Here is a 50,479-nt window from a genome sequence, read left to right on the forward strand (position 1 = left end):
GGGCCGCGAGCCGGAGGAACAGCGGCGGGGGCAACTCATCCGGCGGGGGTGTCCGAGAAGCGTTGGCAGCGGTGTTCCCGATCACCTTTCGATACGCGGCTGGATAGTGTCGAGCCGGGAAAAGGCGTCTACGGGGAACAGGTACGGGTGATGGTCGAGCGACCGGAGTTGGACAGGGCGAAGGAGAGAGTCGCACGAGCTGCCGGCGATCTGAGTAAGCGTGCGCGGAGCGCTACGACGCAGGTGATGGAGCAGGCCGGCGATCTCCGCGAAGCAGCCGCCGAGAAGTTCGGCCCGCGGAGCCTCCAGTCGTACGAGGAGGTCACGGCCGAATACAACCGCGCCTTCACGGCGATGAGCGACGACGGGCTCTCCCTCCTCCGGCAACGCGAGCGCTCCACCGACCTGATCGCTCTCGTCGAGCTCGTGGTGAACAGCATCGCCAACACGCCCAAGTCCTTCAGCAGGGACTTCGAGCAGATCGAGCTCGACAGAGCCCGGTTCCTGGACGCCGAGGAGATCGCCCGCGCGGATCTCGTCGCTGCACGGAAGTCCGCGGCGGGAGCGGGCGCCGGTGTCACCGCCGGCGCGGCGATCGCGAGCGTCGCGCCGACAGCCGCCATGTGGGTCGCCACCACGTTCGGCACCGCGTCGACCGGGACCGCGATCTCGACCCTGTCCGGTGCCGCTGCGAGCCAGGCCGCCCTGGCATGGCTCGGCGGCGGGGCCGTCGCTGCCGGTGGCGGAGGGACCGTCGCGGGAGGAGCGCTGCTCGCGCTGGCCGGCCCGGTCGGCTGGAGCCTCGCAGGCGCCGCCGTCCTCACCTCGGTCGTCCTGTTCACGAAGAAGAAGTTCGAGAACCGCGAGACGAAGCACGAGATGCTCACCGCCGTGATGCGGAACATCGCGCAGGTGCAGGCGATGGACGCGCAGATCGACGACCTCCTCCAGCGCACCGCCTCTACCCGAGAGCTGCTTCTGAAGGTCTACGGCGAGGCGCTGCCGTTCTTCGGGGCGGATTTCGCGACCCTGGCTCCCTCCCAGCAGTCGCAGCTCGGCGCGCTCGTGAACGTCGCGAAAGCGAGTGCGGCACTGCTGAGCGCCCGTGTGGAGCAGGCCGCCGACGATGCCTGATCTCGCCGACGTCGCCAGAAGCACTCAAGAGCAGGCCGTCGCCGCCTGGGTGGGCTACCTGAACCAGGTGCGCGTCGATCGACTCATGGGCGCCCTGAGCAGGCAGGACCAGAACCTCTCGACGGCTCTCGACCATCTGGATACGGCCCTCCTGCACATAGGCGACGTGGTCTCGTCGAACCGCGGTGGAGTGAAGGGCGCGCACGGATTCATCGCCGAGGTCGCCGAGGTCGGTATCGGCAACGCCCGTGCCGCTGTGCTCGGGGAGACCGGCGGCAACGCCTGGGTGAACGACAACGGCCCCGTCGATCTGATGCGGAACGGCCTGCTGATCCAGCAGAAGTTCTCCGCCGCCGGCGGGCGGTTCGGCCTCGGCGCGATCACGGAGCACCTCGAGAGGTACCCGGACTTCGTGAGGAACGGCGGCAGGTACCAGATCCCGAGCGACCACTTCGAGGTCATCCAGAAGCTGCATGCGATGTCCGCCGAGGATGCGGCGAAGGTCCTCTCCCGCAGCGGGGACGGCCCGTCCCTCCGCGACTGGAACCGGGTGAAGGCGTTCTTCTCGAGTGAGACGATCGACATCGCGGCACTCGAGCCCTCCCGGCTGGAGTACCGGGACGTGCAGCTCGGTGCGTACACCGACACGTTCGCGGCGGAGGAGGGAAGGATCACGGCGACCGACGAGGCCGCCCGCACGGCTGCCGTTCGGGAGAACCGGGCGACGGTGCGCCAGGGCGCTCAGGTCACCGTCGTCGCCGCCGGGATCGAGGGTGGGACCGCGTTCGTCTCCGCGGTCCTCGCCAAGCGCCGCGAAGGCACGAAGCTCAAGGAGTTCTCGGCCGACGACTGGAAGGACATCGCGAACGCCTCCGGTCTCGGCGCGGTGAAGGGCGGTATCCGCGGTCTCACGATCTACTCACTCACCAATCTCACTGCGACGTCGGCCGCCACGGCGAACACGGTCACGACCGCCGCGCTGGGGATCGCGGGCCAGGCGAGCAGGCTGCGAGCGGGCGACATCTCCGAGATCGAGTTCATCGAGAACTCCGAGATCCTCTGCCTCCAGGCCGGCATCAGCGCGCTGTCCTCGGTCGTCGGGCAGGTGCTCATCCCGGTCCCCGTCCTCGGCGCCGTCATCGGCAATACCGTCGGCTCCGTCATGTTCAGCGTCGCGTCGTCCTCGCTCTCCGCCCGGGAAGAAGCGCTCATCGCCGGATATCTCGAGGACCAGCGCTCACTCGATCAACAGCTGGCCGCCGACTACGCCGATCTCCTGGCGAAGCTCGAGACGAGCATGCTGCACTTCATCGACATCCTCGACCGGGCGTTCTCTCCCGACATCGAGGTCGCGCTTCTCGGGGCGATCGACCTCGCGGCCCGAGTCGGGGTGCCCTCGGAGGAGATCCTGGACACCGACGAGAAGGTGAACGCGTACTTCCTCGACTAGGTGCCTGCGGGTCGGGGCGGAGGTAGCGAATTTCTTTCATGGTTCGTGTGAGGCAGCAGCATCTGCATCTGCATTTGGACGCGGTCGAGCATTCTCGCGCTTCACCGACTTGGCGTAAGGGGACTGATCTTCCTCAGGCCTTCGAGGCGTCGGGCGCTCTCGGCCGAGAAATGAAGGGTTGCAGTGTCGTATCTTCAGTTCATGAGGATCAAGTGGTTTTCGGCCGTTTTCGTCGGGCTCGTACTTTGCGGGGCCGTGTCGGGATGTAGTGCCGAAGATCCGGCCGGTGCGTCACCCACGTATACGGGGCCGCGCCAAATGGATGCTCCTTATGTCCCGCCCGTGGCACCGCAGCCCGCGGTGGAGATCCACACGTTCGAGACCGTCGACATCAGTTGGCAGTGTGACGAGAGCTTTACGAAGGTCACAGAGGCCCCCTACAGCTCGACAGCAGCTGACAGTGCACTTGCAGGCACCGCGTATCAGTGCAGATCTCTCGACGAGTGGGCATCAGCGGCTCGCGAGCAACCGGATTCGTATGGAATCGCGGGAAGTGCCATGGACGACGAGTTCCTCACCTTCGCCATTATGGCGCTGTGCGAGCCATCTGATCTCGCGCCAGCGATTCAAACGCTGGCGGTTTGCGTGGATGCCATCGATAAAGGCCTAGTGGTGAGCCGATCCGCGTAAGACCGTAGTGCGTGCGGCACCTGGAGCCCTCACCCTCCTCACATCGCCGCCCCCAGCGCGTCCCGCAGCGTCGCCCGCGCCCGCGCGTGCCGGCTCCGCACGGTCGCGGCGCGGAGGGACAGGATCTCGGCCGCTTCGGCGAGGGAGAAGCCGTCCCAGTAGACGAGGGTGATGATCTCCTGGTCGACGGGCTTCAGCTGCGCGATCGCGGCGCGGACGTCCTCGGCCGCGTCGTCGGCGGGTGCGGGCGGAGTGATGCGGAGCTCCTCCGCCAGCCGCTCGACGAGCGCGCTCCTCCGGGTCGCGGTGCGGCGCTGGCCCGAGAGCACCCGCCGTGCGACGCCGAACGCCCACATCCGCGCGCGCGTCTCGTCCTCGGGGATCGACCGCTCCTTCCGCCACAGGATCAGGAGGGTGTCGCTGAGGAGGTCCGCGGCGTCCTCGGGGCTCGCCGTCCGCCGTGCGAAGTAGCGGAGCAGGTCCGGCGCCTCCCGCTCGACCAGGGCCGTGATCTCGGCCTCCCGGTCGCGCGCGGGGGAGCGGACGACGCTGCGCGCGATGGACGGCGCCGCCTCGCCGGCGCTCATCACAGCTCTCCCGTGCAGTCGGTGCTGCCGCCCAGGCCGCCGTCGCCCTCGACGATCACGCCCTCGGGGATCGTGTCGAGGATGTGGTCGTCCGCCGCGGTGATCCAGGCGCGCCAGCGGATCGTCTCCTCCGAGAGGCCGGGGCCGTCGCTGTTCATGTCCGAGGCCAGCCAGGCGGGGTCGGTCGTGTAGGCGAGCGCGTCGTCGTGGATCCGCTGGCCGATGCCGTTCCAGTCCTGCGCGCGCAGGTAGTCGGTCGCGGAGGTGGTGACCTCGCGGTAGTCGATCTCGCCGTTGAAGTAGTCGATCGAGCACGACACCGCTGCGCCGGAGTCGGTGGTGTAGCTGATCGGGATCGTGAAGTCGGGGACCGAGCGGACGTCGGTGCCGGCGCTGGTCGCCAGCACGAGACCCGGGACGAGGAGGACGGGAGCCGCCAGCCACCACGCCCTCGACCGCGCGGGACGGCGGGGCGCGCGTTCGCGGGTCTCGGCGATCACGCTGTGCAGGGCGGTGCGGACACCGGGCGCCCGGTCGCCGGTCGCGGGGTCGCTGCGGGAGAGCAGGTCGTCGAGTGTGCGTCGCGTCATCGGGTCCATCCTTCGTCGGTCGGGCGTCTACCGAGTACGTGGCCGGGTGGGGCCCGAGCGTTGCACGGGACCTGACGGGAGGAGTGAGCCGAGCCGGTCGCGCGCGCTCACTTCTTAGAACTCCTTCGCGAGGACCCGTCAAAAGGCGCCATATTCGGCTTCACCCCGGTCCTTTTCTCATCGGTTATGGCCCCGACAAGGGGGGCTCACTTCTCTATGGCGAGAGGGAGGCCGACCTATACGTTCATCTTCGGAAGCCCGCGGGGAATGCGTGCTCCCCTCCGGAGTCTGGGGCCTCCGCACTCGCTGCGACATCCGTGTCGTTCGTCGTGTCGACGTTTCGCTCATCTCCACGATCGACAACACGACTGAGAAGCAGAACCATGGCTTTCACGACCCGGCGGCGCCGCCACTCACGGCACCGAGCGCCGTCGCGCCTCGGAATGCGGGCCGTCGTCTTCGCGACGATCGGCGCTCTCCTCGTCGGCTCGTGGGGGCTCGGCGACGTCTCCGCCTCGTCTCCCGCTCAGGCCGCGAACCAGGCGGATCCGGTCGCCGGCGACGCCCCCGCCCTTCTCCCGACGCCGGTCGCACCGACACCGCCGACAGCCCCCGAGGCCGATCCGGCACCCGCTCCGTCGGCACCCACTCCGTCGGCGTCCGCCCCGTCGACCTCCGCTTCTCCCGCGCCCGCCGAGGCCGCGGAGTCGCCGAGTGCGACGGCGGAGGAGCCCGCTCAGGACGAGCCCGATCCCGCAGCACCCCGCGGCGCCGCGCAGCCGGAGCAGCCCGTCGAGCCGGCGCCCACCGGGTCGGCGCCCGCTCCCACTGCGGCCTCGGACGACGACCAGGAGTCGGACCGCGGACCACCCGCGACGGCGCGAGCAGCGGGAGGCTTCTCCACGCTCGCGGCCGGCGTCGCCGAGGCCCCGCGACAGGTGTGGACGGAGACCTTCGAGCAGGGCCTGACCGCCACCCCGAGCGCGCTCACCGCCTACGCGAACGGCCGCTACACGGCCGCCACCGGCTGGTCGACCGCCACGAACTGCACCGGCGTCCTGGTCAACTACACGGCGCCCTACCCCAACTCCGCCTTCTGCCCGACCCGGCCCCTCCTCACCGTCGGCACGGGATCGTCGGCCGCACGCGAGACCCGCCGCATGGCGGACGTCCTCGGACAGGTGGCGGCCGGAGTGCCGGGGTCCACCTCCAGCAGCGCCCCGGCCAACGGCTCGAACACCGGCACGCAGGCGAACCACGCCCTGGTCGAGTACCCGTACGCCGCCATCACCGGCGGCACGACCGTCGCCCAGAGCGCCGCGGGGATCGGCGTCTCCGCGCCCGCCGCCCGCTACTACGCCGTCGGCATGAACGCCGCCGGCGGGCAGTGCGGGACGAACAACGCGTCCCTCTCCCTCAACCTGGTCTCGGGCGGGTCCACCGTCCTCACCGGATTCGCCGCACCGGTCGTGCCCTGCGCCGCGACCGGCAGCGTGTTCTACACGTCCCCGACCCTCCCGCTGGTCGGCGGGCTCGGCTCGCTCGTCGATCCCGCGCTCCCCGCCTCCGCTCGCGCCGCCGCCTACACCGGCACGAGCACCGCGCTCCTCACTCCGGCGCAGATCGCCGCGGCCCAGGTGCAGCTCGTGAACACGGTCACCGGCACGGGAAGCGCTTTCGCCGTCGACGACCTCCGCGTGCTCGACGTCACCCCCGCGCTCGACGCGGCCTTCACGCAGGCGGTGCCGACCGCGACGGTGCCGACCACGCTGACCTACACGGTCACCAACACCAGCGACCTCCTCGCGAAGGCCGACTGGCGCTTCTCGACCGCTCTCCCGGCCGGTCTCGTCGTAGCCCCGACGCCTGCTGTCGGCGGGTCCTGCACCGACGTCACCGGAACGGCGTTCGCCGTGACCGCGGCCGCCGGATCCTCCTCCGTCTCGACGGTCGGCGGCGACCTCGCCGCGGGCGCGACCTCCTGCACGATCTCGGTGGACGTGGTGGCCGCCGCCGCCGGGACGTACAGCACCGGGACCACGACTCCCACCGGCCTCATCGCCTCCGCCCCCACGTCCGTGACGATCCAGGCCGCGACCACCCTCACCGTCCGGAAGAACCTGCCGGTGCGCAGCGCCACGGGCGACCAGTTCACGCTCTCGGTGCGCAGCGGCACGACGGTCCTCGCGTCGGCGACCACCACGGGCACCGCCACCGGGATCCAGGCCGCGCAGGTCAGCCGCCTCACCGTGCAGTCCGGAGCGACGTACACGATCGCCGAGGCGCAGACCGCGGGCGCGGGCCTGGGGTACTCCAACAGCTACGAGTGCTCGCGCGGCGGCACGGTCATCGCCTCCGGAGCCTCCGCCGCCGGGTCGATCACGATCCCCAGCGAGGCGGGAGCGGAGGTGCTCTGCACCTTCACGAACACGGTGCAGACGCCCCGCCTGTTCTGCGACACAGGCCGCTTCTACTCCCTCACGGCGGCCGGCGCCCTGCAGCAGGCCGACATCGTCACGGGATCCCTGACCTCGATCGGCAGCTGGTCGGGGACCGCCGAGGCGAACGCGCTCGGCGTCGGCGCGAACGGTGCCTTCGCCTACGCGCTGGACCGCTCGTCCGACGCGACGGACGTCGACGCCGTCCTCAAGTGGACGCCGGACGCCGGCTTCCAGAGGATCGCGAACAGCGCGTACACGACCGTGGCCGGCGGAGCGCAGGTGACCGGCAGCATCGTCGCCGGCGCTGTCGACCTCCGGACGGGCAGGTACCTGTTCGGCAGCTTCGCGAGCGGCCAGTTCTACATCTGGAGCTTCACCGAGGCCAACCCCGTCGCCACCCGGTTCGCCCTCGTCGGCTCCTTCCCCACCTCCGGAACCCCCAACGGCAACGGCGACATGGCGTTCGACGCTCGCGGCAACCTCTACGTCGTCGGCGCGGGCTCGGTCAACAACGCCAGCAGCGCCGCGATCTTCACCGTGCCGGCCGACGCCCTGGCCGCGGCGACCGGCGGCACCCTCCCGGTGAACACGTCGATCGCGAAGGCCGTGACGGGGACCGACGCCGCTTTCGCCAACATCAACGGCATCGCCTTCTCGCCGCGTGGAACCGTCTACCTCGCCAACGGCGACGTCGCCGCCGCGAACGGCGTTCCCGCCATCCCCGGCAGCGCGTACGAGTTCGACGCCACCACGTGGACCCGCGTCAGCGGCACGCCGCGCGTGAGCGTCAATGCCGTCGACCTCTCCGGCTGCTCCTCGCCGGCCACGATCACCGTGCAGAAGAGCGTGGTCGGGCGCCTGGCCGCCGCGGACCAGTTCCAGCTCACGGCGGCCGCCGGCTCCCCGGCGTCGCCCTTCGCCACGGCCACCACCACCGGCGCCACCACCGGCCGCCAGACCGCGCAGATCGGCCCCTTCCCCACTCCGATCAACAGCACGGTGACGGTCTCGGAGGCGATGGCCGCGGGCTCCGCCTCCCCGATCACCGCCTACACGAGCATCTACGAGTGCTACGCGGACGGCGTGCGGGTGAGCACGGGCTCGAACCCGACCGGGACGGTCACCCTCCCGAACCGGCTCGGCGTCAACGTCACCTGCACCTTCTTCAACTCCCCGCGCCCCGCCTCCACCGTGCGGATCACCAAGACGATCCGGGACGCCTCCGGCACCACCCGCCCCGGCGTGGACTGGACCGTGGGCACGACCGCGACGGCCACCGCCGGCACCGTCGCCCTGCTGCCGGAGCAGTCGCCCCGCCAGCAGACGGACGCCGCGGGCCAGGCCGCCTGGACCGTCCTGTTCGGCACGGAGGCGTCGCGGGCGACGCTCACCGTCTCGGAGGTGCAGCAGACGGGCTTCGCGTTCGTCAGCGGCGCCTGCACGGTCAACGGCACCGCCCGGGCGACCACGTTCTCGCAGTCCGGGACCGTCATCAGCGCGAGCCTCACCGGCATCGCCTCCGCGGCGGTCGTCGAGTGCTCGATCGTGAACCGGCCCACGGCGTCCCTCACGCTCGTGAAGACGGTGAGCTCCGGCAGCGCGCTGCCCAGCGACTTCACGCTCAGCGCCACCGGCCCGACCGGCGCCCTGCCCGGCCCGACCGGCCGCGCGGGCTCCGCGGGCGTGTCGGCGATCCCCGTCACCCCGGGTGCCGCCTACCGGCTCGCCGAGACCGGCGGTTCCGCGACCTATGTGCAGACCGCACCCTGGCAGTGCCGCACCGACACCGGTGCCGCCCTCACCGTGAGCGCGGCCGGAGACGTGACCCCGACGAACGGTGCCGCCGTCACCTGCACCGTGGACAACGCCAGCGCGACGATCACCCTGGTCAAGCAGGTCCTGCGCCCCCAGACCGGCTTCCAGGCCGCCGACTGGCGCGTCACCGCGACGCCCGCCGCACTGGCCGGAGGGACGCTCCCGACGGAGACCCGGGCCGGCGCGGAGTACGTCGCCGCGGGCAACCCGGCGAGCACCTTCGAGGTGCGACCGGGTCACGGCTACACGCTGTCCGAGGCGGCGACGGATCCGACCCGCCGCCTCGCCTACCAGGAACTGCGTCTCGAGCGCCTGACCGGGACGACGTGGTCCCCGGTCGCCTCGCGGACGATCACGGCCCCCACGGCCGGTCAGACGGCGGTCTACCGCTTCGTCAACGCCCCCGTGGACCCCACACGCCTGCCGCTGACCGGTGGCGCCAGCACCGACGCGTTCCTTCTGGGCGGGGGGTCGGTGCTCACTCTCGCACTCGGCCTCCTCCTCTGGGAGCGGCGCCGGAGGCTGCGAGGCCCCTCCCGGTGACGCCCCGACCGAGAGCCCCGGCGCTCTCCCGCAGACCCCTTCCCGCACACCTTCGACTCCACGACATCAGCACTCACGACCTCAGTAGGAGAGATCACATGTCCCGCTCACTCACCAGGCGGCTCGCCGCCGCAGCCGGCGTCCTCGCGCTGAGCGCTGCGGCGGTGTTCACCGCCGTCGCGCCGGCGTCAGCGGTCACGCTGCCCGGCAACATCGACCCCACCATCAGCCGCACCCTCACCGTGCACAAGCTCGCGCTGGGCTCCAACAACGGCCAGGCGATCGGCACCGGCCAGGAGATCACGGTCCCCGGCGATGCGCTGCCCGGCGCCGTGTTCACCGCCGCGCGCGTCCAGGGCGTCGACCTCACCACGCCCGACGGCTGGAACCAGGTCGCGAACCTGACCCCGGGCACCGCCGCGACCCGTGTCACCGCCGCCGACACCTTCACCGCCACCAGCGGCACGGACGGCGAGGCCGTGTTCAACAACGGCGCGAGCATGCCGCTCGGCCTCTACCTCGTGACCGAGACCCAGCTCCCCGCCGGAGCGACCAACGGCGCGGCGCCGTTCCTCGTCACCCTGCCGTTCCCGACGGGCCCGACCGGTGCGCCGGCGAACCAGTGGATCTACGACGTCCACGTCTACCCCAAGAACGCGGTCACGGAGCTCACCAAGACGCGCGTCCCCGCGGCGGCGAACTCGGTCGAGGCGCGCAACCCCGACCTCATCCGCTGGGCCATCGCCTCGGACGTCCCGGTGCTCGCCGCCGGTGACACGCTCGACACGTTCACCCTCACCGACACGCTCCCCGCCGAGCTGACCTACCTGCCGACCGGCCCGGCCGGCGTCGCCCCCACCGGCATCACGGTGACCAGCGCCGCGGGCACCGCGCCCGCTCCGGCGTTCATCGCGAACACGGACTACACGCTCGGCTACGACGCCGTGACCCGGAACGTGACGCTGAACTTCCTGCAGTCCGGCCTCACGAAGCTGCAGGGTCTGCAGGGCGGCGTCGTCACCCTCACCGTGCTTACCCGTGCCACCGCCATCCCGGCCAACGGCATCATCACCAACTCGGCGACGAGCGTCGTGAACGGGGCCACGGAGACGGTCACCGGCAGCACCCCGATCGGTCAGCTGACCGTGTACGCGTACCAGAACAACGGCGCCAACCGCGTGCCGCTCGCGGGTGCGGTCTACCAGGTGTTCCTCACCGAGAACGATGCCAACCTCGGCCAGAACCCGGTGTTCATCAACGGCAACCAGAACTGGACGACCGGAGCGAACGGCATCGTCGAGATCCCGATCATCACGCCGGGCAACTACTACGTCCGCGAGCTGACTCCGCCCGCCGGATTCCGTCTGCCCACCCCGGCCCAGGTGCTGACGCAGGTCGTCGCCGGACCGAGCTCGGCCACCGCGCCGATCCAGAACTACGTCGAGTTCCTCCACACCCAGGTGCCGGCGTTCGCCCTGCCCCTCACCGGTGGCGGCGCGCAGTGGTTCACCCTCGGTGGAGGCGCGCTCCTCGCCCTCGCGATCGGTTCGGGCCTGATCGCCTCGCGCCGCCGCACCGCGCTGGCTGCTCAGACCGCGGAGTAACGTCACACCATGACGAAGTCGAATGCGGGGCACCCGTCGGGTGCCCCGCATTCCTCTGTCTCAGCTCCTCTTCCTCTCCGGAGGCAGCTCCACCGCCGACCGCGGTGGCGGCTGCCGATCGCCCCGCTGGTCATCGCGCTCATCAGCCTCTCGGGAGTGGCGCTGCTGCTGTACCCCGTCGCCGCCAGCTGGCTGAGCGCCGTCGAGCAGGCGCGCGAGATCGACTCCCTCACGCAGGACATCACCGACCTCGGCGCCGAGACCCTCCGGCAGAACCTCGTCGAGGCCCGCGCCTACAACCAGAGCCTGAGCGGAGGCGGCGCCGCCGTCGCCGCGAACGAGCGCCTCCCCCTGGCCGACGACGAGCAGGTCGCCGACCGCGAGCGCTACTCCTCCCTCCTGCGCGGCGACGCCGAGGGTCTGATGGCCCGCATCCGGATCCCCGCCATCGACGTGGACCTGCCGATCTTCCACGGCACGAGCGACGCCGTCCTCGAGCGGGGCGTCGGCCACCTCGAGGGCACCGCCCTGCCGGTCGGCGGCCCCTCCACCCACTCGGTCCTCACCGGCCACCGCGGCCTCGCCTCGGCCGAGCTCTTCACCCACCTCGACCGCGTCGACGTCGGCGACACCTTCACCATCGAGGTCTACGGCGAGGTGGTCACCTACCGCGTGCGCGAGACGCTCGTCGTCGAGCCGGAGGACACGCAGAGCCTCCTCGTGCAGCCCGGCCAGGACCTCCTGACCCTCGTCACCTGCACCCCGCTCGGGATCAACACCCACCGCATCCTTGTCACCGGCGAACGGGTGATCCCGACCCCTCAGTCGGACGTGGACGCGGCGGGGGAGTCGCCCGACGTCGCCGGGTTCCCGTGGTGGGCGGTCGCGGCCGGAGGCGCTGTGGTCGCAGCCGGGGTGTACGTGTGGTGGGCGGGGCGGCCGGCCCGCGGTGCGTGGGTGCCGGTGGTGGTCGACGAGGAGCGGGACAGGGTTCCCGCGGGGCTGTGAGGCGAGGGGGTACGGATCTCCGCCGTCCTGCTCCGGTCGCCTCGGCGCCGTCCCGTCACCGGGATCGCGGCTGTGCCGGCCTGGTCAGGCGGGCCGCCACTCCTCGAGGAACTCGGCGACCGTCTTCGTCTCGAGGTCGAGCTCGACCTGGCCGAGGAGGTAGTGGGGATCGGTGAGATCGGCCTTCACGCGGATGATCTCCGTGCCGGTGTCGAGGCGGAGGACGACGAGGTCGTAGGGCGCGAGGATCCCGCTGCCCAGCGCCATGTCGATGGTGAGGCGGAGCCGCCCGAAGCGCCGTAGCTGCAGCTCCGCGCGGAGGTACTCGGCGGCGACCTCGGGGGTGTCGGGAGTGGGGTCGGGCATGGGGGAGACGGTACCGAACCCGGCGGAGCGGACTCCTGGAGGGGCTCGGGGTCGTCGGCCCGCGATGGCCGGCTCCCAGAGAGTCACCACCCGGACGTCACCCCGCCGGGGAGCCGCGGCCCGTGCTCGTGAGTCGCGCGGCGAGTTGCGCCAGCGCGGTGCGCAGGGAGGCGAAGTCCGCCTTGAGGTCCGGGGGCAGATGCAGGGTCAGCGCTGACGGCGGCGGATCCTGGCCGGCCGACAGTGCGACGTTGATCTCGAGGTTCCCCGTCTGCGAGAGGAGCGGCTCGGACTGCGCCCCCGTCGCGTGCATCTCCACCCACGCTCCGAGATCAGCCAGCGCCTCCGGTGCGAGCGGGCTGTAGGCGCGGAACCGCTCGACTCCGCTGAGGATCTGCTCGGCCGTGAGGCTGTGGAGGACGGGCTCTCCGCCCGCGTCGCTCCAGACGGCGGTCCGCATCCCCGGCCGCGGGTTGTACGGCAGCAGGTGGATGCCGAGGTCGACGTCCACGCAGAGGTTCCGAGTGCCGATGAGCGTCTGGAGGCTCATGGTGTGCTCGTGGAGCACCGGATGGCGCCGCCACAGACGACGCAGGTTCTCGATCGGGGCCGATCCGCCGATGAACCCGGAGCTGAGTCGCGAGAACGCGGGGCCCGTGATCAGTCCGTCGCCGACTTTCTGCAGAAGACCGGCGTCGAGCATCGTCCCCACGATGTCCGCGATGGAGCTCTTGGCGAGACCGAGGTGCGCCGAGATCGAGGCGGGGCTGGCGACGCCCGCGAAGGAGACGAAGTCGACGACGGCCATGGCCCGTCGGATGGCGGGGACGAGAGTCGGATCGGTCATCCCCATGCCTCGTATCTCGCCGCGTCGGAGCGGGTGATCAGCTGCACGGGGAGCGAGACGACCCGCTGGTGCGGCCAGAACCCCTCGCAGACGTCGCGGGCGGAGGCCATCGCGGTCGTGCCGAGCTTGGCCGGATCCTGCGCGACGGTCGCGAGGAAGGCGCCGCCCGCGAGGATCTCCTGGACCGCGCGGGACCGGCCGTCGACCGAGACGATGGAGGTCCGCTGCGGGCGCCCAGCGACGCGGTCGGCGACTCCGAGCGCCAGAGGATCGCAGACGGCGAAGACCCCGTCGAGGGGGCCGTGCTCGGCGAGGAGGCGCTCGACGGCGTCCCGGCCGGACTCCTCGTCCTCCACCCGTCCCCGTTGCCGGCCGACCACGTGGAGGTCGGGGTGGTCGCTGAGCGCGTCGAGGAATCCGGCGATCCGCTCGGCGTTGGCGTTCTTCTGCAGGCCGTCGACGATCGCGATCCGTGCGCCCGGCGGGAGGTGCTGCGCGAGCTCCAGGCCGGCCAGGACCCCGGCCTGCGTGTTGTCGCTGGTCACCGAGACGTCGACGCCGGCGATCCGGGTCCCGATGGCGATCACCGGCACGCCCTGCTCGCTCGAGGCGCGGACGAGGTCGTCGAAGCCGTGGGTCGCGACGGAGTCGACCAGGATCACGTCGACGTCGTCGTCGAGCAGCACCTGCCACTGCCGGCGCTGCTCGTCGACGTCGTCTCGAGCGTCGTGCACGAGCACCTCGTCGCCGGCGGCCTGCGCATCGGCCTCGACCGCCGTGATGAAGGTGCCGTAGTAGGCGTTGCCGAGATCGGGGACGAGCACTCCCAGCCGCAGGGATCGCGGGCGGGCTCCCCGGGAGACCGCGCCCGAGGTCGCGACGCGGGGTCCGAGCCAGAAGGTGCCGTCGGTGCCGCGGGACAGCAGGCGCTCGACGCTCAGGGTCTCGCAGATCCGGTCGACGCTGGTCCGGGGGAGGTCCAGCTCGCGGGCGATGGCGGTCACGGTCAGGGGCCTGCGCCCCTCGCCCAGGAGGGTCAGCACCGCGACGGCGTTCGTCACCGCCGGAGTCCTCGATCGCTCGGTCACCGCTCGCCTCTCCCGACGCTCCGATGCTTCCCGTCGACCACGTGCCCACCTTATCGTTGCCCACTGGTCGAACTGTCGTCCGAGATATGGTGATACGATGATTTCTTGTCAAGGAGGACGTCTATGAACGACAGCACTGCTCAGCTCGAGGCCGGCGAGGCCCGGCCCGGCGAGCGAGACGGCGCCATCGCGCTGCGAGAGCTCGAGAGCGCCGTCGGCAGCGTGAGCGACGCCGACCTCGATCGGATCGCGGCTCGCATCCTCGAGACCCGGACCGTGGTCTGCGGAGGCGCCGGCCGGGAGGGCCTCATGATGCGGGCTCTGGTCATGCGGCTGTTCCACGCCGGGATCAGCGCGCACGTCGTGGGCGACATGACCTGCCCGGCCGTCGGTGAGGGCGATCTCGCGATCCTCTCCCTCGGCCCCGGCCGCCTCCGCACGATCGAGACGCTCGCGCGGATCGCTCACGAGGCGGGGGCTCGGACGATGTGCCTCACGGCCCAGCCGGAGCTCGTCCCGGACGGGATGTTCGACGACCTCGTCGTCGTCGAGGCCCAGACCATGGCGTCCGACTCCGGCTCCGCCTCGGTGCTGCCCATGGGCAGCGCTTTCGAGATCGCGCAGCTGATCCTCGTCGACCTCATCACCAACCGCGTGCGCGCGGGCCTCGCCGAGAGCCTCGGCGACATGCGCGCACGGCACACCAACCTCGAATGATCCCCCGCGAGCCGACACGGCTCGTCCACGCGTCACCCCACCCCCACAACGATGTCAGGAGCACCCCGTGACCACGATCAAGAAGATCATCCCCGTGACCGCCCTCGCCCTCTCCGCCGCCGCCGTCCTCGCGGGCTGCGGGACGGGTGTCGGCACCGACGCCGGCGGCAGCGACTCCCGGTCGTTCGTCAACATCGTCAAGCTGGCGGGCGGCGACTGGTTCAACCGCATGGAGACGGGCAACCAGGAGTGGGCGAAGGACTCCGGATTCACGGTCACGCAGACCGCCGGTGACGACTCCACTCCCGAGAAGCAGATCGCGGTGATCAGCGACGTGATCCCGCAGCGCCCCGCCGCGATCACGGTCGTGCCGAACGCCCCGGAGAGCATCGAGGCGGTCCTCAAGCGCGCCCAGGACGCCGGGATCGTCGTCGTGACGCACGAGGCCGCGGGCATCGAGAACACCGACGTCGACATCGAGGCGTTCAAGGACGAGGAGTACGGCGCGCACCAGATGGACCTGCTCGCGTCGTGCATGGGCGACGCGGGCGGCTCCTACGCCCACTTCGTCGGCGGCCTGACCGTCACCAGCCACAACACGTGGGTGAAGAGCGCAGCCGATCAGGCCGCCGCCGAGTACCCGAACGTCACGCCGATCGGCGACCCCCTCTCGACGGACGAGAGCGCCGACACCGCCTACCAGCGCACCAAGGAGCTGCTTGCCACCTACCCCGATCTCCGCGGCATCCTCGGCTCGGCATCGACCGACGTCGTCGGAGCGGGACGCGCGATCGCCGAAGCGGGCAAGGAGGACCAGGTCTGCGTGATCGGCACCTCGCTGCCCTCGATCGCCGGCGACCAGCTCGCCACCGGCGCCATCGACACGATCACGTTCTGGGACCCGGCGCTCGCCGGTGAGGCGATGCTGACCATCGCCCAGCGCCTCGTCGACGGCGAGAAGGTCGCCGCCGGCGACGACCTCGGGATCGAGGGCTACGACTCCCTCGTCCAGAGCGACACCTCGGACACCACGTTCTTCGGAACGGCCTGGGTCGACGTGACCGCCGAGAACGCGGCCGACTACCCGTTCTGATCCCCATCCACCTCACCGAGAACACAGCAGGTTCGGCCGGCGCCCTCGCGACGCCGGCCGCACCAGGAGGGGCACGCACGATGCCGAACACACCAGTGGTGCTGAGAGCCAACGCCGTGAAGAAGTCCTACGGCGGTGTGCACGCCCTGTCCGGAGTCGATCTCGAGATCCGCGCGGGCGAGGTGCACTGCCTGGCCGGCGCCAACGGCTCCGGCAAGTCGACGCTGATCAAGATCCTGAGCGGCGTGGAGACGAGGGACGCCGGAGCCATCGAGATCGACGGCGAGGAGGTCGGCCGGCTCAGCGTGATCGACGCGATCACCCACGGCATCCAGGTCATCTACCAGGACCTCTCGCTCTTCCCCAACCTCACCGTGGCGGAGAACGTGGCGATGACCACGCGCGTCGCCGGTGGGAAGAGGATCGTCTCCGCCTCCGCCGCCCGTGCTCTCACGGAGCGCGTCACGGCGCGGCTCGGCCTCGACCTCGACCCCGACGCGCTGCTCGAGGAGCTCCCCGTCGCTCAGCGCCAGCTCGTCGCGATCTGCCGGGCCCTGGCGAACGACGTGAAGGTCCTCTTCATGGACGAGCCGACCACGGCGCTGACGTGGACCGAGGTCGAGACGCTGTTCGGCGTCGTGCGGACCCTCAAGGACGACGGAGTGTCCATCGTCTTCGTCAGCCACAAGACGGAGGAGGTGTTCGCCCTCTCGGATCGGATCACGGTCCTCCGCAACGGCCGCATGGTCGCGGCCGGCGACGCCGCCGACTTCGACCGCGACTCGCTCGTCGAGGCGCTCATCGGCCGGCAGGAGCTCGAGGAGCGGATCGTCGCCGATCTGCCCGCCGACCTCCCTCCGGCGCTGAGCGTGCGGAACCTCAGCGCGCCGGGACTCTTCGAGGACGTCTCGTTCGACGTCTCGCCCGGCGAGATCGTCGGCCTGACCGGCATCATGGGCTCCGGCCGCAGCGAGGTGGCCGACGCCGTCTTCGGCATCATCCCCTTCACCCGCGGCTCGGTCGAGGTCGACGGCCGTCGCGTCCGCAGCGGCTCGGTCGCCAGCGCGATGGAGGCCGGGATCGCCTACGTGCCCGCCGACCGGCTCACGCAGGGCGTCTTCCTCGCGCAGCCGATCAGCCGGAACATGATCGCCTCGTCCATCTCGCGCGTCACGAGCCGGCTGGGCTGGCTCCGCCCGAAGACGGTCGCCCGCCGTGTCGACGGTCTCGTCGCCGACCTCGAGCTCAAGATCGGGCAGCCGTCGGACGCCGTCTCGACCCTCTCGGGCGGCAACCAGCAGCGCGTCGTCCTGGCGAAGTGGCTGGCCACGGACCCGAAGGTGCTGGTCCTCAACGGCCCCACCGTCGGCGTCGACATCGGCTCGAAGGCGGCCATCCTGCAGATCCTTCGCGATCGCGCGGCAGCGGGGATGACCGTCCTCCTCATCTCGGACGACGTCCCCGAGCTGGTGAGCGTCTGCCACCGCGTCCTCGTGGTGCGCCGGGGCCGCCTCATCGACGAGATCACATCGGACAGCGTCACGGTCGAGGCCGTGCGAGAGCGGAGCATCGCGTGACCACCACGACCTTCCACGCGCCCAGCGCGCTGGCCCGCCTGCGCGGCCGGAACAACGAGGGGATCCTCCTGGGCATCATCGTCCTGGTGGTGCTGGCGATCGCCGTCCTCAGCCCGGGCACCCTCAGCGCCGGCATGGCGGCCGACATCCTCCGCGGAGCCGTCGTCAACATGGCGCTCGCACTGGGGCTCCTGCTCGTCATCGTCTCCGGCGGGATCGACGTGTCCTTCACCGCGATCGCGATCTTCGCCGCCTACCTGACCGTCACCGTGATGCAGTCGAGCGGGATCGACAACGCCCTCCTCGCCTTCGCCGCCGCCACCGCGGTGGGTGCGGTCGTCGGGATCCTGAACGCCGTGCTCGTCGCCGGGTTCCATCTGCAGACCCTCATCGCGACGCTCGGCACCCAGGGCATCGTGCGCGGCGCCCTGCTCGCGTTCGTCGGCGCCACCTACCTGTCGACCCTCCCGGGCTCGCTCGCGGCGGTCGGCGACGCGAGGCTGGCGACCGTCGACGGGTCCGCCGTCAGCGTCCTCCTCGTGCCGGTGGCGCTCCTCGCCGTCGGACTCGCGCTGGTGCTGCGGAAGACCATGTTCGGCCGCTCCGTCTACGCGATCGGCGGGGCGCCGGAGTCGGCTCGCCGCGCGGGGATCCGCGTGGGCCGGGTGCAGACGATCATCTACGTCGTCGCCGGAGCCCTGTCCGGCTTCGCGGGGATGGTGCACGTCTCGCTCGTGGGCCACGCCTCGCCCTTCGAGCTGGTCGGCACGGAGTTGAACGTCATCGCCGCCGTGGTGATCGGCGGAGCGGCCGACACGGGCGGGCGCGGCTCGGTGCAGGGCGTCGCGCTCGGCGTCCTCCTGCTCGCGCTCATCCAGAACTCCCTCGTGCGCCTCGGCATCCCCGGCTTCTGGCACACCCTCGTCGTCGGCCTCGTGATCCTCGCCGGCGTCGCCATCCAAGCGCAGACCCGCCGACTGCGGCAGGCGCGCTCCCGCGTTCTCGAAGGAGCGGTCGCATGACCACCGAACGAACCGTCGAGCGGCCCGCCGGCCGCCTGTCCGGACCCGGCTTCCGCCGCGCGGTCGACTCCGCCGGGCACACCGGGAACCTCGGCCTCCTCCTCGTCGTCGTCATCGTGGTGTTCAGCCTCCTGAACCCGTCGATCTTCCCGACGGCGCTGAACCTGCAGTCGATCGGCTACGCCGTCCCCGAGGTCGGACTCCTCGCGCTCGCCGTGGCGATCACGATGTCCAGCGGCGGGATCGATTTGTCGATCGTCGCGATCGCCAACCTCGCCGCTCTCGCCATGGCGACCACCTCGATCGCCCTCCTGGAGGGTGGAGCCTCCGACCCGGTCGCCGCGGTCGTCGGCATCGCCGTCGCGGTCGTCGTCGGGCTGGTGTGCGGTCTCGTCAACGGCGTGCTCGTCTCGCGCCTGCGGATCGCGCCGATCCTCGCGACTCTGGCGACGATGACGGTCTTCACCGGCGCCGCGCTCGTGCTGACCCGCGGCGAGCCGGTCTACGGCCTGCCCGACACGATCCTCGACCTCGGCATCGCGACCGTCGCCATCGTCCCCGTCACCTTCTGGCTCTTCGTCGCCGTCGTCGCCCTGCTGTGGGCGGTGATGAACCGCACCGGACTCGGCCTGCGGATCATCCTCGTCGGCGCGAGCCCGGAGGCGTCCGACTACACCGGGATCCGCCGGAGCCGCGTCCTGCTCAGCACCTACGCCATGAGCGGCGCCGTGGCCGCGATCGCCGGCGTGATGATGTCGGCGCGCTCGGCCAGCGCCACCGCCGACTACGGCTCCTCCTACCTGCTGCTCGCCATCACCATCGCCGTGCTCGGAGGGACGAACCCCACCGGAGGCCGCGCCCCGATCGTCGGAGTGGGCATCGGCGCGCTGGTCCTCCAGTGCATCTCGAGCGGCTTCAACGGCCTGCAGATCAGCCCGTACATCTACCAGATCGTCCAGGGCCTGATCCTCGTCGTGGTCCTCGTGCTCGAGGTGCGCCGGGGCCGCCTCACCCGCTGGCTGCGCGGGATCACCCAGCGGCCCGCGCGGGACGGGGAGGCGCTGCGGAGCGGGGCGGGGCGGTCGGACCTGCCCTGAGGGGTGCTCCGGCGGGGTGGACCCCGTGTCGGTGACGGGGGCGCAGTGAGGCGGCCGGTCCGGGCGCCGCCTCATCCGAGTGCGTTACATGCGGGACGCCCCGCCCTGGACCGGAAGACGCTCTGGTCTCTCCCGGCTCCTGCGCTGTCGGTTCGTTCCTCCTGCTGCGTGCCCGGGTACGGCGGCGGATACCACTGGAGAAAGGTGCCGGGTGTGCGCGGGTGGTGATGCGGTCAGTCCCGCAGGCCGACCGTCACCGCCCGGCTCTCCGGCGCCTCGATCAGGTTCTTCGCCACTGCGGCCGAGAGGTAGGACGTCGCGTCGTGCCGGCGCAGAGTGACGACCGAAGCGACGGCTCGCACCGCCAGGACGATCGGAGCGAAGCTCGGCCCTGAGGTCAACCAGTCTCCGACAGCGACGCCGACCTCGGTCATCGGGATCAGTAGCGTCATCGGATCGAGTCGCCTGCCGCCCTCCCCCTTCAGGGGGCCGGACGCTTGATGGAGTTCCGAGACACGCGCCTTGTAGGTGAGGAGCGCGTCCTCGAGCTCCCGGCCGTCCTCCGCCTCGGCGACGGCGAGCCGCACGTCCCGGAGGCCGTCGAGGTACCGGGCGAGGAGCTTCTCCTTGCTCTGCCGGAAGGCCACAATGTCGTCGAAGGTCGCCTCCGGATGCGGTTCCGGGATGTCGTAGAGCGTGAGGGCGAGTGCGCGCTGGTCGGAGGCGTCGTCGATCGCGAACAGAGCCTGCCGGGCCGTCGCGGTCGTGGCCACGCCGTACTGCCAGCCCTTCGCCTGGCAGAGGCGTCGGCCGCAGATCGCGAGGAGCGCGGGGACGAGGTTCTCCCGGGTTGCTCGGAACTGGGATCGGTCGTGAGAAGCCGGCCTGAGGTAATCGTGCTCGACGAGCCAGTGCTCCAGTTCGTAGGGGAGCTTGCGGGCGAACAGCCTGTCGGACTGCTGCCAGTCGTCCGTCGTGAACGTGTACCGCTCTGCGGCGCGGATGCACTCGCTGACGGCCCGCGCTCGCGTGTGCTCGTCGAGGTCGTCGAGGTCGGCAGGGACCCACCAGCCTCGATCCTCCATCTCGGTGAGGGTCTCGGTGGGCGGGAATCCTCGCGGAGCGATCGTCGAGAACCGTTCGCTCAGCAGCAGGGCCTTCTTCATCTCGGCCGCGGGCGGAACGATGAGCGGCGACAGCAGGAGGGTGTTGTCGAGCCTGTGGCTCATGAGGCTCCGATCGTCTGGCTGGTGGAGTATGAGACCACTTAGGCCGGGATCCGCACTCCTGCGTCATTTCTCCCGCGGATGCGTGTGACCGGCGCTGGGGGTGCTCGCGAGTTAATCCGCGCCGATGTCGTGCGAAGCCGGAACTCTCGCCCTCCTCCTTAGCGCGGTGGTTGGTCTGAGAGTAGGGGCGAACCTTTGATCGGGCTAGGGCCGGGCTCGTTGCTCCTCAGGCGGGCTGACGTGAGTGGCCGTTCCGCCGCCTCCGCCGCCCAGGCGCGGAGAGGCGGAACGCGCGGCTCCGTGGAACGGAGATCGACGCATTGGCCGACTAGTTGCAGTTGCAGGCCGCGGAGAGCGGAAAAATGTGCTGCTGGTGTCGATCAGTCCTGGGCGGACGGGATTACCAGGCCCCGATCGCGCGGGTACACCTCGATGCTCTCGAAGTGGGAGAGGTCGGCGTGGATTTCTGACGCCGCCTGATGCAGTGAGCCCCTCGAGTCAACGGCGCCGCGGCCGCGGCCGGTACTTTTTCCCCGCCCGAATGTTGCGGTTCTCGATCACACCCGGAACCGCCAGACCCACCGCCACGGCCACGATCAGCGCCCAGCCGAGGACGTTGAACCACTCACCGGTGAACGCCGCATACGTCTGCTCGCCGGCAATCGCGAAGAACATCACCGACGCCCCGAACCACACCATCCCGTTCGCAAACAACGCTGTCCACGCCAAAGGAGAGCGGGGCGCGGTCATACCGTCAGCGTCCCAGGACCGGCCGAACGCTGTCTCCCCGTCCCTCTAAACTCCGAGCATGGTCTCGCCACTCGTCCGCAAGATCGTCAACAAGCACGAGCGCGACATCCGCCTGATGCAACGCACCCTCTTCACCGACGCCGGAGACCAGATCACCTCACAGCCCGGACTCACCAACGCTCGGCTCCAGGAGCGCGCAAACGCTCGCGCAAGGCAACTCCTGCGCCTGCGAGGACGATCCCTGACCAACCGGCGCGCCGAGGTGTCCGTCCTCATGGACCGCGGGCCCGCCGCGGAGCTCGAACCGGGATCCGATGCCGACCCGACGCTCTCCCTGGTGAGCGTGTCCGTGAAGGGCCTCAGCCTCCTCGTCGGCAACTCCGAGATCCTCGAGCCCGACGAGTACACCGCCTGGGCGCAAGGCGTCGTTGGGGAGCACTGGGCAACTCGGCTCTACTCAGCCGGGGCGCTGTCGGGCAGCAACGACAAACGGCTCTCTACGCTCTACTTCTACGTGTTCACCGACCAGGACGGCAGCGCCGTCAACAAGTCAGTTGATTGGTCGCTCGAGCTTGAACTAGGCACGACGTAGAACTGCTAGCGGCGGCCAGCGCGGCCTCGATCGAGTATGTGGGCGAGGAAGCTCGTGTCCACGGTGGTGAAAACTGGGGGCGCCGTTGGAGGCTTCGAGGATACTGAGACGAGCAGGGGGGAACACGACCGGTGGGGAGGGGCGCAGCCATGTCGGAGGTGGTGTCGAGCACGACCGACAAGATGTTGGAGCATCTTCATGCGCGCCTTGACACCCATTTCAGTGCGATTCGGGACGGGCGCGCCGTCCTAGAGGTCTCTGCGCCGGTTTTCGCCCTCGAACACGAGTTCTCTCCTGAAGACCGCGATCTGCTAATCGCGACGGTGCGGAGGGCGGTGTCCAAAGGTCTCGGCTCTCGCCAACGTCGATGGTGGTTGCCGTTCGTCGTATACGCCGCTGAGGCCGGGTACGACTACGTCGGGGATGAGTACTGGCGAAGCTTCGAGCAGCGCACGCCAGGGTGGCGCACTGAGCACCGCGCCCTGATCAAGTCGTGGTTCACAAAGTTCGCGGCGGCATATGGCGGGGCGGTGCCCACGGGTGCCTTCGCCGAGACGTTTGCAATTATTGCCTGGCCTATTACGCACGGTGTGCTACCGACTTACCTACAGCGACAACTTGCCCAATTGCTTTACGAATTCAGCGGCGCCCTCACATCGGACTTGCTCGATGATCCACCCACCCTCGGCTTGAGGCTGGCGCGTCGGGCAGCGTCATACACCGAGCGCTTCCGCATCTTCTGCGAGAACACCACCCTCGTCGGACAGGTCGCCGCCGCGCTGTTGTCCGGGCACGATGCACCGAGCCCCTACCTTCTTAACTCCACGCTCGAGCGGATCCTGGCTGATCTGTCCAAGGAGCAGCAGGCGCGTCGCTGGCTGAGAACGGCGCAGCAGTCGGCACATCGGGCCCGCGGCTTTCTCCCAACCGCGACTCAGGGGCAGACGGCGTCGGTGCCACACGCGTCGACACGCGCGACCGATCCGCGTTTGTATCTGCGTTTCGAGGACCAGTGGAACGCCTACGCGGAACTGCCCGATTTGACGCCCTTGGGGGCGGGCCTGCCCGACGTGTTCCGGCAGTTGCGGGTGTCGCGGGGTTTCGTCAATGGCGCCGACCGGCACGTGTCACCGAGCAGGCTGCTGTACCCCGGGCAGTCGGTCCGGTTCGCCGCATGGCCGCGTACTGATCAAGCCTTCCTGCGGCTGGATCGGGCACAGGAGGAGACCAATCGGATTCTGGCAGATCAATGCGTCATCACCCCCGGGCCGTGGTGGCTATTTCGCCGCCAAGGCGCGGGCCTGGCAATCGAGGTGAAGGGAAAATCGGTTCGACCCGGGCACGGCTACCTTCTGATTGGGGCGGGTTCGCTGACCCCGCCTACGGTGCCGTGGGTCACCGAGGTGGGGGTTAGCGTTGAAGGGGTGCGCGGCTATGAGCTCACGGTCCCAGAGCAAGTCAGCGAGAAAGATGCCGCCGCACTGACGGCTGGCGGCCTCGCGGTTATCACGAACGTAGCCATCCGCCCGGTCGGTATCGTCGCCAGCGCATGGGACGGTGAGGGAGAGGCCGAATGGATCGCGGGGGAGCCGGCGATCCTCGGGATCCGATCCGAGCTGGTCCCGCGACGGTGTCGGCTAACAATTGGCGGGGACGTGTACTTCCTCGAGTGGCCGGCAGAGGAGGCCGAACTGCTGTTTTCCGTGCAGGGCCTGGGCGTCGGCACTCACGTCGCGAGTGTCGCTTTGCTGGGAAACGATGACCGCCCGATGACCGTGGGCTCCCTTGTGATCACGATTCGAGACCCACAGATCCGACCCGAAGGTGCCGCTGCCGGCGAGGGAATTCGTATGCTCGCCACCCCCGCCCGCCCGACCCTCACCGAACTGTGGGACGAGCGCGCCCACATCGTGATCGATGGGCCCGCCGGTGCTGAAGCAGACATCGAGGTGAGGCTCCGAGGCGAGCGTGGACAGAGGATCGCCGACCTCAGACGTCCCGTCCGCTTGCCCCTCGACGAGGAAGCATGGATCTCACTAGCCAGAGCTATCCGAAAGGATCGCCGCTTCAACGACGCCTACGACGACGCAGAGTCCTGTGTAATCACCGTCGCTCGCGCCGGAGTCGGTTTCGCGACGCTGACCTGTGAACGTGGCTTCCAGCCGTTGCGGTGGCGTTTCACGCGCGGCCACGACGGGCAGGTCTACGCGCGTCTGGTGGATCGCACCGACGGCGACGCCACGATCATTGAGTTCTACGACGTGGAATTGCCGACCGCCGCCGTGCCACAACCGGTCGGTGACGAGATCATCGCCCCATCGCGCGGGGGACTTGTGGTCGCCCACGCCGGTGATGCGTCGGCGTCACTCATCCTCCCCACCGAACCAAACGCGCTCCTTCAGCAACCCGCTCTGCGGCCCGCGGTACCGACCGCCGGACGCACCCCGGCAGACGTCCGCCTGCTGATCGATGCACACGCGCGATGGCTGAACGCGGAACTGCCCGCCGACGCGTTTGTTGCGTATCAGCAACAGGTGATTGGCAAAGCCATTGCCCGCGCGATCGGGACCATCATCGGCGGGAGCCACTGGGCCGCCATTGAACGCAAGGTCGCCCACGCGCAGGACGTCGCGAGCCTGCTCGCCGAAATGCAGCAGGCAGTCGGGATCTCGGCGTCCCACAAGGATCTCGCCGCCACGATCGCCTATAGCCTGTATAAGTGGCTGTCAGCCAGGGCCCTGTTGCTCGGGTTCGACACCATCATCGCCCCGCACCTCGCCAGCACTGGGCTGGGAGATCATCCGGCGATGTCGCGCTTCCTGCTGATGCTCGCCGGTCGTCCTGGGCATATTCCCCAGTGGCCCGAGGACGAGGTCATTTTCCTGCTCGAGCGGGTCATGCAGACCCCGGTGCTCTATCGCGCCGCACGCTTCGCGGTGCTCGGTACCCGGGCCCTCAACGACGCGGATGGTGTGGGACAGAGCTTCTGATGCAGATCCGCCAACTCACCGCCGAGACGGCCGCCGCCGCGGCGATACAGACTCTCGGCCTTGACCCTGAAGTCATTGACCTCACCTCGATCGAGGCGCTGGCCGCCGCGCTGCGCCGTGCTGCGTCGTTCTTGTGCCCGACGAGCCCGGGACGGCTCGCCGATGCCGTGTACGGCGCCGTGCAGCCCCTCGCCGGTGCCGGTGCGGTCACTCGGTCGGGCATCGGGGAAATCGTGGATGAACTGGTCGCCTGCGGGGACCTACTGGAGCTTCGCCACGACAACGGCCGGTCGGCGCGGCTCCTGTACTTGGCGCCGCCGTCGTTCATCGAGCGTCACCCGGGACGCTTTCTGCTCGCCGGCGTCTGGCCGTTCGGTAAGCCACTGATCCCAGACGATCTTGCGCAGACGATCGACTACGAAGGCGTGACGCGCTCGATCAGCCTCGATGCGGACGACGGGCCAAGGCAACTTCGCGACCGGGGTCTGCATTGCGTCCTAAAGGATCGTTGGCTTGTCCGACCAGCAATCGAAACTCCGAACGCACTTCTCGATCGGTTTCGGGGGCGCCTGGACACCGCCACCCACGCGGGCCTCCTCGACGACATCCAGATCCTGGACTCAGCATCCTCCGTCCGCTTTTACGCGGGCCGCTGGCGGGCGCCGGTTGCCTCCGATACTGGAGATTTCGTTGCCCGCCGGCCACAGGCGTACGGCGCCGACTTGTGGTGTCTGATGCGGTGTGACCGCGGCGTTCCGTCGCGCCTGCTGGATTGGCCGGTCGATGACCCCGTCCTGCCCGGTCGAGACGAGGCATGGCGCTATCAGGCGGCGGTCGATGCTGCCCGTGGTGTGCCGCAACAATTCCGTCGCCGCGCGGCTGGCGATGACGTCGTCTTCGACTTCTTCTCGCCGCTACCGGGCTTCGCGGAACGTTACCTACACTTCGTCGGGCTGCCGCTCGGGAAGACGACGGGTGCGCTGTTCTCGTTCCGGGTGCCCGACGCCGCGGCCGACGGCGTCGAGATTTTTCTAATTGACATGTTGTGGATGACACAAGAGGAGGCACCACATGGCGTCTGACGTCCCTACGATCGCCGAGACGATCGACGATATCCAGGCCGCCCTACGCGAGTACATCGAGGCCACCTACCACGTTGGTCACCCCACGATTATCGAGCAGCGCCGCCAACTCTTGCTCACCGAAGGGGTCCTGTTTAGAGCCCCCTTCATCGAGAGCACACCGCGATACCAGACGAACCGCACGTTTGCGGAACTCGATGTCGATAACGCCGTCCACGACCTGTTCACCCCGCTTACCCAGAAGGTCGGCGCATTGGACCGGTTGCTGCACGATCCGCCTTACACCCATCAGGCGGAAGCCATTGAGTGGGCGGCCCGCGACGGCAACAGCCTCGCTATCACGACCGGCACCGGGTCCGGGAAGACCGAGTCATTCCTGCTGCCGATGCTCGCCAAATTGGGCACCGAAGCCAAGCACCGGCCGGACTCGTTCGCTGCCCCTGCCGTGCGCGCGCTGATCCTCTACCCGATGAACGCACTCGTGAACGACCAGCTGGGGCGTTTGCGACTGCTGCTCGGCGACCCGCGGCTGACGACGCAGTTCCAAGCCTGGGCAGGCCGCCCTGCCCGCTTCGCCCGCTACACCAGCCGCACCCTGTACCCGGGAGTGCGGACGGTGAAGAAAGACCAGAAGCGGCTCGGATCGATCGAGGACTTCTACCTGCTGCTGATCGACAAAGCAGCCGACCCGAAAGCTCTCGGCCACGCGCAGGCGAAACAGCTGAAGGAGAAGCTGGAGGCGCGGGGCAAGTGGCCCGCGAAACCCGACCTGAAGAGGTGGTTCGGACCCAAGGGCTCGAAATGGAAGGACGCGAAGAGCGGGCAGTTCGTGCGGGCCGTGATGGGGCCAGAGGACCCGGAGCTCCTCACCCGCCACGAGGTTCTCGCCGCACCCCCGGACGTACTCATCAGCAACTACTCGATGCTCGAGTACATGCTGATGAGACCGCTCGAGCGCCCTGTGTTCGACCACACCCGGCAGTGGCTGGCCGACAATCCGGAGGAGAAGTTCCTCCTAATCGTCGACGAGGCGCATCTGTACCGGGGGGCCGCGGGCGCCGAGGTCGCGCTGCTGCTGCGCCGGTTGCGGTCACGGCTAGGGATCACACCGGATCGGATCCAGGTGATCACGACGAGCGCAAGCTTCAGTACCCCCGAATACGGTCGGAAGTTCGCCGCTCAGCTGACAGGAAAGGACGAAACTGACTTCCGGACGGTCACCAGCAAACCTGCGTTGCGACCCGCGGCCGTGCAGGGCACCCCGGCCGCGGCTACGTTGCTCGCCGGCCTCCCGCTTAATGACTTCTACAACGCCGAGACGGAACCGGAACGCACCGTCGCCGTCGCCGACCTGCTCAACGACCGCGGTGTGGACGACCGGGACCGTCCAGCGGCGGTGCTGCTGTACGACGCCCTGACCAATTACGGGCCAATGAACCTGCTCGTCAACGAGACGATGCAGAAAGCGCAACCCCTACAGGAGCTCGGCACCGCGGTGTTCCCCGGCGTCTCCATTGAGGTGGCGGATAAGGCGGTCACGGCCCTTGTCGCGCTGGGCAGCGCCGCACGCCGTACCCCCGAGGAATCGGGCCTGCTGCCCTGCCGGGTGCATGCGTTCTTCCGAGGGCTTCCCGGGCTGTGGGCATGCATCGATCCAGAGTGCGATGCCGTTGACCGTGACAATCTGCCGCGGGGCGTTGGGCCGATCGGCAAGCTGTATCCGCAACCGCGGGCCACTTGTAACTGCGGGGCACGAGTGTTTGAATTTTTCACCTGCCGTCACTGCGGTTCGGCTTACGCGCGCGGCTACACGGATGATTTGCAGCACCCGACGTTCTTGTGGCATGAGAGCGGCGGCGCGTTTCAGACCACTGCCGGCGCGGTGCCCGAACTGTTCCCTCTCGATCTGCTACTCGAAGAACCGCAGGCTAAGGAGTTCCAGGTCGCCGAGATCGACCTGGTGACCGGCCGGCTCGATCCTGACAAGCCCCCGGTCCGCGGCCGCGTGGTCTTTCTCCCGAAGCTGCGAAGCGGCGAGAAGGTGACCAGCAACGACGATGCCGACGACGGCGACGACCACGCCGAAGCGGACGGCGAGTTCAAACCGTGCGGTGTCTGCGGACAGTTGTCGGGATTCTTCGGCCGCTCCTCCGTGCAGGACCACCAGACGAAGGGCGACCAACCGTTTCAGGCACTGGTCACCCGGCAGATCGAGGTTCAGCCGCCGAGCGCCCCATACTCCACCTTCGCGCCGCTACGCGGCCGCAAAGTGTTGGCGTTCTCCGACTCGAGACAGGTCGCCGCACGCCTGGCACCCAACCTGCAGGCCTATTCGATGCGAGACGTGATCCGGCCGCTGATCCTGAAGGGATGGGAAGAACTCGCCAACCAGCCGGGCATCGGGAAACAGCTGAGCCTGGAGCGTCTGTACTTGGCGGTGATGGTGGGAGCCAAGCAACTTGAGGTGCGGTTGCGTCCAGAACTGCGGGAAGCGGAGTCCCTCCATGTCTTGAAGGCGGTCGGTAAGGCAATCGATAACGGTGCGCTGACGGGCAACGAGGAGGCGCGCGGGGAACTGCTGATGCTTACCTCCCCGCCCCCGCAGGCCCTGTTACGTACGATTTACGCGAGCCTGACCGACAAACACTACGGACTGGTGTCTCTGGGGCTTGCATCGATCCGGGAGAAGACGAGCCTGAGAGACGATCTCCTTACGAACCTGCCGGCCATCGACGGTGTTGCCACGACCGACGAGCAGCGCCTCGCCCTAGTCCGGCTGTGGCTCACACAGTGGGCGACGCCCACGCGCGGCATCTGGTTCCCAACGATGACCTCGGAGTGGTGGCGGCAAAAGGGCGGCGTAAAGCCCCACACTGGCAGGTTTCAGGCCATTGACCGCTGGCTGGTCACGCAGGCAGCGAAGAAGGCGTTCAAGGAGCAGTGGCTTCCCGTGCTGCTTCCCGCGTTCTGCGAGTTGGAGGGCGCGAAGTACCGGATACTCGCCAGCACGGTCGCGCTGGAGCCGGGCGGGCTGTGGGGTTACTGCGAGCGATGCCGATTCACCCAGCGACCATTCCCGGGATCAAACCGTTGCGTCAACTGCGACCAGAACCAGGTGCGCACCCTCGACCCCACGACCGACGAGGTCTTCCAAGCCCGTAAGGGCTACTACCGGCAGAGCGCTGAACGTGCCCTGCAGTCTCCCCACAAACCCATCCTCAGCATCATCGCCGCGGAGCACACCGCTCAGCTGAACGCGGCTCAATCCGACGCAGTTTTCTCACGCGCCGAGGAGTACGAACTCCTATTTCAGGACATCGATGTCGGACTGCCCAGACCGGGGGAGCAGGAACGCGCCGCGATCGACGTGCTCTCGTGCACAACCACCATGGAGGTCGGCATCGATATCGGCAGCCTCTCCGGTGTCGCCCTGCGCAACATGCCGCCATCGCGTGCTAATTACCAGCAGCGGGCGGGCCGCGCGGGTCGCCGCGGCAACGCGATCGCAACAGTCGTCGCATTCGGCAGCGCCGACACGCACGACGACCACTACTTTCGAAACCCACACCTCATGATCCGCGGCGACGTAGACGACCCGGTGCTGACGTTGGACAACGACGAGATTGCGCGGCGTCATGTCGTTGCATACCTGCTGCAGCGGTACAACCAGGACAGACTGCCCACGATCGACCCGGAGGATCAGCCGCAACTATTCGAAGTACTCGGCACCGTCCGCGGGTTCGTAAGCACCACGTCACCGTTGAACCGAACCGACTTCGAAGAGTGGCTGATAGAGCACGAGACCGTGCTGAGGGACGACGTCGCGTCGTGGCTGCCGGCGGAGCTGACCGCACCGGACCGATTGCGTCTCCTCGACGGCCTGATCACGGCGACACTCGAGGCGATCGATGACGCGCTCGACCTGGAAGTCGACGGGAATCTGCCCGAACCGGAAGACGGCGACGCCGCCCCACAAGAGGTCGTGATCGAGGACGGCGATGCCGGCGAGGACGGCGCCGAGGTGCCCACCGAGCAGCGCAGTCAGTCGAATCTGCTCGATCGCCTCCTCTATAAAGGGGTGCTGCCTAGGTACGCGTTCCCGACCGATGTGGTGGCGTTCCACGTGTTCGACCGCGCCAAGTCTGAACGGTTCCACACCGAGTTCCGGTATGCGCCGAGCCAGGGTTTGCCGGTCGCGTTGACCCAGTACGCGCCCGGCAAGGTGGTGTGGATCGACAATAAAGAATGGACCTCCGGAGCCATTTACGCGCCGATGCACAAAGAACGAGCTCAAGCCTGGCGCGACAAGATGCTCTACTTCGAATGCCAGGTGTGCCATTACGCCAAGCACATCCCGGCAGACCAGGCCCGGCGCGGCGAGGAGCGTGAGTGCGACGCGTGCGGCGCGCCCGGCAAATTCGGCAAAGCGATGAACTGGATGCGACCGCCCGGGTTCGCTCACCGCACTAACGACGATCCCGGGACCAGCCCGGACGACGCGCCGGCGAACAGTTACGCCACGCGCGCCAAACTGGTCGCTGCAGGCCCGGAGGGCGAAGAAGCCTGGGACCACGTCACACCCCGCCTCGAGCAGACCTACCGGCGGGACACGTTGCTGGTCACTAACACCGGTCCGCGTGGCGAGGGCTATACGTACTGCACGAAGTGCGGTCTGATCGAACCGAGCCATGGTGCGACAGGCATCGTCGCCGGCCCGCATACCAAGCCCTTCCCCGACGAGCGTGAACAGGAGTGCCAAGGATCGGGCTCAACGAAGGGTCTTGTGCTGGGCACCGACTTCATCTCCGATGTGCTGCTCGTGCGGTTGAGCGTCGACAAGCCACTCACCCTGCGCCCGGAACTCCTATCAACGCAGGTGGCGCTTCGGACTGTCGCGGAAGCGCTCACAATCGCCGCGACAGGTGAACTCGACGTGGACGCGAGAGAGTTGCAGGCCGAGTACCGCCCCGCGCTGACACCGGGGGGCAACCACGGGCAAGAGGCGGAGATCTACCTGTACGACACGCTCGCCGGCGGTGCCGGGTTCACGCGGCGGGTGCAAACGTACGGGGAATCGATCTTCCGGAAAGCACTGGACCGGCTGGAGCGTTGCCCGGCCCACTGTGACGCCTCTTGTTACCGGTGCCTGCGCAGCTTCCGCAATCGATTCGAGCACAGCCTGCTCGATCGGCAGATTGGTGCCGCGCTGTTGCGTTATGTCCTTGACGGCACCAGCCCGGTGCTGAACGAGGTGCGGCTTAACCAGTCGATCGACAAGGTCCTCGCCGACCTGCAGAGCCGTGACATCGCGGGCGTCAAGTTCCTAAAAAACGAACCAGTGCTCATCCCAGGGATTGGGTTGGTCACTGCCCCGATCCTCGCGCGCGGAAACGGTGGTGACCGCATCTTCTACATTCAGAGCCCGTTGACCCGGGACACTCCGCCTACGCGGGAACTACGGGATGCGAAGGAACTCGGCGGGGTACCGATTCACCCCATCGACGACATCGTCGTCACACGAAACCTGCCCGTCGCGAGCCAGCAGGTGCTGCGTTGGCTGAATTGAACGAGACGAGACGCTACGACACCGGTACCAGCCATGGTCCGGCGTTCCTACCGGCCGCACCTGCAATGTGGAGCTACTCCTCATTGAAGGAGGCTGAACCTGCCCGAGACGATTCGCCCTGGCACGGGCGTACTACCCGGATTTGTGGGCGCAATACGGGTACCGGCGGTTGCCGAATATGCCAGCGATGAAGGGTGACGTAGTGCACGGGGCACTGCAGACCATCGTCGCACTAGTTGCGGCGGGTTGCGTCTCGCCGCGGACCGCCGCGCCGCCACGACGCTGCGAGATCTCGGCGGCTATACGGCTGTTGCGCAGCGCATCCTCGAAAAACATCTACGACGACTAGATGGCAACCCTCGGATCAGCGCGGATCGGCGGGAGCAGGTCGACCGAACCCTCTCAGACTGGCTGCCGGAGGCGCGAGAACAGATCCAGAGTTACTTAAACCGTATGACGCTGCACCCGCATCCCACGTCAGCGTCGGCCGATGCGCCGACCAGCCAACGTGCGAAGCGCTACGCGGTCCGCGGAGGCACCCACTCCGAACGCGAACTGGTGGCCGTGAACCTGCGCGTAAAAGGTCGCGTCGACGTGCTGAGCGTCGACGCCGACGGCGCGGAGATCACAGACTCCAAGACGGGCGCCGAGGCCCCGGCGCACCGCGACCAGCTCCGGCTTTATGCGCTGTTGTGGACGGATGATAGCGAGAGCAATCCCGACGCTCTCCCCGTGACCGCGCTGGTTGCCGCCTACCCGCATCGGGATGTGGTGGTCGCCGTCCCAACAGAAGTAGAACTTGCGAAATTCCGCGCGGAGGTGACCACCAGGGTCGGTCGCGCCGACGCGATGGTGGACGCTTACCGGCCGGCGGCCGTTGTGGGGGAGCAGTGCGGCACGTGCGACGTGCGCGGCATCTGCGACGCGTACTGGGAACGTGGCACCTTCAACACCATAGATGTTGCTGACGGCGACTGGTACGACGTGGAAGGGACGGTGCTGCGCGAGCACGGCGTGAAAAGTTGGGTGCTGCGGGAGAGGCGCACTGGCAGCGATCTGCTCTTGCGTACGCCCCGCCCGTCGTTCACTTTGCCAGTCGGTGAGCGGGTGAGAATTCTGGGTGTGAAACGCACCATCGACCCTGATGAGCCAGATGCCTTGATTGCCTCAATGACCAGCAGTTCCGAGATCATACCGATGGTGTTGCTGTAGTCAGGCTTACTGGGTAGTCGCCGGCGGGGTGTACTCGGACGGCGCATCTTCGATGTCGGGAAGTGACACGCGCGCGCCGTGCCGGAGAGGGCGCACTAAGCGGTGTGCGCGCATCGACTCAGCGACAGCGGCTTGACCGGCACGGCGATGCCCCCAGCGTTCGAACCACCACTGCGCCACCGCGGCTGGCGCGTCCACCTGCTCGGGGTCCACGAGATAACGGGGTTCCGTGTCGATGCCGAGCGAGTAGTCACGTAGATTCTCGACGAGCCGCACCCCGTACAAGATTCTTTCCCTGCCATGTTTGAGAAGTGCGTTGCTTGACCATCCAAGCGCAGCAAGGCCAAGCCGAACCTTCCGCAGCCGCGGGCTGACACCCTCACCGAACAGGCTGTTGACTCGAACTGTTGCGCCTTGCAATCGGGACAGTCGAACGAGCGCGTCGACGGTTTCATCCGTAAATTGCGACGTGCCGAAGGACCGGGAGCGCCCGAGTTGATGAAAGCTGATCTGCTCGCCGCTCGGCCCGCCCATCACCTCGGCTGGCCACCGCAGCCGGTTGTATTGACTGGATCCACTGCCGTACAGCGAGGTGGTGCTGATGAAGCAAAGACGCGATTCGCGTTCGAGGCCTCGCCCGGCCACAGCGGACGCAATTTCGCTGGGCCGTGAGTACTTGGCGCGGTAGGCGGAAATCACTTTCGGGGAAACCGCCAACGCTCCGACAAGCTTTCCGGCAGCCAACGCATTGTAGGGCGCCACCGCTCCGCAAACCGTAAGGTCCGCGATCACCGTGCCCACCCTTTCGCCGCGTGCGCGACGCACCAGCCGACGGACCTGCGTCCTCGCCTTGGTGTCCTTCAGCGCCGCGGCGAGACCTGCGGCGGTCGGCGTAGGTTTCAGGTACGGGTGCAGGGCGAGGGCACTCTCCAGGGTGTCCGCAAGCACCGTTGCCCGTTTGCTGCGAAAAAGGGGAGTGAGGGCTCGTTCGGTCCAATCGTCTCGCCCGATTTGTCGTACCTCACGCATCGGCGTGCGGTGGTGCTTCTGCCGGTGTCGTTCAGCGTCGGCGCGCAGCAGCGCGACGGCCTCGGGGGTGGGCTGCTGAAGCGCAGTGGGCTGGAGGACGTCGTCGTTGAGCAGATCCTCGACATAGATCTCGCGGAGTTGCGTTTCGATGCGAGAGGAAAGCCATTGCGCTACCTTCTGCGTTGGCCTTTCGCGGGTCGCCTCGAGGAAAGCGTCAGTGTCCCACCCCATCCACTGGTCGCGTTCGGCGATCTGAACGACTGGACTGGATACAGCGGCGAGCCCGATGACCGCATGGTGCGGGGTGGCGGCATCGCGGACCAGGATCGGCATTGACCGTCCCGGGACGGTGAAGTACGCGTTGGACCAGGTGTGCCGGAAGTACCGCCAGACGTCGTGGAGGGCAAGTCCGGTGTAATCACATTCGCCGCTGTCGACGATCTGCACGTACGGCTGGATCACGGCGCTCGGGTCGTCCGCGGTCTCTAGCGCGTCCGCAAGCTCTCGACCATCACGCATCAGGTTGAAGATCGATACCAGTCCACCCGCATGCTCGCTGGGCTTTTCCATGCGTTCGATGAATCGGCGCACGCTTGATTGGCGGAGCTGGGGGTCACGTCGAAGGTGCTCCTGGCGACGGATGCGGGCCTTCTCCGTCTCGGGATCGGGATGCGGGAGAGGTGGCATGAGCAGCGGCCCGTGCTGGTGCAGCTTGAGTGTCCACCCCTGTTCGACGAGGTCGATGAGGGTGTGCGCAGCCGCGCCGAGCGTGGGGCGATTATAGAGATTGGTGATCTTCGCCTCCACGAACAGGCGCTCTCGGACCACGGGCCGCCGGGGATCCAGGTGGGCGGTGGAGAGCGCCTTGCAGAGACGGAGGAATCCCTCACGTTCAGTTCGTGATGTTCCGGTCGGGAGGGAGATGTTGACGAACTTTGTCTCGTCCTCGTCGGTCATGACTTCTCCAGCATCCGCCCGTATGTGGTGCCCCATTCCCGCAACAGGCTGCGGTAGTCCTCTTGGTGCGGTCCGGCGGCGGCAACGGATCGTGCGAAAGACAGCAGGAGCAGGTCGAGGGCGGTGCGTACCGGCGTGGCGGCATCCCCCATCTCCTGCAGGGGTCGGTACAACGCGGCGTAGCCCGGGTGATCGGTGTTCATTGTGACGTCGAGGAGGCGTTGCCGCAGTGTCAGGTCGAACATCGAGTCTCCGGTCAATTGGTTAGCGCCCAGGCGGTAGCTCAGCGCACCGTGAACACGCCCGTCGGAGCGGATCACGGGCAGATCTGCATCCGCTGCACCGGCGATCCGGCAAGAACTTTGAACAGCGGCCTCGAATTTTACCTCTTCGAATGCCTGCCTCACCCTGGCGTTCAGGATGCGTGCGACAGATTCGAGCTCTGGCTCGAGAGCTTCTCGGAGCGTTGCGCTGGGGCGGATCCCCTGCTTGTTGACGGTGATGCCGAAGTGCTCATCAAGGGCCGGATGGAACTCGATCTCGCATCGCCACCAGTCGTCGTAGTTCTCCTTGCGTTTGCCGCCCATCAGGTGCCAGCCGTTCGCAATCTCTCGCCCCGCGCGGAGGATCGATACGCCGCCGCCGCCTCCGACGATGCCGCGGCGGCGTTTGGTGGTGTTGTCGAGGCTGTGCCACTGCGCGACCGGCAGCATGGTGAAAGTGACCGTGACATTACTGGTCGATTTGGTGTGAGTCGCGATCTCGTACCGGAGCGGTTCGAATGCCAGCCGCGCGGTGTGCCCACTGATTGTCGTCGACCTCATGGTCGGGTCGAACGCCTCGACCTGACTGCCATTGATCCGCAGCGTGAACGTGCCGGTGAGGAAGCGGCGGAACATTCGTCCAAGGTCTTTGTGAAGCGCGCGTTCCAGCCATGCCAGGCGCTGGTACTCGATGCGGTCGCAGTCGTGCCAGACCACTCGGCAGCCCGAGGGCGACTGGCCGACCGCGCCTGGCGCCGGGGTTAGATTGGCGGGGCGGCCGGCCACGACAGCATCGATGTCGAGCGTGACAGACTGCGCGGCAGATCCCGGCCGCCAAGCGGTGACCTCGGTTCGTCGCGCCTGGCTAAGGGACGCGGCGGGAAGCCCCATCCCGAACCTGCCGAAGGAATCGCGTGCGTCGAACCGCGACGAGCCCCCGAAGCGCAGGCATGCTGCCAGTTCTGTTGTGTCCATGCCGCCGCCGTTGTCTTCGATGCTGATCCGGGGCAGGTTGCGGTCCGCGTCCCGGTCGACCCGGATGTCGACCAGCGTCGCGCGCGCCTGTAGGGAGTTGTCGATGAGTTCGGCAAGAGCGCTCGATACGCTCACGTAGCCCGATTCTCGGACGGCGCGGATGAAGTTCGCGGGCACGACAAGGCTGTCATCACGCCGAGGAGTCCGGTCCATGCGGGGGTCCCTTCAGTGTGGAGTGGGGTCCCTTCAGAGTAGCTCGCCGAGGGAGGCCAGCGCAGGCAACGAATCCGTACGACTCACGCGGCATCCGCCAGGGCATCGAGAACTCATGTTGCAATCTACGGAACCCGGTCCCTCACCGGTCCGCACACCTATGGCATGACGGAATGCGGTGCGAGAGTATGGCTCCGCCTTTCCCGCCCACGCCTCGCCGTTGTCGAGCCAACGAAATTGACGCCGTCGTCGCCAAGTTCGGCGACGAACTCCGCGCCAGGCCACCCTCGGCATGGCAGCCATCATTCGGCCCCTCACGGCCTGGCCTGCAGTCCCTCAACAGGCTAAGAGGGGTTCTAAGCTGTCTCGGACTGTCGGGTTGAGCGTCGGCGGCGTGACCGGGGCAAAGAGCGGAGCTAGAGATCGATGTCATATTGATTGGCCGCGTAGTCGCAGATCTCGTAGGTTTCAATGCCCTCCTGTTCAGCAGCGCCGATGGCTTCGTTGAACCGTGAAGAATTCTCCCGTTCGCCAGCGTTGCGCCGTGCGCAGTAGCGAAGTGCACCGAACTTCGCCTAGCACTGCTGGATGCTCTCGCCGGACGCGTATGCGTCGGACGTCGACGTTTCGTCTCAGATCAGGTTGCGTTGAGGCCGAGCGAGCCGTCGAGGTAGTCCTGCGCGGGGGAGGAGAAGCCGGCTGCGGCCGCGTCGCCGACGGTGAGGAAGGCGATGGAGACGGCTTCCTCGGTCGGAGTTGCAATTTGGTCCACGACGTTGACGCTCACATCGCCTTTCGCGGTTCAGTCGAGCATTCGTTCGAATGCGTCCGAGTGCATGCCGACGCTACGTGTTGGTGTGGTAAAAGTCATTAAGTTGCTAGGATACGCGGTCGCTTTCGCCTGCAACTCGAAGGGGCTCACCGGGTCTCGCGTGCGTGCCCGTCTCAGGAAGGCGTCTCGCAGCGGGACGTCTCGCTCTACGTATCGGAGGGAGTTTCCGAGGCGGAGCCGCGCCACGGCGGGTTGTCTGCCGACGCACGAACGGCAGTTCGTTGCGTTCGGGTGCGACTCGACGCGCTCGTCGCCGGAGGGGTGCACCATCGGCAGGTCTCCGGCGAGGCTGCCTCGGGGGAGCAAGATCGCGGTTGAACGATTCGGGAAGACGATGCTCCTCGAAGGAGCCGAGGGCGGACACGCAGTCCTCTTCTGGCCCTTCGACGGGCCAAGCCAATCGTCGACCGCTCCACTTGCTTCTGGGACCAGGCTGAGAAAGCGCGCCTTCAGTCGGCTCTCCTCCTAGGTGGGTCGAGAGCGTCGGCGTTCCCTCGTCCGGAGGCACGCGCCCATCCCGGCAGGCCCCTCCGCCCCCCTACTTCCGCCGGTTCAGCATCTTCGTCCCCACCCCCGCGATCGCAGCGCCCACGATCGGCGCGACAAGGAACACCCACACCTGCCCGAGCGCATCCGGCCCCGCGAAGACCGCGGCGGCGATCGAACGCGCCGGGTTCACCGACGTGTTGCTCACCGGGATGCTGATCAGGTGCACGAGCGTCAGCGTGAAGCCGATGGCCAGCGGCGCGACGGCCTTGTACTCGCTCTTGACGGTGACGGAGAGGATGACGGCGACGAAGACGGCGGTCAGGACGATCTCGGTCAGCATCACCGCGCCGAGGCCGAAGCCGCCGGGGGAGGCGGCGCCGTATCCGTTGGAGGCGAAGCCGGAGTCGCGGGCGGCGGCCAGGTAGCCGGCGGGCCCGTCCGCAGCGACGAGGAAGACCACTGCGGCTCCGACGAGTCCGCCGAGGATCTGGCTGACGATGTAGCCGGGGATGTGCTTCCACTCGGTCCGGCCGGCGATGGCGAGGCCGACGCTGACGGCGGGGTTGAAGTGGCCGCCGGAGATGTGGCCGACGGCGTAGATGCCGGCCATCACGGTCAGGCCGAAGGCGAGGGCGACACCGAGGAAGCCGACTCCGAGCGCGTTGCCGGAGTCGGGGAAGGCGGAGGCGAACACCGCGGTGCCGACGCCGCCGGCGACCAGGAGGAAGGTGCCGAACGCCTCCGACGCGTAGCGCGCTCCGGCCGAGTACTGCTCGGCGTGCTCGGTGCGCTGCTCGCTCGTGGTGCGGCTGGCGGTGTGGGGGCGGACCATGATCGTTCTCTCTCTCGGGTCGGGGGAGTGCCTGCGGAGTCACCGGGCACCGGGACACTCCAGCACCGGGCTGACGGGCCGGAGCATGGTCGCGGAGGGCTCTCAGACTCCGCCGTACGACGGTTCCGTGAGCGGCCTGGAACCACTCGCTCGGCGGCCATCCCGGGCGCCCAGACACAGGTGCCCGTCACCGTAGCGACCGGCCGACGCGTGCACGTCCCAGCACCGGGGACAGGCGGGAAACGGGCTCCAGGTGGCACGTGCACCGCCTCATCCATCTCCCTCTTCTCCTCCGCCCGCCTCCCTGCTACGGTGCTCTGAACCGGTTTACAAAACCGGTTCAGACGCGGCGACGAGCGAAGGAGCTCCCATGGCGGGCAGACCGACGATCCTCGACGTCGCACGCGAGGCCGGCGTGAGCAAGGCCCTCGTCTCGTTCGCTCTCAACGACCGGCCGGGCGTCTCGCCCGACTCCCGCGAGCGGATCCTCCGCGTCGCCGCCGAGCTCGGCTACCGGCCCAGCCTCACGGCCCGCTCCCTCTCCACCAGCGTCTCGTTCGCGGTCGGCCTCGTCGTGGCGCGCGACCCCGAGGTCATCGCGGCCGACCCGTTCTTCCCCTCCTTCATCTCGGGCGTCGAGCGCGTACTCGCCGAGCGCGGCCGCGTGCTGGTGCTCAGCGTCGTCAACCCGGGCGCCTCCGAGGAGGCCGTCTACCGCACGCTCGCTGCCGACCGCCGCGTCGACGGCGTCTTCCTTACCGACCTCCGCAAGGACGACTCCCGCCCGGAACTCCTCACCGAGCTCCAGCTCCCCGCCGTCACTCTCGGCTGCCTCGACGGCTCCACCTCGCCCGCCGTCGTGATGGACGACTCCGCCGGGATCACGGAAGCCGTCAGGCACCTGGCGGGGCTCGGCCACCGCCGCATCGCCCACGTCGCCGGGCCGGACCACCTGCTCCACTCCTCCCGCCGCCGCGACGCCTTCACGAAGGCCTGCACGGAGGCAGGCCTCGAGCCCACCACCCCCCTCGCCACCGACTTCAGCCCGCAGCAGGGCGCCGAGGCCACGGAGCGACTCCTCGATCAAAAGACCCCACCCACCGCCATCGTCTACGCCAACGACCCCATGGCCATCGCCGGCCTCGGCGTCGCGCACACCCGCGGGCTGCGCCTCCCCGACGACCTCTCGGTGACCGGCTTCGACGACTCCGAGATCGCCGCCCACGTCTACCCGTCGCTGACCTCGGCCCGCACGCGCCCCGCGCGCTGGGGCGAGGAGGCCGCCCGCACGCTGCTCGACCTCATCGACTCCGGCAGCGCCCCCGACGTCGACCTCGAGCCCGCCGGGCTCGTGGTGCGCCACTCGACCGCTCCTCCGCGGCCGTCGACCCACTGAAGACGCGTGCGCACCGTCGCGCACGCCGGACAAGGAGAACACCATGGCCCCCTCGACGACGAGACGCTGGCTGACCGGGATCGCCACCGCCTCCCTCGCGACCCTCGCCCTCACCGCCTGCAGCGGCGGCGGCGGAGCGTCGACCGACCTCACCGCCACCGGCCCGATCACCATCTGGTACTCGAACAACGAGCAGGAGGTGCAGTGGGGCAAGGCGATGGTCGACGCCTGGAACGCGGACCACCCGGACGAGGAGATCACCGGACAGGAGATCCCCGCGGGCAAGAGCAGCGAGGAGGTCATCGGAGCCGCGATCACGGCCGGCAACGCGCCGTGCCTCGTCTTCAACACGGCCCCCAGCGCGGTCGGCCAGTTCGAGCGCCAGGGCGGACTCGTCGACCTCTCGAGCTTCGACGGCGGCGCCGACTACATCGAGACCCGCAGCGGCGACCTCGCCGAGCAGTACCAGAACGCCGACGGCGACTACTTCCAGATGCCGTGGAAGAGCAACCCGGTCGTCATCTTCTACAACAAGGACCTCTTCGCGAAGGCGGGACTCGACCCCGAGAACCCGTCGCTGTCGACCTACGACGACTTCCTCGCCACCTCGAAGACGCTGGTCGAGTCCGGAGCCGCGCCCGCCGCGATCCAGCCCGCGCCCACCAGCGAGTTCTTCCAGACCCAGTTCGACTTCATGCCGCTCTACGCCGCGGCCACCGGAGGGACGAGCCTCGTCGAGGACGGCAAGGCCACCTTCGCCGACGACGAGGGCTACGAGGTCGCCGACTTCTGGAAGAGCCTCTACGACCAGGGCCTCGCCGGCCGCGAGCAGTACCAGGGCGACGCCTTCGCCGACGGCCAGGCCGCGATGTCGATCGTCGGCCCGTGGGCGGTCTCGGTCTACGACGACCTGAACTGGGGCTCCGTCTCGGTGCCGACCCCCGACGGCACGCCCGCCGAGGACACCTGGACCTTCAGCGACGCGAAGAACGTCGGCCTCTACTCCGCCTGCGCCAACAAGGGCACGGCCTGGGAGGTGCTGAAGTTCGCGACCAGCGAGGAGCAGGACCGCTCGCTGCTCGAGACCACCGGCCAGATGCCGCTGCGCACCGACCTGCAGACCACCTACGCCGACTACTTCGAGGCGAACCCCGCCTACCAGCGCTTCGGCGACCAGGCGAGCCGCACCATCGAGGTGCCGTCGGGCCCGAACACCGTGCAGATGCTGCAGGCGATCCGCGACGCGTGGGGCAAGACGGTCATCTTCGGCGAGGGCGACGTGAAGACGGCGCTCGACGGAGCGGCCGAGACCGTCACCGGGCTCGCCGGCCAGCAGTGACCCGGCCGTGACCACCCTCACCCGCCGGCCCGCGCCGGCCGGGGCACCGGGGAAGCGGAGCCTCCTGCACCGCGTCCTCGGGCCCCAGCCCCTCGGGCTGCTGTTCGGCAGCCCCTACCTCCTCTTCGTGCTCGCGGTCTTCGCGTTCCCGGTCGTCTACTCGGTCTGGATCGCGTTCCACGATTTCTTCTTCGCGGCCCCTGGCGTGCAGGTGGAGCGGCCGTTCGTCGGCCTCGACAATTTCGTCACGGCGTTCTCGAGCCCGCAGGTCATCCGCTCGTTCGGCAACATCGGGATCTTCCTGGTGATCAACGTGCCGCTGACGGTCGTGCTCTCGCTGCTTCTCGCCGCGGCGCTCGACAAGGTCGTGCACCTGCGGACGTTCCTCCGCGTCAGCTTCTACGTGCCCTACGTCACGGCGAGCGTCGCGGTCGTCGGCGTCTGGCTGTTCCTCTTCAACGGGAACGGGCTGGTCAACAGCCTCCTCGGGCCGCTCGCGCCGAACCCGTCGTGGCTGATCAACGAGCAGCTCGCGATGCCGATCATCGCTCTCTACGTCACCTGGAAGCAGCTCGGGTTCTACATCCTGCTGTACCTGGCGGCGCTGCAGAACGTGCCGAAGGAGCTCTACGAGTCGGCGTCGACCGACGGCGCCGGACGCATCCGCCAGTTCTGGTCGGTGACCGTGCCCAGCGTGCGGCCCGCGACCCTCCTGGTGCTGCTGGTGTCGACCGTCACCGGTGCGAACCTCTTCACCGAGCCCTACCTCCTCACCGGCGGAGGCGGCCCCAACGGCGCGTCCGCCTCGCCCGTGCTGCTGATGTACCAGCTCGGGATCCAGCAGGGGCAGCCCGACGTGGCCTCGGCCATCGGCGTGGTCCTGGTGCTGCTGGTGCTGGTCATCGCCTATCTGCAGAACCGCTTCGCGGGGGAGAGGAACTCATGAGCACCCTGTCCAGTGCCGGAGGCGCCGCCTCGGCCGTGCCCGCCGCCGCAGCCCCGGAGACGGCCCCGCGGAGGCGCCCCGTCGGCTCCAGCCGCGGAGCCGTGATCCTGCGCGGAGTCGTGCTCGCGATCGGCGCGATCGTCTTCCTCTTCCCCTTCTACTACATGATCGTCGGCTCCCTGCAGACGGATCCGGACCCCACGTTGGCGGGAGCGATCCCGGAGCCGGGCAACCTCACGCTCGACAACTACGTCAACGTGAACGAGCGGATCAGCCTGCTCACCGGACTGGTCAACTCCGGGATCTTCACCGGCGGCGTGCTGCTGTGCACGGTGTTCTTCGGCGTCCTCGCCGGCTACGCGCTCGCGATGCTGCAGTGGCGGGGGCGCAACGCGGTGTTCGCGCTGGCCCTGCTGGTGCAGGTCATCCCGTTCCAGCTGCTGCAGATCCCGCTCTACGTGCTGATCGCGCGCGACTACGGACTCGCGGACAGCCACCTCGGGATGATCCTGCCGTTCGCCATCAACTCGACGGCGGTGATCATCTTCCGGCAGTACTTCCTGCAGCTCCCCAAGGAGTTGTTCGAGGCGGCCCGGATCGACGGCGCCGGCGAGCTGAAGCTGCTGTGGACCATCGCGCTCCCGCTGGTGCGGCCCGCGCTGGTGACCGCCGTGCTGCTGACCTTCATCGGCCCCTGGAACGAGTTCCTCTGGCCGTTCCTCATCACCAAGGACGCGTCGCTGCAGCCGCTCGCCGTGTCCCTGGCCAACTACATCTCGAACGTGGCGTCGTCGACCGACAACCCGTTCGGGGCGATCCTCGCGGGAGCCGTCGTGCTCGCCGCGCCCGTCGTGGTGCTGTTCATCGTGTTCCAGCGCTACTTCGTCTCGACCGATCTCGGATCCGGAGTGAAAGGCTGACCATGTCTCCCACCCTCACCACTGTCCCCTACCGTCTCGAGCGCGTCGGCGTCGTGATGGAGCCCGCCCCGGGCGACGCCCTCGAAGCCGAAGGTGTGCTCAACCCCGGCAGCGGCCGCGGACCCGACGGCGAGCTCTACCTCCTGCCCCGGATGGTCGCCGCCGGCAACGTCTCGCGAGTGGGCCTCGCCCGCGTGGTCGTCGAGGGCGGCGTGCCCGTCGGAGTCGAGCGCGAGGGCGTCGTGCTCGCGCCCGACCGCGGCTTCGAGCGCGGCGCGCACAACGCCGGTGTGGAGGATCCGCGGATCACCTTCATCGAGGCGCTCGGCCTGCACGTGATGACGTACGTCGCCTACGGGCCGCTCGGGCCCCGGACGGCGCTCGCCGTGTCCGAGGACCTCCGCGACTGGAGGCGCCTGGGCCCGGTGACCTTCGCCTACGACGACGCTCTCGACATCGACCTGGGCCTGTTCCACAACAAGGACTGCGTGTTCTTCCCCGAGATCGTCGCCGCACCGGACGGCACCCGCTCGTTCGCGGTGCTGCACCGGCCGATGTGGGACCTCGGCGAGACGCGGCCGGGCGAGGGCGTGCGCCTCCCGGCCGGGATCGAGGACCCGCGGCAGAGCATCTGGATCAGCTACGTGCCGGTGGACGAGGTCGACCGCGACCTGGCGAGCCTCACGCGCTGGACGCGGCACCGGTTCCTCGCGGGCCCCGAGTTCCCGTTCGAGGAGCTGAAGGTCGGCGGCGGCCCCGCGCCGCTGCGCGTGCCCGAGGGGTGGCTGCTGATCCACCACGGGGTGACCGGAGTGATCGACAGCGCCTTCGCGCAGCAGCAGCACGTGAACTACTCGGCCGGAGCGATCCTCCTCGACGGCGACGACCCCTCGCGGGTGATCGCGCGCACCGCCGAGCCGCTGCTCGAGGCCGAGACGGAGGAGGAGCGCAGCGGGATCGTCCCGAACGTCGTCTTCCCGACGGCGATCGAGGAGATCGACGGGCAGCACTACGTCTTCTACGGCATGGCCGACTCGAAGATCGGCGCGGCCCGCCTCGTCCGCACAGACGGCTGACTCCGCTGATCGAGTCCACCGGCGCCTCCCGCTGATCGAGCCGCCCGCATCGCGGGCCTATCGAGATCCGCCCCCGCACCCCACCCAAGGAGAGTTCGATGACGAACACGCTCACCAGATCGGCGGCCGTGCTGGCCGCCGCCGCCCTCACCGTCGGGGGCCTCGCCCTCGGCGCGACCTCCGCGCAGGCGGCCGAGCCGCTGACGAACACGGCGCACCTCGACTTCCTCCTCGACACCGCCACTCCGGTGCCCGAGCCCGGCCACACCACCTACCGGCTCGACGAGGAGCCGACCCTGGTGATGCCGTGGACCTACGCCGACGCCCGCGACGGCGGCGCCTTCGAGCGCGTGGGCGGCGGCCGCCTCGATCCGGCCACCGGCGACTACGAGCAGGGTGCTTTCAACACCGACGACATCTCGCGTGCCGCGGTCGTCTACCTCCGCCACTGGCAGCAGACCGGCTCGACAGAGAGCCGCGAGAAGGCCTTCGAGACGCTCCGCGCCCTCGCCTACTTCCAGACCACCGAGGGCGACGACGCCGGGAACGTGGTGCTCTGGATGCAGACCGACGGGGAGCTCAATGCGAGCGCCGAGCCGGTCGAGCTGCCGGATCCGAGCGACTCCGAGGACAGCTACTGGCTCGCCCGCACGCTCTGGGCGCTCGGCGAGGGCTACGCGGCGTTCCGCGACACGGATCCGGAGTTCGCCGCCTTCCTGCAGGAGCGGCTGCGCCTCGGCGTCGCGGCGGTCGACCGCGAGGTGCTCACCCGCTACGGCGAGTACGCGCAGGCCGACGGCGTGCAGGTGCCGGCCTGGCTGATCGTCGACGGCGCCGACGCCACCTCGGAGGCGCTGCTCGGCCTCTCCGCCTACCTCGAGGCCGCCCCCGACGACTCCGCGGTGCGCACGAGCACGGCCCAGCTCGCCGAGGGCGTCGCCGCCTACGCCCGCACCACGACGACGGAGGCGGACACCACCGCCTGGCCGTACGGCGCGATCCTGCCGTGGACGAAGTCGCGCACGCTCTGGCACTCCTGGTCGTCGCAGATGGCCGGGGGACTCGCCGCCTCGTCCGCGGCGCTCGACGACTCCTCCCTCCTCGAGCCCGCGCTCGTCGACGGCGCCCGCTTCGCTCCGGAGCTGCTCACCGCCGGCGGCCCCGACAACGGCTGGAACCCGACTCCGACCGACCGCGTGCAGATCGCCTACGGAGCCGATTCCCGCCTGCAGAACTCGCTCGCCCTGGCCGACGCCACCGGCTCCAGCGCCTTCACCGACCTCGCGGCCGTGCAGGGCGCCTGGTTCTTCGGCCTGAACCGCAGCCTCGCCCCGGTCTACGACCCGGCCACCGGAGTCGTCTTCGACGGCGTCCAGGCCGACGGGTCCGTCAACCGCAACAGCGGAGCCGAGAGCACCATCCACGGCCTGCTGGCGATGCTGGCGCTCGACGCACACCCGGACGTCGCCGACCGCGCCCGCTCCGTCGCCACCGAGCGCTCGCGCGACGGGCTGACGCTGGTCGAGGCGGAGAGCGCGCGCGGCGGCACCGTCGTGACGCCCGAGTCGTCCTGGACCGGGGAGGCCGGCTGGAGCGGCTCGTACCTCTCGCTGACCGACCCGCGCCGCGCGGTGTCGATCCCGATCTGCTCGTCCACGCAGGACCGCGTGGTGGAGGCCGTCATCGACCAGCCGCAGCGCGGCACGGAGCGCACGCCGCTGAGCGTCTGGACGTCCGGCAAGCGCCCGCTCGACCTGCTCCGCTCGACCGTCGGGTCGCAGGGGATGACGGAGGCGTCGGGCGCGCTGCTCCCGGAGAAGCTCCGCCGCACCGTGCCGGCCGGCTCGTCGAGCGTCGAGGTCCGCCCGCTGAGCGGTCAGACGCGCCTCGATGCGCTGCTGGTGCGCCCGCTGGTGACGCGCCTCGTGGTCGGAGGAGAGGGCGGCCGCACCGAGCTGATCCGCAACTCCACCGACGGCGTGCGCACCACGGCGATCGGCGTCTCGGGCGGCTCCGGCACGCTGCGCGTCTACTCGCAGGACGGCGCGCTCGTGAGCGAGACGTCGCCGTCCGGAGCCGTCTCCGTGCAGCTGCCCGCGCAGGGCTTCGCGGTGCTGGTGGGCTGAGGGCGGCCCTGCTGGTCGAGTAGCCGCTACTCGATCGGCAGGGGGCGATGAGTCCACAGAAGTCGCGGTACTCGCGTTCGAGTACCGCGACTTCTGCGTTCTCGCGGGGGCGAGGGCGGCGGGGAGGCGCGCGGCTGGGCGCGGACCATCAATTCGATGAGAGCGCTCTCTCGAAAACGCTTGACCTCTCCGAGGGGGCGTGCGTAAGCTCGCCGCACACCTCGTGAGAGCGCTCTCACATACGCGGAACAGCACGCGTGAGAGCGCTCGCAGGGGTGCCCCACCACCATCACGAAGGAGTGACCGTGCCCTATTCACGACGCACCAGGATCGCCGCGGCGATCGCCGGCGCCTCGGCCCTCGCCCTGATCGTCACCGGATGCTCGTCGGGATCCGACGCCTCCGAGGGCGGCGAGATCGAGCTGACCGTCACCACGTTCAACGCCATGGGCTTCGACGAGCTCTACGGCGAGTACGAGGACGCCAACCCGGGTATCACCATCGTCCCGAACAACATCGACACCGGCGGCAACGCGCGGACCGACGCGTTCACCAAGCTCGCCGCCGGCTCCGGGCTCGCCGACGTCGTCGCCATCGAGGAGGGCTGGCTCGGCTCCGTCATGGAGGTCTCGGACCAGTTCGTCGACCTGCGCGACCACGGCATCGAGGACCGCAAGGCCGACTGGGTCGACTGGAAGTACGAGCAGGCGACCGACCCCGAGGGACGCGTCATCGGCTACGGCACCGACATCGGACCCGAGGGCCTCTGCTACAACACGGCCGCCTTCGAGGCCGCCGGCATGCCCACCGACCGCGCCGCCGTCGCCGAGATGCTCGGCGGACCGGACGCGACCTGGGACGACTACTTCGCCGCCGGTCAGAAGTACCACGACGCCACCGGCAAGGCCTGGTTCGACCACTCCGGATTCGTCTGGAACGCCATGGTCAACCAGCTGCCCGAGGGGTACTACACCTCCGACGGCGAGCTGAACGTCGAGGGCAACCCGGAGCTCGAGGAGCGCTGGGGCCAGCTGACCGACGCCACCGCCTCCGGCCTCTCGGCCGCGCAGAAGGCGTGGGACTGGAACAAGGGCAAGTCGTTCACCGACCAGACCTTCGCCACCTTCGTCTGCCCGGGCTGGATGTTCGGCACGCTGAAGAGCAACGTCGAGGCCGGCGGCGGGAACGCCGAGGCCACCGGCTGGGACTTCGCCGACGTCTTCCCCGGCGGCCCCGCCAACTGGGGCGGCTCGTTCCTCTCCGTCCCGACCCAGTCGAAGCACCCCGCCGAGGCCGCCGCGCTGGCGTCGTGGCTCAGCGAGCCGGAGCAGCAGCTGAAGGCGTTCGAGGCGGCCGGACCGTTCCCGAGCACCCTCGACGCGCAGAAGGAGCTCGCCTCCGCGGCCGCTCCCGACCCCGGCATGAACGACTCCCCGACCGGCGCGATCCTCGCGCAGCGCGCCGAGGGCGTCGTCGCCCAGTACAAGGGCCCGGACGACTCGCTGATCCAGGAGAACGTCTTCGGACCGGTCCTGCAGAAGGTCGACCGCGGCGAGATCGACGGCAAGGAGGGCTGGAACGAGGCGCTCCAGCTCCTCGGCGAGCTCGTCGACTGATCCGGTCGGGCCGACGCCCGGGGGCTGACCCCTCCGGGACGAGGCCCCACCATCACGGGAGGTCCGGCCGCCACCGGACCTCCCGGTCCCCGTGCGGCCGGGCCGCCCGCATCCCGGGCCACCTCGCCGCACGGGAGAAACGCTGCCGCCCGCCGGCCGAGGCCTCTCCGGCCCCGCCGCCCGCGACTCCTCCCGGCCGGCCCCGCCGCACGAGAGACTCCGGCCCCGCCGCATCCCCTCCGACTCCGACTCGACCTCGAAGAGAGCGCCATGACGAGCACACTCACCCCGCCGACCACGGCGACGCCCCCCGCGGGGAAGCGGCGCCCGGCGCCCCGACTCCCGCTGACCTTCCGCCAGCGCGCGAGCCGCTTCGACGTGAAGGCCTCGCCCTACCTCTACATCTCGCCGTTCTTCCTGCTCTTCGCGCTCACCGGAGCGTTCCCGCTGGTCTACACGCTCGTCGTGTCGCTCTACGACTGGCAGCTGCTGCAGGGCCAGGGCGACTTCGTCGGGTTCGCGAACTTCGCGGCCGTGCTCGGCGACCGCTTCTTCTGGAACTCGATCGTCAACACGCTGAGCATCTTCCTGCTCTCCACGATCCCGCAGCTCGCCGTCGCGCTGCTGCTCGCGGCCGCCCTCGACCAGGCGCTGCGGGCCAGCACCTTCTGGCGGATGAGCGTCCTGCTGCCGTACATCGTCTCGCCGGTCGCGGTCGCGCTGATCTTCTCGAGCGTCTTCAGCGACCAGGAGGGCCTGATCAACAATCTGATCGGCCTCGTGGGCATCAGCCCGATCGAGTGGACGAACGACCGCCTCGCCAGCCACGTCGCGATCGCGACGATGGTCAACTGGCGCTGGACCGGCTACAACGCCCTCATCCTCCTCGCCGCCATGCAGGCCGTGCCGCGCGAGCTGCACGAGTCGGCCGCGATCGACGGAGCGAACGCGTTCCGCCGCTTCCGCTCGATCACGATCCCCAGCATCCGGCCGACCCTGATCTTCGTGATCATCACCGCCACCATCGGCGGCCTGCAGATCTTCGCGGAGCCGCGCCTGTTCGACGTGTCGAACGCCGGCGGCATCGGCGGCTCGGACCGGCAGTTCCAGACCACCGTCCTCTACCTCTGGGAGATGGCGTTCTTCCGCCAGAACTTCGGCGAGGCGGCCGCGATCGCGTGGCTGCTGTTCCTCCTGATCGTGCTGATCGGCCTGCTGAACTTCGCGATCTCGCGGCGGATCGCCTCCGTCGAGAACCGGATCTCGCAGCGCTCGAAGCGCCGTTCCGCCCGCCCCGCGACCGCCGACGAGATCGCCGCCGCGGACCCCCTGCTCACCACCACCGGCCTCGGCCAGAACGAGAGCGAGCGATGACCGCCCCCGCCACCTCCGCCGCCTTCCCGGTGCGCCGCGTCCGCGCCTCCCGCGCCGGCCGCGTCGACCGGCCCGGCTTCCTCACGTACGGGCTGCTGAGCGCCTTCATCCTCGGCTCGACCTACCCGCTGTGGTGGTCGTTCGTCGTGGCGAGCGGCTCGAACGCGACCCGCAGCGAGACCCTGCCGCTCGTCCCGGGCGGCAACTTCCTCGCCAACGCCTCGCAGGTGCTGACGGCGATCCCGTTCTGGACGGCTCTGCTGAACAGCGTCATCGTCTCGGGGATCATCACGCTGTCGGTCGTGTCGTTCTCGACGCTCGCCGGCTACGCCTTCGCGAAGCTGCGGTTCCGCGGGCGCGACGGCCTGATGATCGGAGTCGTCGCGACCATGGCGATCCCGACGCAGCTGGGCATCATCCCGCTGTTCATCCTGATGCGGCAGCTCGGCTGGACCGGCTCGCTCGGCGCCGTGATCGTGCCGACGCTGGTCACCGCGTTCGGCGTCTTCTTCATGCGGCAGTACCTGGTCGACGTGATCCCGGACGAGCTGATCGAGGCGGCGCGCGTGGACGGAGCGAACCAGTTCCGGACGTTCCTCACCGTCGCGGTCCCTGCCGCGCGACCGGCGATGGCGATCCTCGGGCTCTTCACGTTCATGATGGCCTGGACCGACTTCCTCTGGCCGCTGATCGTCCTCAGCCCCACGAACCCGACCCTGCAGACGGCGCTCGCGCAGCTGCAGTCGGGCTACTACGTCGACTACTCGATCGTGCTGGCCGGCGCCGTGCTCTCGGTGATCCCGCTGCTGGTGCTGTTCCTCCTCGCCGGACGCCAGCTCATCGCAGGCATCATGAGCGGAGCGGTGAAGGGCTGAGGCCCGGAGACTCCCGCGGGACCGGGTCGGGGGACATCGGACCGCGGGAGTCTCCGGGCCTCAGCCCTTCACCGCTCCGCTCATGATGCCTGCGATGAGCTGGCGTCCGGCGAGGAGGAACAGCACCAGCA

Annotated in this window: 36 protein-coding genes; 25 read left to right on the top strand and 11 right to left on the bottom strand. The window is 68.9% G+C overall.

Features of this window, described 5'->3' with window-relative positions; all coding sequences use genetic code 11:
• Positions 1 to 246 precede the first annotated feature (246 nt).
• From C5C57_RS14355 to C5C57_RS17810, 3 genes are all read left to right on the top strand, one after another.
• Positions 247 to 1,134: a hypothetical protein gene (locus C5C57_RS14355; RefSeq protein ID WP_219812565.1), complete on the top strand. Its 888-nt coding sequence runs from the start codon at positions 247 to 249 to the stop codon at positions 1,132 to 1,134.
• Positions 1,127 to 2,584 carry a hypothetical protein gene (locus tag C5C57_RS14360; RefSeq protein ID WP_104247191.1) on the top strand — a complete coding sequence of 486 codons (1,458 nt, stop codon included), beginning with the start codon at positions 1,127 to 1,129 and terminating at the stop codon, positions 2,582 to 2,584. The genes C5C57_RS14355 and C5C57_RS14360 overlap by 8 nt, the downstream gene beginning before the upstream one ends.
• A 201-nt stretch (positions 2,585 to 2,785) precedes the next feature.
• The gene (locus tag C5C57_RS17810; protein WP_146082431.1) at positions 2,786 to 3,274 is read left to right on the top strand and encodes a hypothetical protein; all 489 of its coding nucleotides are present in this window, start codon (positions 2,786 to 2,788) and stop codon (positions 3,272 to 3,274) included.
• A gap of 38 nt (positions 3,275 to 3,312) precedes the next feature.
• Here C5C57_RS17810 and C5C57_RS14365 read toward each other — a convergent pair whose 3' ends face one another.
• Together C5C57_RS14365 and C5C57_RS14370 are read right to left on the bottom strand one after the other, a co-directional pair.
• Positions 3,313 to 3,861, bottom strand: a complete 549-nt coding sequence (locus C5C57_RS14365) for an RNA polymerase sigma factor (protein ID WP_104247192.1) — start codon at positions 3,859 to 3,861, stop codon at positions 3,313 to 3,315.
• Positions 3,861 to 4,451, bottom strand: coding sequence for a hypothetical protein (locus C5C57_RS14370; RefSeq protein ID WP_104247193.1), 591 nt, complete (start codon positions 4,449 to 4,451; stop codon positions 3,861 to 3,863). The genes C5C57_RS14365 and C5C57_RS14370 overlap by 1 nt, the downstream gene beginning before the upstream one ends.
• A 383-nt stretch (positions 4,452 to 4,834) precedes the next feature.
• Between C5C57_RS14370 and C5C57_RS14375 the strand changes: the two genes are divergently transcribed.
• From C5C57_RS14375 to C5C57_RS14385, 3 genes are all read left to right on the top strand, one after another.
• Positions 4,835 to 9,250 carry an LPXTG cell wall anchor domain-containing protein gene (locus C5C57_RS14375; RefSeq protein WP_146082432.1) on the top strand — a complete coding sequence of 1,472 codons (4,416 nt, stop codon included), beginning with the start codon at positions 4,835 to 4,837 and terminating at the stop codon, positions 9,248 to 9,250.
• 98 nt (positions 9,251 to 9,348) lie between these two features.
• Positions 9,349 to 10,854: a SpaH/EbpB family LPXTG-anchored major pilin gene (locus C5C57_RS14380; protein WP_104247195.1), complete on the top strand. Its 1,506-nt coding sequence runs from the start codon at positions 9,349 to 9,351 to the stop codon at positions 10,852 to 10,854.
• A gap of 9 nt (positions 10,855 to 10,863) precedes the next feature.
• A complete protein-coding gene (locus C5C57_RS14385; protein ID WP_219815086.1) occupies positions 10,864 to 11,862 on the top strand; it encodes a class C sortase in 999 nt (332 codons plus the stop codon).
• A gap of 84 nt (positions 11,863 to 11,946) precedes the next feature.
• Here C5C57_RS14385 and C5C57_RS14390 read toward each other — a convergent pair whose 3' ends face one another.
• The 3 genes from C5C57_RS14390 to C5C57_RS14400 form a co-directional block, all read right to left on the bottom strand.
• A complete protein-coding gene (locus C5C57_RS14390; RefSeq protein ID WP_104247196.1) occupies positions 11,947 to 12,228 on the bottom strand; it encodes a hypothetical protein in 282 nt (93 codons plus the stop codon).
• A gap of 97 nt (positions 12,229 to 12,325) precedes the next feature.
• On the bottom strand, positions 12,326 to 13,075 hold the full coding sequence (locus tag C5C57_RS14395) for a hypothetical protein (protein ID WP_104247197.1): 750 nt from the start codon (positions 13,073 to 13,075) through the stop codon (positions 12,326 to 12,328).
• Positions 13,072 to 14,136, bottom strand: a complete 1,065-nt coding sequence (locus tag C5C57_RS14400) for a substrate-binding domain-containing protein (RefSeq protein WP_146082433.1) — start codon at positions 14,134 to 14,136, stop codon at positions 13,072 to 13,074. Before C5C57_RS14400 ends, C5C57_RS14395 begins: the two co-directional genes overlap by 4 nt.
• Positions 14,137 to 14,286: 150 nt before the next feature.
• On the opposite strand from C5C57_RS14400, the gene C5C57_RS14405 reads away from it, so the two are divergent.
• From C5C57_RS14405 to C5C57_RS14425, 5 genes are all read left to right on the top strand, one after another.
• Positions 14,287 to 14,880, top strand: coding sequence for a 6-phospho-3-hexuloisomerase (locus tag C5C57_RS14405; protein ID WP_104247199.1), 594 nt, complete (start codon positions 14,287 to 14,289; stop codon positions 14,878 to 14,880).
• 67 nt (positions 14,881 to 14,947) lie between these two features.
• Positions 14,948 to 15,973: a substrate-binding domain-containing protein gene (locus tag C5C57_RS14410; RefSeq protein WP_104247200.1), complete on the top strand. Its 1,026-nt coding sequence runs from the start codon at positions 14,948 to 14,950 to the stop codon at positions 15,971 to 15,973.
• Positions 15,974 to 16,053: 80 nt separating this feature from the next.
• Entirely contained in the window at positions 16,054 to 17,550 is a 1,497-nt protein-coding gene (locus C5C57_RS14415; RefSeq protein ID WP_104247201.1) for a sugar ABC transporter ATP-binding protein, read from the top strand.
• The gene (locus tag C5C57_RS14420; RefSeq protein WP_104247202.1) at positions 17,547 to 18,572 is read left to right on the top strand and encodes an ABC transporter permease; all 1,026 of its coding nucleotides are present in this window, start codon (positions 17,547 to 17,549) and stop codon (positions 18,570 to 18,572) included. The genes C5C57_RS14415 and C5C57_RS14420 overlap by 4 nt, the downstream gene beginning before the upstream one ends.
• A complete protein-coding gene (locus tag C5C57_RS14425; RefSeq protein WP_104247203.1) occupies positions 18,569 to 19,669 on the top strand; it encodes an ABC transporter permease in 1,101 nt (366 codons plus the stop codon). The genes C5C57_RS14420 and C5C57_RS14425 overlap by 4 nt, the downstream gene beginning before the upstream one ends.
• 233 nt (positions 19,670 to 19,902) lie before the next feature.
• On the opposite strand, the gene C5C57_RS14430 is transcribed toward C5C57_RS14425, so the two are convergent.
• Both C5C57_RS14430 and C5C57_RS14435 read right to left on the bottom strand, forming a co-directional pair.
• Positions 19,903 to 20,898, bottom strand: coding sequence for a hypothetical protein (locus C5C57_RS14430; RefSeq protein WP_104247204.1), 996 nt, complete (start codon positions 20,896 to 20,898; stop codon positions 19,903 to 19,905).
• A 498-nt stretch (positions 20,899 to 21,396) separates the two neighbouring features.
• Positions 21,397 to 21,648 carry a hypothetical protein gene (locus C5C57_RS14435; protein ID WP_146082434.1) on the bottom strand — a complete coding sequence of 84 codons (252 nt, stop codon included), beginning with the start codon at positions 21,646 to 21,648 and terminating at the stop codon, positions 21,397 to 21,399.
• A 58-nt stretch (positions 21,649 to 21,706) separates the two neighbouring features.
• Here C5C57_RS14435 and C5C57_RS14440 point away from each other — a divergent pair, with 58 nt between their 5' ends.
• The 5 genes from C5C57_RS14440 (at position 21,707) to C5C57_RS14460 (ending at position 33,090) form a co-directional block, all read left to right on the top strand.
• On the top strand, positions 21,707 to 22,240 hold the full coding sequence (locus C5C57_RS14440) for a hypothetical protein (RefSeq protein ID WP_104247206.1): 534 nt from the start codon (positions 21,707 to 21,709) through the stop codon (positions 22,238 to 22,240).
• 149 nt (positions 22,241 to 22,389) lie between these two features.
• Positions 22,390 to 25,230, top strand: coding sequence for a hypothetical protein (locus tag C5C57_RS14445; RefSeq protein ID WP_146082435.1), 2,841 nt, complete (start codon positions 22,390 to 22,392; stop codon positions 25,228 to 25,230).
• Positions 25,230 to 26,312, top strand: coding sequence for a hypothetical protein (locus tag C5C57_RS14450; protein WP_104247208.1), 1,083 nt, complete (start codon positions 25,230 to 25,232; stop codon positions 26,310 to 26,312). The genes C5C57_RS14445 and C5C57_RS14450 overlap by 1 nt, the downstream gene beginning before the upstream one ends.
• On the top strand, positions 26,302 to 31,878 hold the full coding sequence (locus C5C57_RS14455) for a DEAD/DEAH box helicase (RefSeq protein ID WP_104247209.1): 5,577 nt from the start codon (positions 26,302 to 26,304) through the stop codon (positions 31,876 to 31,878). The genes C5C57_RS14450 and C5C57_RS14455 overlap by 11 nt, the downstream gene beginning before the upstream one ends.
• Positions 31,879 to 32,124: 246 nt before the next feature.
• A complete protein-coding gene (locus C5C57_RS14460; protein WP_104247210.1) occupies positions 32,125 to 33,090 on the top strand; it encodes a PD-(D/E)XK nuclease family protein in 966 nt (321 codons plus the stop codon).
• A 6-nt stretch (positions 33,091 to 33,096) separates the two neighbouring features.
• Here the strand turns inward: C5C57_RS14460 and C5C57_RS14465 are convergent, their stop codons facing one another.
• From C5C57_RS14465 to aqpZ, 4 genes are all read right to left on the bottom strand, one after another.
• Positions 33,097 to 35,076, bottom strand: coding sequence for a Druantia anti-phage system protein DruA (locus C5C57_RS14465; protein WP_219815087.1), 1,980 nt, complete (start codon positions 35,074 to 35,076; stop codon positions 33,097 to 33,099).
• On the bottom strand, positions 35,073 to 36,491 hold the full coding sequence (locus C5C57_RS14470) for an ATP-binding protein (protein WP_219827758.1): 1,419 nt from the start codon (positions 36,489 to 36,491) through the stop codon (positions 35,073 to 35,075). Before C5C57_RS14470 ends, C5C57_RS14465 begins: the two co-directional genes overlap by 4 nt.
• A 673-nt stretch (positions 36,492 to 37,164) precedes the next feature.
• Positions 37,165 to 37,299 (bottom strand): hypothetical protein, encoded by a 135-nt coding sequence (locus C5C57_RS18530; RefSeq protein WP_258072754.1) that lies wholly within the window; start codon positions 37,297 to 37,299, stop codon positions 37,165 to 37,167.
• Between the two features lie 598 nt (positions 37,300 to 37,897).
• On the bottom strand, positions 37,898 to 38,680 hold the full coding sequence (gene aqpZ / locus C5C57_RS14475; protein WP_104247213.1) for an aquaporin Z: 783 nt from the start codon (positions 38,678 to 38,680) through the stop codon (positions 37,898 to 37,900).
• 370 nt (positions 38,681 to 39,050) lie between these two features.
• On the opposite strand from aqpZ, the gene C5C57_RS14480 reads away from it, so the two are divergent.
• From C5C57_RS14480 to C5C57_RS14520, 9 genes are all read left to right on the top strand, one after another.
• Positions 39,051 to 40,076 carry a LacI family DNA-binding transcriptional regulator gene (locus C5C57_RS14480; RefSeq protein ID WP_104247214.1) on the top strand — a complete coding sequence of 342 codons (1,026 nt, stop codon included), beginning with the start codon at positions 39,051 to 39,053 and terminating at the stop codon, positions 40,074 to 40,076.
• A gap of 43 nt (positions 40,077 to 40,119) precedes the next feature.
• Complete coding sequence (locus C5C57_RS14485) at positions 40,120 to 41,415, top strand: extracellular solute-binding protein (protein ID WP_104247215.1); 1,296 nt, start codon at positions 40,120 to 40,122, stop codon at positions 41,413 to 41,415.
• 7 nt (positions 41,416 to 41,422) lie between these two features.
• Positions 41,423 to 42,361, top strand: coding sequence for a carbohydrate ABC transporter permease (locus tag C5C57_RS14490; RefSeq protein WP_104223956.1), 939 nt, complete (start codon positions 41,423 to 41,425; stop codon positions 42,359 to 42,361).
• The gene (locus C5C57_RS14495; protein ID WP_104247216.1) at positions 42,358 to 43,281 is read left to right on the top strand and encodes a carbohydrate ABC transporter permease; all 924 of its coding nucleotides are present in this window, start codon (positions 42,358 to 42,360) and stop codon (positions 43,279 to 43,281) included. Before C5C57_RS14490 ends, C5C57_RS14495 begins: the two co-directional genes overlap by 4 nt.
• A gap of 2 nt (positions 43,282 to 43,283) precedes the next feature.
• Positions 43,284 to 44,357 (top strand): glycosidase, encoded by a 1,074-nt coding sequence (locus C5C57_RS14500; protein WP_104247217.1) that lies wholly within the window; start codon positions 43,284 to 43,286, stop codon positions 44,355 to 44,357.
• 98 nt (positions 44,358 to 44,455) lie between these two features.
• On the top strand, positions 44,456 to 46,483 hold the full coding sequence (locus C5C57_RS14505; RefSeq protein WP_104247218.1) for a hypothetical protein: 2,028 nt from the start codon (positions 44,456 to 44,458) through the stop codon (positions 46,481 to 46,483).
• A gap of 305 nt (positions 46,484 to 46,788) precedes the next feature.
• Entirely contained in the window at positions 46,789 to 48,099 is a 1,311-nt protein-coding gene (locus C5C57_RS14510; protein WP_104224001.1) for an ABC transporter substrate-binding protein, read from the top strand.
• 270 nt (positions 48,100 to 48,369) lie between these two features.
• Entirely contained in the window at positions 48,370 to 49,473 is a 1,104-nt protein-coding gene (locus C5C57_RS14515) for a carbohydrate ABC transporter permease (RefSeq protein ID WP_104247219.1), read from the top strand.
• The gene (locus C5C57_RS14520) at positions 49,470 to 50,348 is read left to right on the top strand and encodes a carbohydrate ABC transporter permease (RefSeq protein WP_104223961.1); all 879 of its coding nucleotides are present in this window, start codon (positions 49,470 to 49,472) and stop codon (positions 50,346 to 50,348) included. The genes C5C57_RS14515 and C5C57_RS14520 overlap by 4 nt, the downstream gene beginning before the upstream one ends.
• Positions 50,349 to 50,479 lie beyond the last annotated feature (131 nt).

The organism is Rathayibacter sp. AY1C5, assembly GCF_002931705.1.
GTDB lineage: Bacteria > Actinomycetota > Actinomycetes > Actinomycetales > Microbacteriaceae > Rathayibacter.

What these genes read in the sequence shown, in the direction of transcription:
- C5C57_RS14355 (WP_219812565.1), top strand. Translation starts at nt 247, where the DNA reads ATGGAGCAGGCCGGCGATCTCCGCGAAGCAGCCGCCGAGAAGTTCGGC.
- C5C57_RS14360 (WP_104247191.1), top strand. Translation starts at nt 1,127, where the DNA reads ATGCCTGATCTCGCCGACGTCGCCAGAAGCACTCAAGAGCAGGCCGTC.
- C5C57_RS17810 (WP_146082431.1), top strand. Translation starts at nt 2,786, where the DNA reads ATGAGGATCAAGTGGTTTTCGGCCGTTTTCGTCGGGCTCGTACTTTGC.
- C5C57_RS14365 (WP_104247192.1), bottom strand. Translation starts at nt 3,861, where the DNA reads ATGAGCGCCGGCGAGGCGGCGCCGTCCATCGCGCGCAGCGTCGTCCGC.
- C5C57_RS14370 (WP_104247193.1), bottom strand. Translation starts at nt 4,451, where the DNA reads ATGACGCGACGCACACTCGACGACCTGCTCTCCCGCAGCGACCCCGCG.
- C5C57_RS14375 (WP_146082432.1), top strand. Translation starts at nt 4,835, where the DNA reads ATGGCTTTCACGACCCGGCGGCGCCGCCACTCACGGCACCGAGCGCCG.
- C5C57_RS14380 (WP_104247195.1), top strand. Translation starts at nt 9,349, where the DNA reads ATGTCCCGCTCACTCACCAGGCGGCTCGCCGCCGCAGCCGGCGTCCTC.
- C5C57_RS14385 (WP_219815086.1), top strand. Translation starts at nt 10,864, where the DNA reads ATGACGAAGTCGAATGCGGGGCACCCGTCGGGTGCCCCGCATTCCTCT.
- C5C57_RS14390 (WP_104247196.1), bottom strand. Translation starts at nt 12,228, where the DNA reads ATGCCCGACCCCACTCCCGACACCCCCGAGGTCGCCGCCGAGTACCTC.
- C5C57_RS14395 (WP_104247197.1), bottom strand. Translation starts at nt 13,075, where the DNA reads ATGACCGATCCGACTCTCGTCCCCGCCATCCGACGGGCCATGGCCGTC.
- C5C57_RS14405 (WP_104247199.1), top strand. Translation starts at nt 14,287, where the DNA reads ATGAACGACAGCACTGCTCAGCTCGAGGCCGGCGAGGCCCGGCCCGGC.
- C5C57_RS14415 (WP_104247201.1), top strand. Translation starts at nt 16,054, where the DNA reads ATGCCGAACACACCAGTGGTGCTGAGAGCCAACGCCGTGAAGAAGTCC.
- C5C57_RS14425 (WP_104247203.1), top strand. Translation starts at nt 18,569, where the DNA reads ATGACCACCGAACGAACCGTCGAGCGGCCCGCCGGCCGCCTGTCCGGA.
- C5C57_RS14430 (WP_104247204.1), bottom strand. Translation starts at nt 20,898, where the DNA reads ATGAGCCACAGGCTCGACAACACCCTCCTGCTGTCGCCGCTCATCGTT.
- C5C57_RS14435 (WP_146082434.1), bottom strand. Translation starts at nt 21,648, where the DNA reads ATGACCGCGCCCCGCTCTCCTTTGGCGTGGACAGCGTTGTTTGCGAAC.
- C5C57_RS14440 (WP_104247206.1), top strand. Translation starts at nt 21,707, where the DNA reads ATGGTCTCGCCACTCGTCCGCAAGATCGTCAACAAGCACGAGCGCGAC.
- C5C57_RS14445 (WP_146082435.1), top strand. Translation starts at nt 22,390, where the DNA reads ATGTCGGAGGTGGTGTCGAGCACGACCGACAAGATGTTGGAGCATCTT.
- C5C57_RS14450 (WP_104247208.1), top strand. Translation starts at nt 25,230, where the DNA reads ATGCAGATCCGCCAACTCACCGCCGAGACGGCCGCCGCCGCGGCGATA.
- C5C57_RS14455 (WP_104247209.1), top strand. Translation starts at nt 26,302, where the DNA reads ATGGCGTCTGACGTCCCTACGATCGCCGAGACGATCGACGATATCCAG.
- C5C57_RS14465 (WP_219815087.1), bottom strand. Translation starts at nt 35,076, where the DNA reads ATGACCGACGAGGACGAGACAAAGTTCGTCAACATCTCCCTCCCGACC.
- aqpZ (WP_104247213.1), bottom strand. Translation starts at nt 38,680, where the DNA reads ATGGTCCGCCCCCACACCGCCAGCCGCACCACGAGCGAGCAGCGCACC.
- C5C57_RS14480 (WP_104247214.1), top strand. Translation starts at nt 39,051, where the DNA reads ATGGCGGGCAGACCGACGATCCTCGACGTCGCACGCGAGGCCGGCGTG.
- C5C57_RS14485 (WP_104247215.1), top strand. Translation starts at nt 40,120, where the DNA reads ATGGCCCCCTCGACGACGAGACGCTGGCTGACCGGGATCGCCACCGCC.
- C5C57_RS14495 (WP_104247216.1), top strand. Translation starts at nt 42,358, where the DNA reads ATGAGCACCCTGTCCAGTGCCGGAGGCGCCGCCTCGGCCGTGCCCGCC.
- C5C57_RS14500 (WP_104247217.1), top strand. Translation starts at nt 43,284, where the DNA reads ATGTCTCCCACCCTCACCACTGTCCCCTACCGTCTCGAGCGCGTCGGC.
- C5C57_RS14505 (WP_104247218.1), top strand. Translation starts at nt 44,456, where the DNA reads ATGACGAACACGCTCACCAGATCGGCGGCCGTGCTGGCCGCCGCCGCC.
- C5C57_RS14515 (WP_104247219.1), top strand. Translation starts at nt 48,370, where the DNA reads ATGACGAGCACACTCACCCCGCCGACCACGGCGACGCCCCCCGCGGGG.
- C5C57_RS14520 (WP_104223961.1), top strand. Translation starts at nt 49,470, where the DNA reads ATGACCGCCCCCGCCACCTCCGCCGCCTTCCCGGTGCGCCGCGTCCGC.